The 57137-nt window shown below is 69.2% G+C and carries 52 protein-coding genes, 1 tRNA gene and 1 pseudogene (2 of these 54 cut by a window edge); 37 read left to right on the top strand and 17 right to left on the bottom strand.

The genetic code is table 11. The features are described 5' to 3' along the window. Both AB0N02_RS17915 and AB0N02_RS17910 read left to right on the top strand, forming a co-directional pair. A protein-coding gene (locus AB0N02_RS17915) for a hypothetical protein (protein WP_363947334.1) crosses the window boundary here: on the top strand, positions 1-86 show its 3' end. 553 nt of this gene lie to the left of the window's left edge; the window shows 86 of its 639 coding nt (coding positions 554-639); its start codon lies off the left edge, out of view; its stop codon occupies positions 84-86. Positions 87-361: 275 nt separating this feature from the next. After that, entirely contained in the window at positions 362-2359 is a 1998-nt protein-coding gene (locus tag AB0N02_RS17910; protein WP_363947331.1) for a chaplin family protein, read from the top strand. 233 nt (positions 2360-2592) lie between these two features. On the opposite strand, the gene AB0N02_RS17905 is transcribed toward AB0N02_RS17910, so the two are convergent. After that, positions 2593-2778: a DUF5703 family protein gene (locus tag AB0N02_RS17905; RefSeq protein ID WP_363947328.1), complete on the bottom strand. Its 186-nt coding sequence runs from the start codon at positions 2776-2778 to the stop codon at positions 2593-2595. A gap of 156 nt (positions 2779-2934) precedes the next feature. Between AB0N02_RS17905 and topA the strand changes: the two genes are divergently transcribed. From topA to ricT, 8 genes are all read left to right on the top strand, one after another. Further along, a complete protein-coding gene (gene topA / locus AB0N02_RS17900) occupies positions 2935-5586 on the top strand; it encodes a type I DNA topoisomerase (protein ID WP_363947325.1) in 2652 nt (883 codons plus the stop codon). Positions 5587-5929: 343 nt separating this feature from the next. Then, positions 5930-7996, top strand: coding sequence for a dTMP kinase (gene tmk / locus AB0N02_RS17895; protein ID WP_363947323.1), 2067 nt, complete (start codon positions 5930-5932; stop codon positions 7994-7996). Positions 7997-8017: 21 nt separating this feature from the next. Beyond that, positions 8018-9199: a DNA polymerase III subunit delta' gene (locus tag AB0N02_RS17890; protein ID WP_363947320.1), complete on the top strand. Its 1182-nt coding sequence runs from the start codon at positions 8018-8020 to the stop codon at positions 9197-9199. A gap of 156 nt (positions 9200-9355) precedes the next feature. Further along, complete coding sequence (locus tag AB0N02_RS17885) at positions 9356-9862, top strand: SigE family RNA polymerase sigma factor (protein WP_363947317.1); 507 nt, start codon at positions 9356-9358, stop codon at positions 9860-9862. After that, a complete protein-coding gene (locus AB0N02_RS17880) occupies positions 9859-11346 on the top strand; it encodes a hypothetical protein (protein ID WP_363947314.1) in 1488 nt (495 codons plus the stop codon). The genes AB0N02_RS17885 and AB0N02_RS17880 overlap by 4 nt, the downstream gene beginning before the upstream one ends. Positions 11347-11546: 200 nt before the next feature. After that, entirely contained in the window at positions 11547-12293 is a 747-nt protein-coding gene (locus AB0N02_RS17875; protein WP_363947311.1) for a hypothetical protein, read from the top strand. Next, positions 12290-13444, top strand: a complete 1155-nt coding sequence (locus tag AB0N02_RS17870) for a glycosyltransferase family 4 protein (protein WP_363947309.1) — start codon at positions 12290-12292, stop codon at positions 13442-13444. The genes AB0N02_RS17875 and AB0N02_RS17870 overlap by 4 nt, the downstream gene beginning before the upstream one ends. 450 nt (positions 13445-13894) lie before the next feature. Continuing rightward, entirely contained in the window at positions 13895-14746 is an 852-nt protein-coding gene (gene ricT, locus AB0N02_RS17865) for a regulatory iron-sulfur-containing complex subunit RicT (protein ID WP_363947562.1), read from the top strand. A 219-nt stretch (positions 14747-14965) separates the two neighbouring features. Here ricT and AB0N02_RS17860 read toward each other — a convergent pair whose 3' ends face one another. The 4 genes from AB0N02_RS17860 to AB0N02_RS17845 form a co-directional block, all read right to left on the bottom strand. Further along, entirely contained in the window at positions 14966-16345 is a 1380-nt protein-coding gene (locus AB0N02_RS17860) for a DUF4407 domain-containing protein (RefSeq protein WP_363947306.1), read from the bottom strand. Continuing rightward, entirely contained in the window at positions 16338-17330 is a 993-nt protein-coding gene (locus AB0N02_RS17855; RefSeq protein WP_363947303.1) for a hypothetical protein, read from the bottom strand. Before AB0N02_RS17855 ends, AB0N02_RS17860 begins: the two co-directional genes overlap by 8 nt. Before the next feature lie 18 nt (positions 17331-17348). After that, positions 17349-19397: a hypothetical protein gene (locus AB0N02_RS17850; RefSeq protein ID WP_363947300.1), complete on the bottom strand. Its 2049-nt coding sequence runs from the start codon at positions 19395-19397 to the stop codon at positions 17349-17351. Between the two features lie 203 nt (positions 19398-19600). Next, positions 19601-20332 carry a hypothetical protein gene (locus AB0N02_RS17845; RefSeq protein WP_363947297.1) on the bottom strand — a complete coding sequence of 244 codons (732 nt, stop codon included), beginning with the start codon at positions 20330-20332 and terminating at the stop codon, positions 19601-19603. A 227-nt stretch (positions 20333-20559) separates the two neighbouring features. Here AB0N02_RS17845 and AB0N02_RS17840 point away from each other — a divergent pair, with 227 nt between their 5' ends. Beyond that, positions 20560-21045: a hypothetical protein gene (locus tag AB0N02_RS17840; protein ID WP_363947294.1), complete on the top strand. Its 486-nt coding sequence runs from the start codon at positions 20560-20562 to the stop codon at positions 21043-21045. Between the two features lie 131 nt (positions 21046-21176). Here the strand turns inward: AB0N02_RS17840 and AB0N02_RS17835 are convergent, their stop codons facing one another. Beyond that, positions 21177-21848 carry a Crp/Fnr family transcriptional regulator gene (locus tag AB0N02_RS17835; RefSeq protein WP_363947292.1) on the bottom strand — a complete coding sequence of 224 codons (672 nt, stop codon included), beginning with the start codon at positions 21846-21848 and terminating at the stop codon, positions 21177-21179. 272 nt (positions 21849-22120) lie between these two features. Here AB0N02_RS17835 and AB0N02_RS17830 point away from each other — a divergent pair, with 272 nt between their 5' ends. From AB0N02_RS17830 to AB0N02_RS17820, 3 genes are all read left to right on the top strand, one after another. Then, positions 22121-23644: an alpha/beta hydrolase gene (locus AB0N02_RS17830; protein WP_363947289.1), complete on the top strand. Its 1524-nt coding sequence runs from the start codon at positions 22121-22123 to the stop codon at positions 23642-23644. Between the two features lie 67 nt (positions 23645-23711). Then, a tRNA-Thr gene (locus AB0N02_RS17825) sits at positions 23712-23788 on the top strand. Positions 23789-24042: 254 nt separating this feature from the next. Further along, positions 24043-25213, top strand: a protein-coding gene (locus tag AB0N02_RS17820) for an IS3 family transposase (RefSeq protein WP_363947286.1) whose coding sequence is annotated in 2 segments (ribosomal slippage) — positions 24043-24300 and positions 24302-25213 — 1170 coding nt in all. Because the reading frame shifts where the segments join, the coding sequence is not laid out codon by codon here. 60 nt (positions 25214-25273) lie between these two features. On the opposite strand, the gene AB0N02_RS17815 is transcribed toward AB0N02_RS17820, so the two are convergent. Continuing rightward, positions 25274-25846, bottom strand: a complete 573-nt coding sequence (locus AB0N02_RS17815) for a hypothetical protein (protein ID WP_363947283.1) — start codon at positions 25844-25846, stop codon at positions 25274-25276. Further along, positions 25846-26448 carry a TetR/AcrR family transcriptional regulator gene (locus tag AB0N02_RS17810; protein ID WP_363947280.1) on the bottom strand — a complete coding sequence of 201 codons (603 nt, stop codon included), beginning with the start codon at positions 26446-26448 and terminating at the stop codon, positions 25846-25848. The genes AB0N02_RS17815 and AB0N02_RS17810 overlap by 1 nt, the downstream gene beginning before the upstream one ends. 60 nt (positions 26449-26508) lie before the next feature. Between AB0N02_RS17810 and AB0N02_RS17805 the strand changes: the two genes are divergently transcribed. After that, entirely contained in the window at positions 26509-27015 is a 507-nt protein-coding gene (locus tag AB0N02_RS17805) for an SRPBCC family protein (protein WP_363947277.1), read from the top strand. Positions 27016-27844: 829 nt separating this feature from the next. On the opposite strand, the gene AB0N02_RS17800 is transcribed toward AB0N02_RS17805, so the two are convergent. After that, positions 27845-28465 carry a hypothetical protein gene (locus AB0N02_RS17800; RefSeq protein WP_363947274.1) on the bottom strand — a complete coding sequence of 207 codons (621 nt, stop codon included), beginning with the start codon at positions 28463-28465 and terminating at the stop codon, positions 27845-27847. 328 nt (positions 28466-28793) lie between these two features. Between AB0N02_RS17800 and AB0N02_RS17795 the strand changes: the two genes are divergently transcribed. After that, positions 28794-29798: a hypothetical protein gene (locus tag AB0N02_RS17795; protein ID WP_363947271.1), complete on the top strand. Its 1005-nt coding sequence runs from the start codon at positions 28794-28796 to the stop codon at positions 29796-29798. A gap of 366 nt (positions 29799-30164) precedes the next feature. Here AB0N02_RS17795 and AB0N02_RS17790 read toward each other — a convergent pair whose 3' ends face one another. Next, a complete protein-coding gene (locus tag AB0N02_RS17790; RefSeq protein WP_363947269.1) occupies positions 30165-30830 on the bottom strand; it encodes a rhomboid family intramembrane serine protease in 666 nt (221 codons plus the stop codon). 192 nt (positions 30831-31022) lie between these two features. Here AB0N02_RS17790 and AB0N02_RS17785 point away from each other — a divergent pair, with 192 nt between their 5' ends. Both AB0N02_RS17785 and AB0N02_RS17780 read left to right on the top strand, forming a co-directional pair. Then, the gene (locus tag AB0N02_RS17785; RefSeq protein WP_363947267.1) at positions 31023-31526 is read left to right on the top strand and encodes a class I SAM-dependent methyltransferase; all 504 of its coding nucleotides are present in this window, start codon (positions 31023-31025) and stop codon (positions 31524-31526) included. A gap of 219 nt (positions 31527-31745) precedes the next feature. Continuing rightward, positions 31746-31838, top strand: a pseudogene (locus AB0N02_RS17780) (TRIC cation channel family protein); the annotation flags it as partial. 336 nt (positions 31839-32174) lie between these two features. On the opposite strand, the gene AB0N02_RS17775 reads toward AB0N02_RS17780, so the two are convergent. Together AB0N02_RS17775 and AB0N02_RS17770 are read right to left on the bottom strand one after the other, a co-directional pair. Next, entirely contained in the window at positions 32175-32687 is a 513-nt protein-coding gene (locus AB0N02_RS17775) for an NUDIX domain-containing protein (RefSeq protein ID WP_363947265.1), read from the bottom strand. A gap of 56 nt (positions 32688-32743) precedes the next feature. Further along, positions 32744-33298: a CGNR zinc finger domain-containing protein gene (locus tag AB0N02_RS17770; protein WP_363947263.1), complete on the bottom strand. Its 555-nt coding sequence runs from the start codon at positions 33296-33298 to the stop codon at positions 32744-32746. Positions 33299-33381: 83 nt separating this feature from the next. Here AB0N02_RS17770 and AB0N02_RS17765 point away from each other — a divergent pair, with 83 nt between their 5' ends. The 7 genes from AB0N02_RS17765 to AB0N02_RS17735 all read left to right on the top strand — a co-directional run bounded on the left by AB0N02_RS17765 (position 33382) and on the right by AB0N02_RS17735 (position 40917). Beyond that, on the top strand, positions 33382-34242 hold the full coding sequence (locus AB0N02_RS17765) for an alpha/beta hydrolase (RefSeq protein WP_363947261.1): 861 nt from the start codon (positions 33382-33384) through the stop codon (positions 34240-34242). After that, positions 34239-34412, top strand: coding sequence for an NmrA family NAD(P)-binding protein (locus tag AB0N02_RS17760; RefSeq protein WP_363947258.1), 174 nt, complete (start codon positions 34239-34241; stop codon positions 34410-34412). Before AB0N02_RS17765 ends, AB0N02_RS17760 begins: the two co-directional genes overlap by 4 nt. A gap of 169 nt (positions 34413-34581) precedes the next feature. After that, on the top strand, positions 34582-34878 hold the full coding sequence (locus tag AB0N02_RS17755) for a hypothetical protein (RefSeq protein ID WP_363947256.1): 297 nt from the start codon (positions 34582-34584) through the stop codon (positions 34876-34878). Between the two features lie 610 nt (positions 34879-35488). Continuing rightward, on the top strand, positions 35489-36100 hold the full coding sequence (locus tag AB0N02_RS17750; protein ID WP_363947253.1) for a hypothetical protein: 612 nt from the start codon (positions 35489-35491) through the stop codon (positions 36098-36100). A gap of 138 nt (positions 36101-36238) precedes the next feature. Next, the gene (locus tag AB0N02_RS17745) at positions 36239-37849 is read left to right on the top strand and encodes an ATP-binding cassette domain-containing protein (protein ID WP_363947250.1); all 1611 of its coding nucleotides are present in this window, start codon (positions 36239-36241) and stop codon (positions 37847-37849) included. A gap of 188 nt (positions 37850-38037) precedes the next feature. Then, entirely contained in the window at positions 38038-38841 is an 804-nt protein-coding gene (locus AB0N02_RS17740) for a hypothetical protein (protein WP_363947247.1), read from the top strand. 903 nt (positions 38842-39744) lie between these two features. Then, positions 39745-40917, top strand: a complete 1173-nt coding sequence (locus AB0N02_RS17735) for a C40 family peptidase (protein ID WP_363947244.1) — start codon at positions 39745-39747, stop codon at positions 40915-40917. Positions 40918-40925: 8 nt separating this feature from the next. On the opposite strand, the gene AB0N02_RS17730 is transcribed toward AB0N02_RS17735, so the two are convergent. After that, positions 40926-41423: an inorganic diphosphatase gene (locus tag AB0N02_RS17730; protein WP_363947242.1), complete on the bottom strand. Its 498-nt coding sequence runs from the start codon at positions 41421-41423 to the stop codon at positions 40926-40928. A gap of 120 nt (positions 41424-41543) precedes the next feature. Between AB0N02_RS17730 and dacB the strand changes: the two genes are divergently transcribed. The 11 genes from dacB to AB0N02_RS17675 all read left to right on the top strand — a co-directional run bounded on the left by dacB (position 41544) and on the right by AB0N02_RS17675 (position 51597). Next, a complete protein-coding gene (dacB, locus tag AB0N02_RS17725; RefSeq protein WP_363947559.1) occupies positions 41544-42908 on the top strand; it encodes a D-alanyl-D-alanine carboxypeptidase/D-alanyl-D-alanine-endopeptidase in 1365 nt (454 codons plus the stop codon). An 87-nt stretch (positions 42909-42995) separates the two neighbouring features. Continuing rightward, positions 42996-44090 carry a zinc-dependent metalloprotease gene (locus tag AB0N02_RS17720; protein WP_363947239.1) on the top strand — a complete coding sequence of 365 codons (1095 nt, stop codon included), beginning with the start codon at positions 42996-42998 and terminating at the stop codon, positions 44088-44090. Positions 44091-44261: 171 nt separating this feature from the next. Then, positions 44262-45284 carry a tRNA lysidine(34) synthetase TilS gene (gene tilS, locus AB0N02_RS17715; RefSeq protein ID WP_363947236.1) on the top strand — a complete coding sequence of 341 codons (1023 nt, stop codon included), beginning with the start codon at positions 44262-44264 and terminating at the stop codon, positions 45282-45284. Between the two features lie 13 nt (positions 45285-45297). After that, entirely contained in the window at positions 45298-45855 is a 558-nt protein-coding gene (hpt, locus tag AB0N02_RS17710; protein WP_363947234.1) for a hypoxanthine phosphoribosyltransferase, read from the top strand. Positions 45856-46139: 284 nt separating this feature from the next. Continuing rightward, positions 46140-48110 carry an ATP-dependent zinc metalloprotease FtsH gene (ftsH, locus tag AB0N02_RS17705; protein ID WP_363947232.1) on the top strand — a complete coding sequence of 657 codons (1971 nt, stop codon included), beginning with the start codon at positions 46140-46142 and terminating at the stop codon, positions 48108-48110. Positions 48111-48112: 2 nt separating this feature from the next. Then, on the top strand, positions 48113-48694 hold the full coding sequence (gene folE / locus AB0N02_RS17700; RefSeq protein ID WP_363947230.1) for a GTP cyclohydrolase I FolE: 582 nt from the start codon (positions 48113-48115) through the stop codon (positions 48692-48694). A gap of 315 nt (positions 48695-49009) precedes the next feature. Further along, positions 49010-49861 (top strand): dihydropteroate synthase, encoded by an 852-nt coding sequence (gene folP, locus AB0N02_RS17695; protein ID WP_363947228.1) that lies wholly within the window; start codon positions 49010-49012, stop codon positions 49859-49861. Beyond that, positions 49858-50295, top strand: coding sequence for a nuclear transport factor 2 family protein (locus tag AB0N02_RS17690; RefSeq protein ID WP_363947225.1), 438 nt, complete (start codon positions 49858-49860; stop codon positions 50293-50295). Before folP ends, AB0N02_RS17690 begins: the two co-directional genes overlap by 4 nt. Further along, positions 50292-50654, top strand: coding sequence for a dihydroneopterin aldolase (folB, locus tag AB0N02_RS17685; protein WP_363947223.1), 363 nt, complete (start codon positions 50292-50294; stop codon positions 50652-50654). The genes AB0N02_RS17690 and folB overlap by 4 nt, the downstream gene beginning before the upstream one ends. Continuing rightward, positions 50651-51145, top strand: coding sequence for a 2-amino-4-hydroxy-6-hydroxymethyldihydropteridine diphosphokinase (gene folK, locus AB0N02_RS17680; RefSeq protein ID WP_363947220.1), 495 nt, complete (start codon positions 50651-50653; stop codon positions 51143-51145). Before folB ends, folK begins: the two co-directional genes overlap by 4 nt. Next, complete coding sequence (locus AB0N02_RS17675; RefSeq protein ID WP_363947217.1) at positions 51145-51597, top strand: DUF3180 domain-containing protein; 453 nt, start codon at positions 51145-51147, stop codon at positions 51595-51597. The genes folK and AB0N02_RS17675 overlap by 1 nt, the downstream gene beginning before the upstream one ends. Before the next feature lie 176 nt (positions 51598-51773). On the opposite strand, the gene AB0N02_RS17670 is transcribed toward AB0N02_RS17675, so the two are convergent. After that, the gene (locus tag AB0N02_RS17670; protein ID WP_363947214.1) at positions 51774-52616 is read right to left on the bottom strand and encodes a putative protein N(5)-glutamine methyltransferase; all 843 of its coding nucleotides are present in this window, start codon (positions 52614-52616) and stop codon (positions 51774-51776) included. A gap of 305 nt (positions 52617-52921) precedes the next feature. Further along, on the bottom strand, positions 52922-53515 hold the full coding sequence (locus AB0N02_RS17665) for a TetR family transcriptional regulator (protein ID WP_363947212.1): 594 nt from the start codon (positions 53513-53515) through the stop codon (positions 52922-52924). A 157-nt stretch (positions 53516-53672) separates the two neighbouring features. On the opposite strand from AB0N02_RS17665, the gene AB0N02_RS17660 reads away from it, so the two are divergent. Next, on the top strand, positions 53673-55217 hold the full coding sequence (locus AB0N02_RS17660) for an MDR family MFS transporter (RefSeq protein ID WP_363947209.1): 1545 nt from the start codon (positions 53673-53675) through the stop codon (positions 55215-55217). A 150-nt stretch (positions 55218-55367) separates the two neighbouring features. Here the strand turns inward: AB0N02_RS17660 and AB0N02_RS17655 are convergent, their stop codons facing one another. Together AB0N02_RS17655 and AB0N02_RS17650 are read right to left on the bottom strand one after the other, a co-directional pair. After that, positions 55368-56489, bottom strand: coding sequence for an acyltransferase (locus tag AB0N02_RS17655; protein WP_363947207.1), 1122 nt, complete (start codon positions 56487-56489; stop codon positions 55368-55370). Between the two features lie 61 nt (positions 56490-56550). Beyond that, a protein-coding gene (locus tag AB0N02_RS17650) for an NADH-quinone oxidoreductase subunit D (RefSeq protein WP_363947204.1) crosses the window boundary here: on the bottom strand, positions 56551-57137 show its end. Its footprint extends 610 nt past the window's final position; 587 of the gene's 1197 nt are visible here — the last part of the coding sequence; its start codon lies beyond the right edge, outside the window; its stop codon occupies positions 56551-56553.

Raw genomic sequence — 57137 nt, 5'->3', positions numbered from 1 at the left:
TGACGGCGCGGCGTGTCCCACAGGCATGCGTGCTTCCCCCCGCGGTTCGCACAGCGGCGGACGACCCCTCTTTCTCTCCTGACTGATCCCGTCCTACGGCCCGGCCCGGCTTCCCTCCGTGGAGCCTGCCGGTCGCGGAGCGTGCCCGACTCCTTTCTCCGGAAACCTCCGGTGAGTCTCCGGAAATCTCCGGTGAGCCGCTCCGCCGCACACCTCATCAACGGCGATGAGTAGGTCCCAGTTTTCCTCGTGACGGCTGTCGAGGCCGCCGCTGTGCGGGCTCTCGGCTGACTCCGCATGGCTTCGCGCCGCTCGCGAGACGTCAGGTATTCCCCCAAAAAACCGCAAGGAGCATAAGTTCATGCGTACGTGGGTTAAGGGCACGGCTCCCGCAGCACTGCTCGCGCTCGGTGTCATGTCCCTGGGCAGCGGTACGGCCTTCGCCGACACCTCGGGCGACCACTCGGTCGCCGGCGGCAACCAGGTCAACCTCCCGATCTCCCTGCCGATCGACATCAGCGGCAACAGCGCCGCCGTCGGCGGCCACGCGAGAGGGTCGTCCGAGGGAGGCGCCTCCGTCGAGGACACCGGCCCCTCCGGCGGCTCGTCCGGCGTCCCCGGCAGGACCTCCGGCAACGGATCCGTGCTGGGCGGCAACCAGGTCAACGCGCCGATCGACCTTCCCGTCAACGCCTGCGGCAACGGACTGGCGGTCCTCGGCGGTTCCGAGGCCGGCTGCAAGGGCGGCGCCTCCGTCAGGCGGTCCGGCAGCGGCGGCGGGAGCGGTGGCAACCGTACGAGCGGTGACCACAGCGTGCTGGGCGGCAACCAGGTCAACGCGCCGATCAAGGCGCCGATCAACCTCTGCGGCAACGCGGCCGCGATCTTCGGCGGTGCCGTCGCGGGCTGCAAGGGCGGCGCGTCGGTCAGCGGGCCCGCCGGTGGCGGTCGCGGGGCGGGCGGCAACACCACCTCGGGCAGGGGATCGGTGGGCGGCGGTAACCAGGTGGTCGCGCCGATCACCGCGCCGATCAACGTCTGCGGCAACACGGCCGCGGTGTTCGGCGGGGCGTTCTCCGGCTGCAAGGGAGGCGCCGAGGTTCCCGGCACGCCGGGACGGCCGGGCCGTCCGGGCGGGCCCGGCTGGCCGGGCAAGCCGGGCTACCCCGGCGGGCACCCGGGCGGCCACTCGGGCGGGCACGGCCCGCGCCCCGGCGGACAGCCGGGCGCGGGGGGCAACATCACGTCGGGCAACTGGTCGGTGCTCGGCGGTAACCAGGTGGTCGCGCCGATCACCGCGCCGCTCAACGTCTGCGGCAACGCGGTCGGCAACGCCGACGCGGACTGCAAGGGCGGCGCGTCGATCGAGGGCGGCGGTGCCGGGACGGGCCGCGGCGCCGGCGGCAACATCACGTCGGGCAGGCCGTCGGTGGCCGGCGGTAACCAGGTGGTCGCGCCGGTCAACGCGCCGGTCAACGTCTGCGGCAACGCCGTGGCGCTCTTCGGTGGCGCCTTCGCCGGTTGCAAGGGCGGCGCGTCGGTCAGCGGGCCCGCCGGTGGCGGTCGCGGGGCGGGCGGCAACACCACCTCGGGCAACTGGTCGGTGGCCGGTGGTAACCAGGTGGTCGCGCCGATCACCGCGCCGGTCAACGTCTGCGGCAACGCGGTCGCCGTGCTGGGCGACGCCGCCGCGGGCTGCCTCGGCGGCTCTCACGCGGGCGGGTCGGCGGCGGCCCGTCGTGGGCTGCGCGACGCCCGGTGGACCGGTGCGGCCGCCAAGCACCGGACCAGCGGCCTGATGTCCACCCTTCCCGTCGTCCCCGATCTGAACAGGATGAAGGGCGCGGGCGCCCGGCCGCGTCCGGCCGGTGCCTCCGATGTCCGCTCGCTGCCCCTCGTCCAGGGGGCGCGCGATCTGGCCGGTCTGCCCGAGCTTCCCGAACTGCCGGTGTCCTCGGGGCTGCCCAAGACCTCTGACCTGACCGGCGGCTCGGGCCTGTCCGGCGTCGCCAGCGGTATCCAGGGCAGTGGTATCCAGGGCAGCGGTGCCCAGAGCCGTGGCGCCCGGGGGCGCGGTGTCCAGGGCCGCGGTGCCCAGTCCGCGCCGCGGAAGCCGGACTCGGTCCTCGCCCCCGCGACCGGCCTGCTCTCCTCGACCCCGGCCGGCGGCGCTCTGCCCGCCAAGGGCGGCCTGCCCGTCGACACCTCCCTGCCCGTCGGCCTGATGAGCGCGGCCCAGCCGATCGGCGTGACCGGGATGAACTCCGGTTCGCTGTTCGCCCTTCTGCTCGGCGCCATGGCCGCGGCCTCCGCCACGCTTTTCGTGACCGCTCGCCGTATCCGCTTCGCCAAGAAGTAAGGCATCGGTAACCCGCCAGACATGTCTCCTCTGATCCTCTAAAGGAGACGCATAGACGCTTCGCGCGGGCGAGGGGAGGCCGGGGCCATCAGGGCCCGGTCCTCACCCGCCCGCCGGAGCGGAGAAGCTTTGCCCGTTCCGGGGGCGCGGCCCGGGACGGGCAAAGCCATGTCCGGGGTCGCGGGCCGCGCGGGGAGACGGACGATGACCGAGGTCACGGGCCGTGCGCATGGTCACATCGTCCTGGTCACACGTATGATCTTGCGACGCAGTCGGATGTCACGGCGGCCGTCGGGATACAGTCGCAGACGGTCGAGTTCCCAGTCGCCGTATTCTGCGTGTTCGGTCAGTATCCGCCGGGCCATGTCCCGGGAGGTGCCACGCGGAAGATGGAGAACCAAGTAGGAGTAGTCGAGCACAGCGATTAGTCTCCGAGGGTGGGCAGGGGACGTCGGCTCCCATAGGGCTTTATTGTGCGTCCTTGCGGCTTTACTTGGGAGTGTGCCCGATCCAGATCGGGTAACCCGAGTGGAAGTGGACGGGGAACGAATGCGAACAGCGAGGTAGGAAGCAGCGTGCCAGCCAAGAACGGCAACGCCGGCGGAACCCGCCTGGTGATCGTCGAGTCGCCTTCCAAGGCGAAGACCATCGCCGGGTACCTCGGCCGCGGCTATGTCGTGGAGTCCAGCATCGGGCATATTCGCGACCTCCCTGAGAAGGCCGACGACATCCCCGAGGAGTACAAGAGCAAGTCCTGGGCCCGCCTGGGCGTCAACGTGGAGCACGAGTTCGAGCCGCTCTACGTCGTGAACCCCGACAAGCGGGCGCAGGTGAGCAAGCTCAAGCAACTGCTCAAGGACGCCGACGAGCTGTATCTCGCCACTGACGAGGACCGGGAGGGCGAGGCGATCGCCTGGCACCTCCGCGAGGTGCTCAACCCCAAGGTGCCGGTGCACCGCATGGTCTTCCACGAGATCACTCCCCGGGCGATCCAGGAGGCGGTGGCCAACCCGCGCGCCCTCAACCTGCGCCTGGTCGACGCCCAGGAGACCCGCCGCATCCTCGACCGCCTCTACGGCTACGAGGTCAGCCCCGTCCTGTGGAAGAAGGTCAAGCCCCGCCTGTCCGCCGGGCGCGTGCAGTCCGTGGCGACCCGGCTGGTCGTGGAGCGCGAGCGTGAGCGTCTGGCGTTCACCAGCGCGAGCTACTGGGACCTGCAAGGGCTGTTCGACACCGGCCGCGACGAGTCTCCGCACGAGTTCACCGCCACGCTGACCGGCGTGGACGGCAGGCGCGTCGCCCAGGGCCGCGACTTCGCGAGCAACGGCAGGCTCAAGAGCGCCGACGTGCTCCACCTGGACGAGCAGGCCGCGCGGGCGCTGGCCGGCAGGCTGGCCGGTACGGCCTACAAGGTCGCCTCGGTCGAGCGCAAGCCGTACACCCGCAAGCCCTACGCGCCGTTCCGGACGACCACGCTGCAGCAGGAGGCCAGCCGGAAGCTGGGCTTCTCCGCGAAGTCCACCATGCAGGTCGCCCAGCGCCTGTATGAGAACGGTTTCATCACCTACATGCGAACCGACAGCATCACGCTGTCGGAGACCGCCGTCGCCGCCGCCCGCAGCCAGGCCATCAAGCTGTACGGCGCCGCCTACGTGCCCGACAAGCCGCGCGTCTACACCAGCAAGGTGAAGAACGCCCAGGAGGCGCACGAGGCGATCCGCCCCTCCGGCGAGGAGTTTCGCACACCGGGCGAGACCGGGCTGACCGGTGACATGTTCCGGCTGTACGAGCTGATCTGGCAGCGAACCGTCTCGTCCCAGATGAAGGACGCGGTCGGCGAGTCGATCAGCGTCAAGGTGTCGGGCACGTCCGGCTCCGGTGAGCGGGTGGAGTTCTCCGCGACCGGCCGGACCATCACCTTCCACGGCTTCCTGAAGGCCTACGTCGAGGGCGCGGACGACCCGTCGACCGACCGCGACGACTCCGAGAAGCGCCTGCCCAACCTGGCCGAGGGCGACCGCCTCACCGCGGCCGAGCTCAACGTGCTGGCGCACGCGACCAAGCCGCCCGCGAGATACACCGAGGCCTCGCTCATCAAGGAGCTGGAGGACCGGGAGATCGGCCGTCCCTCGACGTACGCGTCGATCATCGGCACGATCCTGGACCGCGGCTACGTGTTCAAGAAGGGCACCGCCCTGGTGCCGTCCTTCCTGGCGTTCGCGGTGGTCAACCTGCTGGAGCAGCACTTCGGGCACCTCGTCGACTACGACTTCACGGCCGACATGGAGAAGGTGCTCGACGACATCGCCAACGACCGGGCGGAGCGGGTGCCCGAGCTGCGGCGTTTCTACTTCGGCGACGACGGTGACGACGGTCTGAAGGTGCTGGTCACCGATCTCGGCGAGATCGACGCCAAGGAGATCAGCTCCTTCCCGATCCGGGGTACCGACATCATGATCCGGGTCGGCCGCTACGGTCCCTACCTGGACCGGGAGGGCGCCCGGGTGAACGTCCCCGAGGACCTGGCGCCCGACGAGCTGACCGCCGAGATGGCCGAGGAGCTGTTCTCCCGCCCGTCGGGCGACCGGCAACTGGGCAAGGATCCGGTCACCGGCAATGTGATCGTGGCCAAGGACGGCCGTTACGGCCCGTACGTGACGGAGATCCTTCCCGAGGAGCCGCCCGCCGAGGGGAAGAAGAAGACCAAGAAGGCCGACGCTCCCAAGGCGCGCATCGAGTCGCTGCTGAAGTCGATGTCCCTGGAGACCGTCACCCTGGACGACGCCCTGCGTCTGCTCTCGCTGCCCAGGACCCTGGGCGAGCTTGACGGCCAGGAGGTCACGGCGCAGAACGGCAAGTTCGGGCCCTACCTGAAGAAGGGGACGGACTCCCGCTCGCTGGCGTCGGAGGACCAGCTGTTCACGGTCACCCTGGAGCAGGCGAGGGAACTGTTCGCCCAGCCCAAGACCCGTGGCAGGGGCCGCGCCGCCGCGGCGCCCCCGCTGCGCGAGCTCGGCGAGGACCCCGTCTCCAAGAAGCCGATCGTGGTCAAGGAGGGGCGTTTCGGCCCTTACGTGACCGATGGTGAGACCAACGCCTCGCTTCGCAAGGGCGACGAGGTTGAGCAGATCACCACCGAGCGTGCCGCCGAGCTTCTCGCCGACCGCCGCGCCCGTGGCCCGGCGCCCAAGAAGCGCCCCACCACCCGCGCGAAGGCCAAGGCCTGACCCCGTCGTCCGGGTGGCCGGGGGATCGCGGCCCCCGGCGAGGGCGTGATCCGGCGTTCGCTCCGGGCCCGGGAGATGTCCCGGGCCCGAAGGCCGGCGGGTTCCGAAGGGCCAGGGGACCCGGGTTCTGAAGGGCTAGGGGACCCGATGTGTCGGGGAATCTCCGAAAGATGGACTCCGCGCCGGAAAACTCCGGCGACATCGGCGCCGATGGACTGTTTTCCACCGGTGTTCGCTGCGGAGGACGGGTCGTACGTACTACCCTCGTGCGACGAGCGGAGGGACACTTCCGCCCGAACCCGTGTTCTCCCCAGCCCAGCGAGCACCTGGATACGCTGACATTATGACCATCCCTGGCCGGAGCACCGCGCGCCGCAAGCCCACCCACGTGCTGGCGAACGCGCCGTTCCGCAAGCTGTGGACGGCCATGTCGGTGTGCAGTCTCGGAGACTGGCTCAACATCATCGCGCTGACCGCTCTCGCGGGTAACCTCACGGCGGGCGCGGGCTACAAGATCCAGAGCTTCGCGATCGGCGGTGTCTTCGTCGCGAAGATGCTCCCGGCCATCCTGCTGGGCCCGCTCGCGGGAGCGTTCGCCGACCGGTTCGACCGCAGGCTGACGATGGTCTTCGCCGACCTGTCGCGCTTCGCGCTGGTTCTGTCGATCCCGCTGATCGGCAACTACCAGTGGGTGATCATCGCCACGTTCCTAGTCGAGTGCGTCAACCTCTTCTGGGTCCCGGCCAAGGACGCCACGGTGCCGAACCTGGTGCCCAAGGAGCGGCTGGAGGAGGCCAACCAGCTCAACCTCCTGGTCACCTACGGCACGGCCCCGGTCGCCGCGCTGCTGTTCGCGGTGCTGTCGTTCGTCGACGACGTGCTGGGCACCTTCGTGCCGTACCTCGCCGCCCGCGACACCTACCTGGCGCTGTTCATCAACTCCCTCGCCTACCTGGTGTCCGCCGTCATCATCTTCACGCTCAAGGACATCCCGAAGGCCCACACGAAGACCGCCGCGGTCTCGACGCCGTCGGTGCTGCGGCAGATCGTCGACGGCTGGCGGTTCGTCGGCGTCAACAGGCCGATCCGGGGCCTGATCATCGGCATGCTCGGCGCGTTCGCGGCCGGCGGCGCGGTCGTCGGCGTGGCCAAGATCTACGTGGGTGCGCTCGGCGGTGGCGACCCGGCCTACGGCGTGGTGTTCGGGGCGGTCTTCGTCGGCATGGCGTCCGGCATGTTCTTCGGCCCGAGGCTCCTGCGGGAGCTCTCCCGGCGCAGGCTGTTCGGGCTGTCGATCATCGTGGCCGGGGTGGTGCTCGCGGCGATCGCGCTCGTCCACAACCTGGCGATCGTCGTCATGCTCACCGTGCTTCTCGGGGCGTGCGCCGGAACCGCCTGGATCATCGGTTACACCATGATCGGGCTGGAGGTCGAGGACAGCCTGCGCGGCCGTACGTTCTCCTTCCTGCAGTCCCTCGCCCGGGTCACCCTGCTGCTGGTCGTCGCGGTCGCGCCGACGCTGGCGGGCCTGTTCGGCCGGCGCGAGATCGTCTTCCGCAAGGAGACGATCTACGTGTTCGACGGTTCCAACCTGGTGCTGCTGATCGGCGGGTTGCTCGCGGTCGTCGTCGGATTCGTCGCGCTGCGGCAGATGGACGACCGCAAGGGGGTGCCGATCCTCGCCGATCTGGCCGCGGCGGTACGGGGCCGGGGCTTCGCGCCGGAGGGCGCCGAGCAGCCGAAGGGGATGTTCATCGCCTTCGAGGGCGGTGAGGGGTCGGGCAAGACCACCCAGTCCCGGCTGCTGGCGATCTGGCTCAGGGACCAGGGCTTCGACGTGGTGCAGACCAGGGAGCCGGGCTCGACCAAGGTGGGCATGCGGCTGCGCGCGATCCTGCTGGACGCCGTGCACCAGGGGCTGTCGGCGCGCTCGGAGGCGCTGCTGTACGCCGCGGACCGCGCCGAGCACGTGGAGAAGGTCATCCGCCCGGCCCTGGAGCGGGGCTCGCTGGTGATCTCCGACCGCTACGTCGACTCCTCGCTGGCCTACCAGGGCGCCGGGCGGGCACTGGACCCCGCCGAGGTCGTGAAGATCAACGACTGGGCCACCGGCGGGCTCGTCCCCGACATGACCGTGCTCATCGACACCCCGCCGTCCGTCGGGCTGGCGCGTCTCGGCGGGGCGGCCGACCGGATCGAGTCCGAGCCGCTGGACTTCCACGAGCGGGTGCGCCGTGAGTTCCGCGCGCTGGCCGCCGCGGCCCCGGAGCGTTACCTGGTCGTCGACGGGACGCTCACCCAGGAGCAGATCTCCGCTCTCATCCACGACCGGATGCGCGAGATCCTGCCCGACCCCGTGCCGCAGGAGTCGGAGGACGCGACCGGAACCATCCCCGTCATCCGTGACTGATCCCGGCGGTAGGTTGATGGCGTGGGAGTCTTCGATGACCTTGTAGGGCAGGAGCGGGCGGCCGTGACGCTCCGCCGGGCCGCGCGGGCGGGGGCCGAGCTCCTGGCCGGCGGGCGCGGGGCGGGGATGACCCACGCGTGGCTGTTCACCGGCCCCCCGGGGTCCGGCAGGGAGGAGGCGGCGCGGGCGTTCGCCGCCGCGCTGTTCTGCCCCGACCAGGGGTGCGGCCACTGCGACATGTGCCACCAGGTGGCCATCGGCTCCCACCCGGACCTGGAGATCGTCCGCCCGCAGGGACTGTCGTACGGGATCAAGGACACCCGCCGGCTCATCCTGCGCGCGGCCGGAGCCCCGACCCTGGGGCGCTGGCGCGTCGTGCTGTTCGAGGACGCCGACCGCGCCACGGAGGGGGCGTCCAACGCGCTGCTCAAGGCGATCGAGGAGCCGCCGCCGCGGACCGTCTGGCTGCTCTGCGCGCCGGCCCCGGACGACATGATGATCACCATCAGGTCCCGCTGCCGTCTGGTCACGCTCGTCACGCCGCCGACCGCGGCGGTCGCCCACGTGCTGGCCACCCGGGAGAACGTGCCTCCCGCGATGGCGGAGTTCGCCGCCAGGGCGGCCCAGGGGCACATCGACCGGGCCCGCAGGCTGGCCCTGGACGAGGAGGCGCGCAAGCGCCGTGACGCGGTGCTGTCCATCCCCCGTTCGCTCACCGGCGTCGGGGAGTGCGTCGTCGCGGCCGAGCGGCTGGTGAAGACCGCGGAGGAGGAGGCGGCGGCCGTCACCTCGGTGCTGAACGAGTCCGAGATCGCCGAGCTGCGGAAGATCTACGGTGAGGGATCCTCGGGCAAGGGGCTCAACAAGGGCCTGATCCGGGGCGGGGCCGGAGCGCTCAAGGAGCTGGAGGACCGGCAGAAGTCGCGGGCGACCAGGACCAAGCGCGACGTCATCGACGCGGCGCTGCTCGACCTGGTGGCGTTCTACCGTGACGTGCTGGCCGTGCAGTTCGGCGCGCACGTGGAGCTCGCCAACGAGGACCGCAGGGCCGAGCTGGAGGGGCTGGCGGGCTCCTCCTCGCCCGAGGACACCCTGCGCAGGATCGACGCGATCATGCGCTGCCGCGAGAGGCTGGCCGCCAACGTCAACCCGCAGATGGCCGTCGAGGCGATGACCATCTCGCTGAGGCAGCCGGGACTCTGACGCCGCGCCGTCCCGCTGGGCGGCCGGGGGCCGACCACCCCGTGGTCGCGGGGAAGGGTACGTCGTCCCGGGCGGACCCGGGGTGCGGGGAAAGTCACGCCGTCCCGAGCAACCCCGGGCCGGTTTTCACGTCTCTTGGTCATGCAGGCCGAAACGTTGGACCTAGGCAGACCCGAGCCCGCTGAGACGATCAGCGGGCTCTACGCCGAGCACGCGCTCGGGCTGACCCGGCTGGCCCTGGTCATGGTCGGGGACCGCGAATCCGCCGAGGACGTGGTCCAGGAGGCCTTTCTCGGCCTCCACCGCCGCTTCGGCGGGCTGCGGGATCCCGGCAAGGCGCTCGTCTACCTGCGCAGTGCCGTGCTGAACAACGCGCGCAGCGTGTTGCGGCGCAGACGGTTGCCCTCCTGGTTCGCCGGGACCTACGAGCCGCCCGTCTGGTCCGCCGAGTCCGCGGCCATGCTCGGTGACGAGCGCAGGGCCGTCATGGAGGCCCTCCGGCGACTGCCCACGCGGCAGCGCGAGGTGCTGTTGCTGCGTTTCTACGCCGACCTGTCCGAAGAGGAGACCGCCCAGGCCATGGGGATCGGCCGGGGGACGGTCAAGTCCACCACCCACCGGGCGTTGCACGCGCTCGGCCGTCTGCTGGGGGAGAACCCGTGAACGAGATCGTCGACAGGCTGCGGGACGCGGCCACGGCCGTGGGGAAGACCGTCGAGGAGGTCCCTCCGTTCCGGCCGGAGGCGCGCCGCGCGGGAGGGCGCCGTACACGGAGGTCGTGGGCCGTGCCGCTGGTGGCGGCGGCGACGGTGACCGGCGTGGTGGCCGGGGCGGGCGCGGTCATCCAGGCGGGACGGGGGGACGGCTCCGCCGGTCCGGTCGCGGGGGCGGGCCCGGAGTTCTTCGCCGTGGGCGACGGCGGCGAGGTCGTCTTCCGCCGTTCGGACACGGGCGAGAGGACCGGCAGGTTCGCCCTGCCAGTCCCGGCCTCGGACGTCGGCGGAAGTCCGGCTCCCTCGGCCTCGGACGTCGGCGGAAGTCCGGCTTCGGGCACGGGCGGGAAGGCCGCGCGGTCCGTGGGAGGGCGCTTCGCCCTGGTGGACGCGGCACGGGACGCCTTCTACACCGCGATCGCCTTCAACAGCTGCGAGACCCGGTTCTTCCGCGTGAAACTCGGCCGGACGGGCAAGGTGACGGGGGCCGACGCACTTCACATCGCCGTGCCCGAGGGCACCGAGCCCACGTCGCTCGCGGTCAGCGCGGACGGCTCGAAGCTGGCCTACAGCCTGGCGCCGTGCGGGGGGGAAATGGAGGCGCCCGGACGACTCCGGTTGACCGATCCGGCGGCAGACAGGAGCCGGCTCGGGGTGACAGATCTGGCGACCGGCAGGAGCCGGGTGTTCACCTCGCGCCAGGCGGGCCAGGTCCTGAACGTCTCGATCACCGCCGACGGCCGTTCGGTCGCCTTCCAGCGCCTCACGGCACGGACCGGTGAGCGGCTGCTTCATCCCCGCACTTCCCTGACGGCGGGTCCGGTGTCCACGAGGGACTGTACGGCCACGCCGACGCCCACGATCACGGTCAGCCCGCCGCCCGCCGGGAGGGAACGGGGCAGCTCGGGGGGAGGGCCGGGCTGGCAGACGCGGATGATCTTTGACGTGAACACGGGAACGGTGCTGGCCGTCGACCCGGATCCGAAAGCGCCGGTGATGACCTTCGAGATGGGGTTCGACGACCCCGAGGTGTGGGTGCTCGACCCCGAGGTCGTCGGAGGAGGTCTCGACACGGCCAGGCGGCTACGGCTCCGGCCGTCCCCGGACGCTCCCGAAGGGGTGCACGGGATCCGGATCAGTGCCGACGGCCGGTCGTTCACGGCGGCGCTGGGCAGGATCGCCGGGCGTGCAGAGGACGGCCGGATGAGGCTCGTGCCCTGCCCCGCGGAGATCGCGACGTTCGACTTCGGCAGTGGCGGCCAGACCGGCGTGCTCTACCGGGACGGGCTGGGCGGCCTTCGACTGGTCGACGCGGACGGCTCCGGCGGGCACCTGCTCGTCCAGCGGGGGCAGGAGTTCGGCGCGGTCGACGCGGGCCGCTACCGCGGGCTACTGGAGGTGCGGGAGCCGTATCTGACGTATATCGGCTGGTGAGAGAGGTGCACTCACACGGTTATACGGTCCCCGTCACATGATCTTAGATCGAATGGAACCATTCCCGGCTAATTCCCCTCAAAGGTTGAGTGTGCATCGTTAGAATTCCCAGCGAATTTCGATGCATTCGTTATAAACCTACCGAACAATGTCCTGCTTTACGGGGATGGCAGCGAAGGACCGGGGGACTCTTGGTCAGCATGGGAGCACATGGCGGGGTGACGGTGTCCGGGGGCAGGCGAGCCGTCACCAGCCGGGTGAACGGCGACGACACCCTGTGCGTCGAATGGCCGGAGCCGGATGACGGGGAGATCATCCTGCGGCACGCAGAGACGGGCGAGGAACGGGCGGCCGCGGGCCTGAGCGGCCTGCGGCCCGGCATCTGGCTCGCCTCCCACCGGGGCGAGCCTCTGGCGACCGACGATCCGGGCTTCTCCCTGGACGGGCTGCTCGCCTACGCCGGGACGCCCCGCGACCGGGAGGTCAAGGCCTTCCGGACCTCGGCGGGCACCCTCGCCCTGGCGGTCCGGGAGGTCGGACCGTACGTCGAGGTGACCGGCGTCGTCTCCGACGACGGAGTGATCGAGATCAGGGGCCTGATCGCCTACGGCGAGCCGATCGAGGGACCGGCCACGCTCGTCGCCGTGCCCAGGAAGGGGACGCGGCCGGTGAGCGGGCCCGCGACCTTCGCGGGACGGCGTTTCGAGGGCGGCGTCCGGATAGCGCACATGGCCGAGGGACAGACGAGGCGGCGGGTCTTCTGGGACCTCCACGCGGAGGCCTGCGGGGTACGGCTGCCGCTCGCCACCCGTCTCGACGACGTCACCGACAAGAAGACCAAGGTGCGCTTCCCCGCCCAGTACGTGGACCGGATCAGGGTCCGGCCCTACTACACCGAGACCGACGGCCTGGCCGTGGCCCTCACCGTCGAGGAGGAGAGCTCGTGAAGATCTCCTATCTGATCCTCAACGCCTACGGCATGGGCGGCACGATCCGCGCCACCTTCGACCTCGCCACCGAGATGTCCCAGCGGCACGACGTCGAGGTGATCAGCGTCTTCCAGCACGCGGACCGGCCCTTCCTGCCGCTGGGGCCGAAGGTCAGGCTGCGCTCGCTGGTCGACCTGCGTCCGGGGGCGCGGGTCCGCTGGCCGTACACGAAGAAGGCCGAGCGGCTGAGCGCGCGGGAGAGCGCGCTGATCCACCCCGAGGAACGCGCCTACTCCTCCTTCAGCGCGTGGAGCGACGAGGTCCTCAAGCGTGAGCTGCAGCGGCTCCGCACCGATGTGCTCGTCACCACCAGGGCCGGGCTGAACATCATGGCCGCCCGGTTCGCGCGCAGGAAGATCGTGACGATCGCCCAGGAGCACCTGCACTTCGAGGCCCACCAGCCCGGCATCTTCGAGGAGATCCGGCAGTGGTACCCCAGGCTGAACGCGCTCGTGACCCTCACCGAGGCGGACGAGCGGGACTACCGGGCCATGCTCGACCGGGCGCCGACCCGGGTCTACACCATCGGCAACGGGCTGGCCGGAGGGCCGCGTCCCCGCTCCAGGCAGGAGAACCGGATCGTGCTGGCCGCCGGGCGGCTGGTGCCGGTCAAGGGCTACGACCGGCTGCTGCAGGCGTTCGCCCAGGTGATCCAGAAGCGCCCGGACTGGAAGTTGCGGATCTACGGCGAGGGCCGGGTCGCCGACAAGCTGCTCAGGCTCTCCGTCAAACTGCGCCTGCACAACAACGTCATGTTCATGGGACCGACCGGCGACATCGAGGGCGAGCTCGCCAAGGCCTCGATCCACGCGGTCAGCTCCCGTTTCGAGGGCTTCGGCATGACCATCATCGAGGCGTTCGCCTGCGGTGTGCCGGTGGTCAGCTTCGACTGCCCCCGCGGCCCTCGGGAGATCATCACCTCCGGCCACGACGGCCTGCTGGTCCCGCCCGACGACATCGACGCCCTCGCCGCCGGACTGCTCAGGATGATCGACGATGACGAGGGCAGACGCAGGATGGCGGAGAACGCCCTCGGAACAGCCGGGAACTACGCCATCTCCATGATCGCGGAACGCTGGGAGAAGGCCCTCGCCGACCTGACACGCTGAACCCACGGCTCATCCGGTCCGCTCCGTCTTCCACGCCCTGGTTCGGACCGGTACGGCCGGCGCTGCTCATGCCGGGTGACCAGGCCACGGCCGTGAACGACATGCCGGAGTCGTTCAGGGCCGTGCCGCGGGCCGGTGCCGACCGGAAGGCGATCGTCACGGCGGCCCGGGAACCGCCGGGCGGCTCCAATGCGGTCGACCAGAGGTGTTTGGCGCGCAAGGAGAGATGCCGAACCGCACGCGTCTTCGTGCGTCGCACCGCCCTTCGGGCCGTTCTCCCCGTTTCCTTCCTTCTCCTGCGTCTTTTCCTGGGCGGCTCTCGATGCCCGCCCTCCGCTTTTCCTCTTCTTCGTTCCCGTTCCTCTCGGAGTCCCCAGGGGCGGTTCCGGCGCGTAGGGTGGCCTGGTGGGCGCTTAGCCGTACCCCCAGCAGCTTTGGAGCCACATGAGCATGATCATGGCCGTGAGCTTCACCCGTTACGGCCGGCTGTACTACCTCGATCCGGGCGGCCACAGCCCGAAGATCGGCGACAAGGTGCTCGTGCCCACCGACGCGGGTCCCGAGGTCGCCGAGTGCGTCTGGGCGCCCCAGTGGACGAGCGAGGAGATCGACGGGCTGCCGGTGTGCGCGGGTCTCGCGGGCGAGGAGCACCTGACCCGCGACGAGAGCAACAAGCGGCGGCGCGCGGAGGCCCGCAGCGTCTCCAAGCGCCTGATCAAGCGGCACACGCTCCCGATGAAGGTCATCGGGGTCGACTATCTCGACTCCGACAACGTCTACACGGTCTACTTCTCCGCCCCCCACCGCGTCGACTTCCGCGCCCTGGTCCGCGACCTGGCCAGGAACCTGCGCGCCCGGGTCGAACTGCGCCAGGTGGGACCCCGCGACGAGGCCCGCCTGCAGGGCGGGATCGGCCCGTGCGGCCGTGACCTGTGCTGCGCCACCTTCCTCAAGGACTTCGAGCCGGTCTCCGTGCGCATGGCCAAGGACCAGGACCTGCCGGTCAACCCGATGCGCATCGCCGGGGCGTGCGGGCGGCTGATGTGCTGCCTGAAGTACGAACACCCCCTCTACACCGAGGCGCACACCAGGATGCCCCGGGTCGGCGCGAAGGTGGACACCCCCGAGGGGTCGGGAACCGTGGTCGGGCGCAACGTCCCCTCCGACTCGGTCGTGGTCCGCCTGGACGACGGCGGACGGCGCTGCGCGTGCTCCTCGGCCTCGGTCTGCTCCCCGCGCAAACAGCACGACACGCTGTACGGCGGAGCGGTCACGGTCGCCGGGGGCGATCCCGAGCGGTAGGCCGGCACCCCGGGACGGTTCCGGGACGATGTCCGGGGAAGGCACGCCGCCCAGGGGAGGCTCCGGAGCGGCCCCGAAGGCTCCGCGGAGGTCCTGCGAAGGTCCCGTGGAGGTCCCGTGGAGGTCCTGCGGAGGTCCTGCGGAGGTTTCGTGGAGGTTCCGCGCGGAGGTGAGGGGGCGTCCGCGGGAAGCCCGCCGTGCCTCACCTCCGCGGAGGCCTCATTGGAAGGGGTTCCTCATGCCGACGTGCGGACGGGTGCCGTTGATCCGGTCCTCCCCGCTGTTCTGGGAGCGCAGCTCCTCGCTCCGCTTCTTGATCATTTTTTCCAGGGTGGCCCGCGCCTCGGCGTCGGCGGCCTTGCCATCGACGTCCACGAGCTGACGCTGTCTTCTCCGCTCCTCCGCCTCGCGGTGGGCCCGCAGTTCGAGCTCACCGATACGCGCGTCCATGTCGAGCTGGAGACGCTTCTCGTGGACCCTCTCCTGCGTCCGGTTGGCGTGTTCCACCATGCGGTCGTAGGTGGTCGTGCCCCCCATGAGCTTGACGAGGACGGGAAGACAGTCGATGAGGACCAGGAAGAGCCGGAGCAGCCAGCTCGCCGCGAACAGGTAGGTGTTCTCCGACGAGATCGCGTGCAGCGCCCGCAGCCGTTCCAGGAGCCCGACGGGATCGTCCTTGCCGGGCATCGCGGACAGCCGCTCGTCGATCCTGGCCTTGATCTCGCGACCGAAGTCGCCCTGCTTGTCGGCGAGGGGGCCGCGCAGCGCGGATATCCGGGCCTCCATGTTCTGGAGCTCGCGCTGATCGCCGGGCAGGTCGCTGCGGGCCATGGCCTTCTTCGCCTCGGCGTCGAGGCGCCGGCAGAGCGGGCCCATTCCCCGCTTGCCGCTCGTCCCGTCGGCCTTGCGGCCCGCGCACTCGGCCGTGGCCTGGTCGAACAGTCGCTGGTAGTTCGCCCTGCCGGCCCGGATCCGCTCCCGCAGCTTGGCCGCGTCCTTCTCCAGTTCGGCGAGCTCGGCCATGTCCGCCTCCGCGGCCGAGGACATGAGCCTGGCGCGTTCGCAGCCGCGGCCCGGCGGCGGCGTGGCCGCCATCTGCGGATTGCACTCGACCAGCAGAGCCCGTTCCCTGCTCAGCGCGGCCTCCCGCTCGTCGATGACGTGCTGGACCACGGCGGTCTCGAACACTCTCAGGACCAGCGGCTCGGCGATGATGACACCCAGCACCACGGCCACGAGCAGGCGTGGAATCAGCATCATGAGCCGCTGTTGCCATATGCCGGTGACCGTCGAGACGAGCCATCGGTCGAGGTTGAGCACGATGAGCAGCCAGATCAGCGCGGGAACGACCAACACGACGTGGACGCCGCCGAGGGCCTGGCTCAGCGCGAACCACATGGAGACCCCGGCGACGACCGCGGTGCCCAGCACCACACCGCCGAGGCCGACGTAGCGGGTCCGCTCCAGCGGTACCTGGTCGAGGATCTCCTCGTCGACCCCCGCGAGGACCCGCAGTCGTCTTCCCAGGTCAAACCGCAGACCAGGTCGTCCGGCGCCCCGGGGTCTCGACCGCCCGCCGCGGGGCGCGCCCTCAGTCATCGAGCTCCTCCAGCCCGATCCTGCGCGGCCCCTCGCCCGAGTCCTTGAAGGCCTTTCCCTCGGTGAGCCCGAGGCGTTCGCCGTCCCGCGGGGCCTCGATTGGGGGGTCGCCTCCGACGATGGAGTTGATGGCCCGGTTGATGAGCCTGTGGGTGTCGATGGGAAGGAAGTCCAGCGCTCCCTCGGGCATGCTGTCGATCAGGTCGGACAGGGCCTTCATCCGGGCGGCCTGAGCCTTGTAGGTGACCATCACGCTGTCCGACAGCAGCACTTCCTCACGGCTGGCGCCGAGCGCGAGACTGGCCTCGACACCACGCCTGAAGATGGTCTCGATCCTGGTCACGTCCCGGTTCTCGATCGCCCACTCCAGTTCCTTGCGCTCCCCGGTCCACGTGAGCTGCTTGAGTTGCTGGCCGTGGGTGAGGATGTCCTCCGGCGGGAGAAGGTCGACGTTGACCAGGGTGGCCTCCAACCCGTCCACCCGGGGCGGGCAGAACTCCAGATAGGCCCGGACCTGGCTGGTGACGTCGGAGGACAGCAGGTGCACCTCCTCGATCGGCCGGGCCATACCCAGGCGCATGAGCTGGGCGTCGTCGCGGAGGTGGTTGCCCAGTATCGTCGCCGCGTCGTCGACGCCGGAGGCCACGATCGTCTCCGGATCGGTCACCTTGCACGCGAAGGTCGCCTGCAGCTGGAAGGGGTAGCCCATGTCCCGTGAGGGGATCTCGACGCTGAGGGTGACCCGATGGCTGCGCACGTAGACGACGCTCACCGACTTCGCCCGCACGACGGCGTCCTCGCCCCCTCTGAGATGCCGGCCTTCCGTGTAGGCCTTGTAACCGCCGTTCACGGCGAAGACGAGAACGGTCCCTACCGGCGTCTCGGGGAGCTCTTCGAGGTTCCGGCGCGGGAAGAGCCCCAGTAGCCGCTGGGGAGGCCGAAGAGCACGTTCCTCGATGATCGGGTAGCCGCTGAGAGCGGACATCGATGTCTCCCTGGTGTGTCAAGAAGGGGTCTGCCGGAAGCCCGCGTTGAGCAGGGCGAGGACGATGTGCTTGGCGGGTGGGGAGTCCCGCCGCACGTGGCCGTGGCCGTCGGCGCAGGCGCGGTCGATCGCGCGCCTCACCAGTACCGCGACGGTCTCGGGCAGGGTGGACCACACCGCCTCGCCGAGCGCGTCCGCGGCGGCCAGGGCGGCGCTCCGCCCTCCCGCGCCACAGCCCTGCCCCTCCAGGTGGCCGGAGTCCGTCTCCCCCGAGACGTCGTCCTGCCTTTCCCGGTGGCCGTCCGTCTCCCCCGAGGCGCCGTCCTGTCTTTCCCGGTGACCGTCCTGCTCGCCCAGATGGCGGAGCGTACGGCACAGCGCACGGACGGCGTTGGCACGATGATGGGCGCTGTGCAGAGTCCAGGCCCACAGCGTGCCGATCGCCCCGGCGCTGTCCGGCTGGGACAGCAGCAGCCAGGCCATGAGCGGCTCCTCATGCCCCAGCCGGTCGGCGTCCAGCACGCCGAGCACGGCCTCCAGCGCCCGTCGCGAACGCTGGGGCTCCGGCCTCTCGCTGAGATCGCGCTCAAGATGCATGACGAGCAGCCGCAGGCCGGCCAGCGCCTCGTCGGCCCGCTCCGCCGCCGTCTGGAACATGAGCGCCAGGGCTCTTTGGGCGACGTTGCCGACCCGGACACCTTGCAGGGACAGGTACCAGAGCCAGCCGACCGTTTCAGCCGGGTAGCGGATCGACAGACCGCCCGCGAAGGCGAGCGCCGCGGTCATCGCCTGCTGCTGCTCGGCGTCCTCGGCCCAGTCCAGGGCGGTGGTGAGGGCGACGGCCGCCGTGACGTCGTCCGCGCACATGATGGACAGGGTGCTGGCCGCCGTCAGGCGCTCCTCGACCAGGCCCTCGGCCCAGGGGGAGAGGAACGACTCCCTGACCTCCTCGGGGTGTTTCCTGGCGAGCAGGGCGAGGCCCGCCGCGACCTGCACCTGGACCTCGGGCAGGTCGTTCGCCAACTCGCGGATCCACTGACGCAACGGCTCCAGCAGCCGGTATCCATAGTCACGGTAGAGCCGCAGGATCACCTGCTCGCGGTGGTGCGGGCTGCGGAAGACGACCCTGGGTTCCCCGCCGTCGGCCGACACCTCGATCAGGGCGTGTCCGTCGTACCAGAGTCTCCTGCTCCGGGGCAGGTCCTCCTCGATGTGGCGCCGCTCGCGCTCGGCTCCCTGCCGCTCCACTTCGTCCGCGATGGCGGTCAGCAGTACCACGAGACGCTCGAAGACGCGCTCGGGCACGCCGTACGCGAAGGCGAGGGCGGCGATGGCCAGCACTTCGGAGCGTTTCGGCTCGCGGTCGAACCACTTGGCGACGGTGCTGCCGCCGAGGTCGGCCAGGATCTCCTCGGGTGGTCGGGCGCCGGTGAGCATCTGCTCGGCCAGCTCGACGACCAGGCGTGGCGAGCGCAGCGTGGCGGCCTCCTGCGGGATCCGGTCCCGCTCGCGGGAGAAGCGGTCCCGGCCGAACCGCGCCTCGAGCATCTCCAGCGGGTCCGGCGGTTCCCAGCCGACCTCGAACGCCGTGAGCTCCGGACGGATCTCGGGACGGTTCAGGGTGATCACGAGATACGTTCCCACCTGCGCCAGCTTGGTGCTCAGTGCGTCGAAGGTGAAGCGCCGGACACTCGTCTCGGCCGTTCCCTCGATCCAGTCGCGGATGAAGTAGACCCGGTCTTCCTTGAAGGAGACGGACAGCAGGTCCTCCAGGTTCCGGGCGGGAGAGAAGAGGACGATCTTCTCTGAGGAGAGTCTGACCTCGGCGAGGAGCGCCGCCCCGCTCGTCCGCTTGCCGATCCCCTCGTCTCCGACGAGGACGACCACATGCCGCTCGCGCAGGATCGCCAGAGCCTTACCGAAGCTCCGGGGCCTGACGAAGTGTCTGAGCGCGTCTTCGAAGTCCTTCTGGCCGAGCTGCCCGGAGATCGAACGGGGCGTCGGAGCACCCGCGATGCCGAAGGTCGCGTCCTGCGCGTTCACGCCGGAGAGGAAGTTGTTGATCACGGTGGCGCTCTGGCCGAGAGCGGCCTCGTTGAAATCATCCTCTACCTTTTCTGTCTTTTCGGACTTCTCTGCCTCCTCTGCCTTGTCGGCTTTATCCGGATTTTCCGCCTCTTGCTCGTCCAGGGCGTTCTGCTGTTGCCCATCCGGCGAAGGGGTGGCGGAGGATTCGGGACGAGGGTCCTCCTGCGGAGATTTCTTGGCCGTCATTTACGGCTGACCCCGAAAATCGCCCCGCGTGCGTCGACGGAGCCGTTCATATTGTTGATCACTTCCGCCCGCTGGGAAACGGCGGCGTTCCCGCCGTCCGGCGGTTCCGGTGCCTCGGATGGCCCCGACAGGTGGCTCAGGCTTCCCGGGCCGAGATCCGGGGCCCAGACCCAGGCGGGGCCGGCGAACTCCTTCTCGTGAACCATGACCCGGTGGAAGTCGGTGGCCGAAAAGGAGGTGTGGCCCTGGAGGACGACGTCCTCGAAAACCCGCTGGGAAAGGACAAGGACGATGTTCGCCTCCTCCCTGTCGTTGAACACCTGCTTCAACGCCTGCCAGCCGACCAGGCGGCTCGCCTCGACCACCGCCTGACCCGCGTATCCGTTCACCGATGGGTAGGCGGTGCCGAAGGCGAGCGCGACCCTGAGCCGGAACCGCTCGTGCGGTGCCAGCGTGTGGTTGCGCTGAACGAGCTCCCGGTGGAGCGCGCGCATGTACTGGTCGACGACGAGAGGCTCGGGCTCGCTCGTCGGCAGGATCGCGAGTTCGCCGTCGCCACCCGGCTGGATGGCCCAGCCCCCGCGGTTGAGCCCCGCCTGTGCGGCGGCGGCCGTGTGGACGTCGACGAAGTTTCGCTGCATGATCTCGTGCCGCTTGTCGTTCCCCTGTCCGTAACCTCTCAGGTCGCTGGACATGACAAGGGCGCGTTCGAAAGAGGCGCTTTCCATGGCTTCCTGGTTTCTTGCCTTCTATGGCCGATGCCTTCTGGGACATCAGTATGAGGCAGGCAGGTGTGGGCACATCCCCTACCAGTAGGGGATGTGACCCACCGAATAGTGAGAATCAATCCAAAGCGTATTAATCCATACTCGTACCACGCTCTCCCCCTTTACATGGAGGTGAGGGGGAGGGTGAGAGGGAAATGTTATTTAGGTTCCGGCAGAAGCCTCATGAAGTGACGAAGGATGACCTGAATGACGCGCTCGCGATGGTGGCGTCGTTCCAGGGATACGTGCAGCACGCCGACGGGAAGGTGAGCACCCTCGTCGTACTGCACGCGGGAGCGGCCGCGACCGTCGCCTCCCAGGTCCCGGCGGGCCTCCAGCCCGGTCAGGCCGGCGGCGCAGCCGGAGCCGTGCTCCTGTGCCTCTTCCTGCTCGGCTTCCTGGTCTCCGGCTACCACATGCTCCAGGCCGTCCGGCCCGTCCTGAGGCCGCCGGCCATCCGGAGCAGGTACGGCGTCGCCGGACGTGGACCGTCCGCGCCGAACGAGGTCTCCCGGAGCATCCCGGCCAGGATCGCGGAGGCGCGGGCGATGGCCGAACTCCTCGCCGCGATCGCCGAGCGCAAGTATCGCCACGTCTCCAGGGCGGTGCCCTGGACCGGCCTGATGCTGGGCTCGGCGATCTGCTGGCTGGCGCTCGTCGTGATGTGGCGATGATCCTGCCCGCCGGCGGCCCCGATCCGCCGGCGGGCCCGGTTCACCGCGGGCCCGGTCCTCCGCGAGCTCAATCCACCGCGGGCCCGGTTCTCCACGAGCTCAATCCACCGCGAGTTCAATCCACCGCGGGCTCAGTCCTCCGAGGCGAAGGCGTGAAGTCCCTCCAGATCCGTGATGATCACCCGCCGGTAGTGGGTCTTCAACAGCCCGTTCTCCTTGAGGATCCGGACCGCCTTGCCCACCGCCGCCTCCCTGGCCCCGATCAGCCGCCCAAGCTCCGGCTGGGACAGCTGGACCCCCAGATCCGTCCCGTCCCGGACCGCGAAACCATGGCGCTCCACCAGTTCGCTGAGGACGCGCGCCAGCCGTACCGGGACCTCGAAGGCGGCGAAGTCGAGCCTGCGCCGGTTGGCCCAGTCGAGCCGTTGCGCGATCATGGCGGCCAGCACGGGCCATGACTCCGGGCGGTTGTTCAGATAGGAGAGGAAGGCGGTGGCCGGTATCCGGAAGGTCAGCATGGGCGTGCACGCCGTGACCGTCGCCGAACGGCCCACCCCCCTGAACACCGCCATCTCACCGACGAGGTCACCGCTCACCCGCACGCCGAGCAGTACCTCGACCCCGTTGTCGAGGATCGCCGTGACCTTGGCGCAGGCGGGCAGTCTCGGCCGGACCGAACGCAGCAGGAAGACATGGTCGCTGCGGAGATCGCCCTGTTGGATCAGAACCGCCCCGGGCTCGTGAGCGTCGGACTTGCCCAGAGCCAGAAGCTCTCCACGCGCACTCTCGTCAAGAGCGGACATGAGGGTTCCCACGGGCCAGGCCGAGTCCGGCCCGCGTTGGGATGCTCTGTCAGGCACGAGACCTCCTCACTTGAGGGTGTGTGTCTCATTCACGTTGATCGCTACATTCCTGTGGAGCGTGGGGGAACATACTTCAGCATCGCCGATCGCTCTCCCCGCAGCGGGGGTTTTCAAGGCGTACGATGCCACCGGTACATGACCCGCCAGTCACTTCGCGCATCCCGGCCCCACGCCATGCCGTCGTGCGGCCTGATCTATGGAGCGGATAAGGCGTGAGACTCCGCCGTACGGCCGCCGCCCTCGCGGCGCTGACGCTGTTCACCACGGCCTGCAGCGGGGCCGGAGCCAAGAGCGGAGACGCGGGCGGTTCCGGGGGCAGACCCGCGACCGGAGCCCCCACGGGATCCGCGAAACCCGGGACGGGGCTCGCCTGGGCCGCCTGCGGCGGTGAGTTCGAGTGCGCCAAACTCGGCGTCCCCCTCGACCACGACAAACCCGACGGCGAGAAGATCGAGATCAGCGTGATCCGCCTTCCCGCCACGGGCGACCGCATCGGCTCGATCCTCATCAACCCCGGCGGCCCCGGCGCCTCCGGCGTCGACTACGCGCGCAACGCGCGCTCGGTGCTGAGCGACGCCGTGCGGGCCCGCTTCGACGTGGTGGGATTCGACCCCCGGGGAGTCGGGCAGTCGTCGCCCGTCCGGTGCCTGCCGCCCGACGAGCTGGACGCCTTCAACAGCCTTGACAGCTCGCCCGACTCACCCGCCGAGATCACCGCGCTGGAGGAGGGGGCGCGGCGGTACGTCGCCGGATGCCAGGAACGTTCCGGCAAACTCCTGGCGCACGTCGGCACCGTCGACGCGGCCAAGGACATGGACCTGCTGCGCGAGGCCCTCGGTGACGAGCGTCTGACCTACCTCGGCAAGTCGTACGGCACGGAGCTCGGCGCGGTCTACGCCGACCTGTTCCCCAGCCGCGTCCGCGCCCTCGTCCTCGACGGGGCCGTCGACCCCTCGCTCTCCCCGCTGGAGATGAACGCCACCCAGGCCCGGGGCTTCGAGGTGGCCCTCGACGCGTTCCTGCAGGACTGCCTCGCGACCGCAGCCTGCCCCTTCCACGGAACGGTGCGGTCCGCCCACGACCAGATCGTCGAACTGCTCCGCGAGGCCGACCAGCGTCCTCTCACCAACAAGATCGGTGACCGGCGTCAGGTCGGCGAACCGTGGATGGTCCTCGGCATCGCCACCCCGCTCTACGACCGGCAGGCATGGCCGTACCTGCGCCAGGCCTTCGCCCAGGCGCTGAAGGGCGACGGCACCACCCTCCTGCGCCTGGCCGACGTGCTGATCGACCGCAAGCGGGACGGCACCTACTCCAACCAGACTGAGGCGAACACGGCCATCAACTGCGTCGACGCCTCCTTCCCCCGCACCTCCTCCGCCTTCGCCACCGCGGCCCGCGAATCCCTTCGCGACGCGCCGCTGTTCGGGCCGTACATCATGTGGGGGGGACTGCCCTGCGCCTACTGGCCGGTCAAGGAGAAGCCCCACGACAAGATCGACGCCCCCGGCGCCGCCCCCATCCTGGTCGTGGGAACCGAACGTGACCCGGCCACGCCGTACGAATGGGCCAAATCCCTGGCCGACCAGCTTTCCTCGGGCGTGCTGGTGGACTTCGACGGCGACGGCCACACCGCCTACCGGAGCGGCTCCACATGCGTGGACCGTCTGGTCGACGACTACCTGATCAACCTCCTCGTCCCCAAGGACGGAGTCCAGTGCCCCAAGATCGGTTGATTCGGGGGCGCGGGAAGTGCCGGGAAGCCTGTAGACTGCCGTAGGCCATGCGAAAAAGGCGTGGCACGCCGCCTTAGCTCAGTCGGCCAGAGCACTTCACTCGTAATGAAGGGGTCTCGGGTTCGAATCCCGAAGGCGGCTCCAGGTCAGAAGGCCCTTCCGGCGATTCGGGAGGGCCTTTTGCGTGCCCTACAGCAACGCCTACAGCAACGGGTCGCTGTAGGCGTGTAAACATGTTCGTTCGGTGCCTTGCCAGCCTGAAGTCTGCGGGAAACGACTCTCCAGTAGAGGGTGCATAGATGAGTGACATGCCGGTGCCGAACGGTGGTATGGGGTGCTCAACGACTTCCGGACAGTCAGGTGCATAACCTGACAGAGAGTCTGGAAGAGGTAAGTACGTGACGCGACGCCGCAGGCAGTTCTCGCCCGAGTTCAAGGAGGAAGCCGTCCGCATGGTGCTGGACGGCCCCCGCACGGTCGCCTCGGTGGCCCGCGAGTTCGACATGAACCCCACCACGCTCGGCAGCTGGGTCAACATGCACAAAGCCATCCACCCCCAGGCCGAACAGCCGCTGTCGGGGCCGGAACGAGCCCGGATCCGCGAGCTGGAGCGCGAGAACGCCGAGCTGCGCGAGAAGCTGGCGTTCCTGAAAAAGCAGCCGCCTTCTTCGCCGCCGAGACTCGATGACGCTCGCCAAGTACGAGCTGATCGACGCGGAGAAGGCCGCCCACGGCATCGTCCGGATGTGCCGGTGGCTGCAGGTGTCCCGCTCGGGCTACTACGAGTGGCGTGAGCGGCCCGCCTCGGCCACCGCCCAGCGGCGTGAGCACCTCAAGACCCTCATCGCCGGCATCTTCGCCGACAGTCACCAGACCTACGGCTACCGTCGCGTGCACGCCGCGCTGGCCCGCGCCGGGCAGCACTGCTCGGCCGAACTGGTCCGGGCGCTGATGCGTGAGCTGGAACTGGCCCCGGTCCAGGCGCGGGCATTCCGGCCGGCCACCACCCAGCAGGGCGCCTTCCGCGGTATCCCCGACCTGGTCCGCCGGGACTTCACCGCGCCCCGGCCCGGCCTCAAACTGGTGGGCGACATCACCTACATCCGCACCTGGGAAGGGTTCCTCTACCTGGCCACCGTCATCGACTGCCACAGCAAGGCCGTCATCGGCTGGGCGATGGCCGACCACTACCGCACCGAACCGGTCAAAAACGCCCTGCGCATGGCGCTCGGCACCGGCCTGGTCGAACCGGACGCCATCTTCCACACCGACCGCGGCTCGAACTACACCAGCGACGCCTTCGGCCAGTTCTGCGCCAACCGGCGGATCCGCCGCTCGGCCGGCCGAACCGGCGTCTGCTACGACAACGCGATGGCCGAATCGTTCTTCGCCGCCATCAAAACCGAGTGGCTGGACCGGTTCGTCTTCGCCACCCGCGCCAAGGCCAAGCGGCAGGTCATCCGCTACATCGAGGGCTTCTACAACCGACGCCGCCTGCACTCGGCACTCGGCTACCGCACACCTGGTGAGGTACTAGCCGAGCATTACTCACATCCACGAGCCGCATAGGCTACGCCCACAAGCCGACTGTCCGGAAAATCCTGGGCGCCCCACAACTTCGTACAGGTCCTAGACGGAATGGTCGCAGCGGCGGGCGACCGCGTTGAGCGCACTGCGTCGGATGAGACCGACTCCCGGTCTGATGAGCCACCAGTAGACGGCGAACAGCCGTCGCACACGAGGGTCGGTCCCCTGGATGCGGGTCTCGGTCACCAGCCGTGAGCCGGTCCCCTCTGGGATGATCTCGTGGGAGATCACCGCTTTGGCGAACCCGGATTCCCGGAAGGCGGCGAGGTCCTCAGCGGTGCGAACATTGGTCGGCGCCGTCGGGACGGGCTGCCAGAACCGAGCGACTCTGCCGAGGACCAGTTCATGGCCCGGCTCTTGGGCCAGCGTCACCCAGCGGTTGTCGGCGCGAAAGAGCTCGGCCAGCGGCTGTGATCTGGCCGTGAGTGCGGACCCGCCGCCGCGAAGGCGGGTGGGCAAGGTACGGATGGCCATCAGCAGGCGGGGGAGCGGAAGCTCGGCGAGCGTTACGGCGAGCATCTGCGCCCATACGTCCTCGGGCGGGGCGGGGATGCCGATCACATGGACGACGCGGTGGTCGTATGTGGGCATGAACGTCTGGAGCGTGTCACTCATCAGATTTCTCCCGGTAGGTCGCAGCGGTCCGCGCCGTACAGAAGCAGAGCGAGTACGGATTTGACGTATTCGTCGGTTGCACGGGCGTTCTCGAGGGGCAACGCGCCCGGGAGGCGAGCCGTCATCTCGATGAGCCCGATGTAGGCGGTGTGCGCCAGCGTCGCGCGATGGACGGACGCGGTCCGGGTGAACCCGATCTGCTCGAACAGCGAGATCAGGTACTGGACGCGCCGTTGCATCACCCGTCGCACCACGGGAGCCACCAGCTCGTGTGCGGCCGAAGCCAGGATGTTGATCTCGCTTGGGTCCTGGCCGGTGCGTCGGCCCGCTTGCTTCAGCAACGTTCGTAGCCGCGCTACGGGATCCGATTCGGCCTCCAGCGCGTAGATCGGCGCCTCGGTCGAACGCTGCTCCCACAGCGTCAGTGCGGCGGACACGAGTGCCTCGCGGTTGGCGTAGTGGGCGTAGAAGCTTCCCTTGGTGGTGCCGAGGCGGACGGCCAGCGGCTCGATGGCGACGGCTGCCAGTCCAGCGGCGCCGAGCGCCTCAAGGGCTGCCTCGGCCCAGTCATGGGCGGTAAGCCGCGGGCGTTTGGAGATCACGAACGTACGCTACCGTATTGATGCGGCACCGTATCAATACGCCAGCGTATGGAGGCCCGGATGCGGAACATCCAGCACCGACTCGTTGACGCGCCTCCTGAGCGCCTGGGCGCACTGTTGGATCAGGTGGGAACCGAGGACGACCAACTCTGGCCCAAACCGGCATGGCCGCCCCTGGTCCTCGACGCGGGGCTGACCCCTGGCTCGCGCGGAGGTCACGGCCCGATCAGCTACAGCGTCACCGACTACGAGCCTGGCCGTCGCGTCCGCCTGTCCTTCGAACCGGGTTCGGGGCTCAACGGCTACCACGAGTTTCTCATCACCGCGCAGGGCCCCGGCCGCTGCCGCCTCACTCACACGATCGTCGGCACCGTCGAGGGGCGGATGGCCGTACTGTGGCCGCTGGTGATCCGCTGGATGCACGAGGCCCTGGTGCACGATCTGTTCGACAACGCCGAACGCGCCGCGACCGGCCGTATGAGCCGCCGTCCCGCACGTTGGTCACTGTGGGTACGGCTACTGCGGCGACTGCGAAAGTTTCCCGCCGGGACTGAAACGTCCACCTGACGTCGCCCGCTCAGGGGAGCTCCCGGTACTCGGCCCATATGATCCGGATCGTCCAGTAAACGAGCAGGAGAAGCCGACAGGGATTGCGACCGAGAACGTCTCGGGCCCGTACCACCAATGACAGCGGACAGCCGACGCTGCTTGTCTTGTGCGACGGTGCCGGCCCCGCGGACGAGTAGCCGTTCGGCTGGTGGCGGACCCTGTCGCGCAGAACGCTGATCATCGTTCGGGGCTTTTTTGATCTCCAGTGACAGCAACGCCTTTCGATCTTTCAGGTGGATCGTCATGGTCACCTCGATGTCGCTGTGACCGACGATGTCACGCACGGTCTGGGGGGTACGCCGAGGTTGAGCGGCAGCATGACGCAAGTCACGGCACCATGCAGAGCAGATGGGTGCCCACGCCCGTCCAGCAGCAAGTGGGCACCGATTCTTCGGCGGGGACGGCCTGATCGCGTACCCGTTCCTCGACCGCCTGCGTCAACTTCTGCGAGTGGGGCTGGCGGGTGACCGGCCCCACCGGGGCCGGTAGGCCACCGGGCCTCGTCAACCCCGCCATCTCGGCCGATCTCGACGGCCGCCGTCACCGGCTCGCCCCGAGTTCGACCGCCCGCGGGGCGTGGGAATTACCTCCGTGCCGAACCGGCCGATCGGATCCAAGCTTCCTCGTAATGTTTGAGAGGGTTACGTTGGATGGGCGAGGGTGATCCGTTGCTGATGGACCGCGTTGCTTAGGGGAGCCGACCGTGCTGATCGCCCACACCTTGGCGGCCGGGATCTCCGCTACTCGCTCAACGGTGTGAGCCGCCTGTCTCTCTGGCGAAGTGCCGTTATCTCGAGCAGGTGTAATTGAATTTGATGTACTCGTTCACCGGCGGGTTGGTGAGGAAAGGGTAGCTGCTGGAGAAGGTGATATAGACCTGCCCGTTGGGCTCCGGCACCAGCCGCTGGACGCCTGCACCCGCGTCGACCTCGTACGATGTGAAGCTTTGGGTGAGGCCTCTCTGCTCATACTCGAGAGATTCGAAAAGGGGGTAGTTCGACGGGCAGCCGACGGGAGCCCTGAGTGGCTTCTTGTCGCTCGACCTGACGATGACGGCGTTCCATTTGCCAATGGTCGTCGGCGCTGTCGAGCAGATGTACGTAACCGATACCGTTGCCGGTTCGGTGCCGCTGTTGGTCGCTCTCACAACCCAGCCGTCGCGCTCGTCGTTCCGGCGGACACTCTTCATCCCGTCTGCGCCGGGGCCGTACTGTACGCGGAATCCAGTCCTCTGCATGTAGGGAGAACTGGACGGGCAATTCTCAGCGATATCCACGGTCGCCCCGGGAGCGACGTCGATGACGCGCTGGAGGTTCGTGCTGTCGGCAGACGCCGACGGTGCGGTGAGGACCAGGCAGACGGCGGCCATCGCCACCGCGCCCAGAAGAGTCTTCTTGGACAAGCTCATACGTGTGTTCCTCCTTGGAATGTTTGTCGTTCAGGACGCTAGGACCAGGGGATTGGCTTGTTCTTGGGATTCACTAGGACCAGAGGCTTGGCGCATCTTGGAGTTCACTGAACGCGCCCGGCGTCGACCGCCGGTTGGCACCGGGCGCGGACCCCGCATCTCATAGCCAGGCGTACGGCCTGTACGTCCTTGAATCGCCCCCGGGGCACACCGGCGCCCCCTGCAATACTCCGGCTGTGCGACTTCATGACCCTCGCGAAAACGTCATCTGTCTTGACGGCCCTCTCCCCATGCCTGCCCTCATCACGTTTCGACACCAGGGGTGGCTGTGCTGACTGCGAAGCCGATCGAGCTTGGGTCCGTCACCGTCCCCTCCGGGGAATTGGTGATCGTGGACACGGGATATCTCGGGATGTGGTCCGGTGACTCCAGTCCGTCATACACGGACGACAAGGGCGAACTGCGTCCTTGCGTGGACTTCGAGATCGTGGGTCCTGATGCGACTGTGGCCGCGACGTCGTTTGATCGGCAACCAGGTCGCTGGTTGTACGACATCCCCGAGCATGGGGTTGTCGGGTTCACCGCCTTGTTCGCGGAGCATTGCCGATCTCATGGTCTCCGCGCCGATCTCGTCCTGGTGGAGCCCGCGGTTTCCCACCGCGAGCGAGTACGGCGGTGTGCTGCCGGCGACTCCTTCCTCATGATGGGAGTTCCGGTCGTCGTGTTGGGGAGCCTCCCACGTGAGCGTGCGCTGCCAGTCGTCGGCCACGAGAAAGTCTTCGACTTCGGTATCGGGTGGGAGAGCGTGACCATCGAGGTGAACGACGGCACCATCGCCCAGCGGCAATTGCTGGGGAAGGTCGGGGTCGACTGGGCTCGCATCATGCTTGCCGATGCCGACGGGTTGAGTGCGTGGGTCCATGAAGAGCCTCTGGACGGGTTGGCGGACGCCGTCTTCTGGGGAGGAAGCGACGCGACCGCCGCCGCTGTCGAACTTCGAGCGCCGGCGGTGGCCAATGAGCTGTCCAAATACGGATGGCTGGATCTTCCGGTCCATGAGGCGGTTGCACGTATTCACGAGATAGAGGGGTGGAAGCAGGCCCGACCTGGGCGGAGGCTGGCGTGGGATTTCCGCCCACACTCTCACCACTGGCAGATCATGCGCCAGATCGACCGCTCACCTCATGAGGCCGGACAGATCGAAGTCGGCGGTGCCCAGGTGCTGACCTTTATGACCAGTTGGGGCGACGGGTTCTTCTCGGTCTATGCCGAACGAACCGAAGACGGAGCCCTCCTGCGGGTCCGTATCGAACTTATCCCTGCGGACTCCTGAGCGTCTCAGACTGGTCGGCTCATGGTGGGGGTGACCTTGGCGCGGTGGTTGCGTCCGCAGAGGTGGTATATAGCAATACCGTCTTACGCGATCACATCTCATCGCACTGCATCTACCGCCTGACCAGGGCGTGAGTTCTTTGGCCCTAGGATCTGCCGTTGACTCGTAATGAAAAGGGCTGGGTTCGATTCCCCAAGGCGGCTCCAGGTCAGAGGCCCCCGCCGCGTTGCGACGATCCCTGGAATGCGCCACCCGGTTCCGGCGGGGGCCTCTTACCGGCGGCGCCACGAGAGCTGATGGCTCCGGCATTTGTGGATGCCGGAGCCGTCCGCGGGAGTGACGCTCGCCGGTCGATGTCGCGGGCCCTCAGAGCCCGAGATCTTCCAGTTCCTTGAGCAGCGCGGCCTTGGAGTCCTGTTGCGCGGAGGCCGGGGCCGGCTGAGGACGATTGCGGTCGCGGTCGCGGAACAACCAGCCGCCCAGCAGCCCGGCGAGAAAGCCGAAGAGATGAGCCTGCCAGCCGATGCCCTCCTGCGGCAGCAGCCCGGTGAACTGATAGGCGAAGCACAGGGCCATGACCACGCCTACGACAATGTCGATCAGATGTCGGTCGAACGCGCCGCGCACCAGTACGTAGCCGAAGTAGCCGAAGACGACACCGCTCGCGCCGGCGCCTGTGCTCTGCGGGTCGGAGGTGAACCAGGCGCCGAGGCCACTGACCAGGACGATGAGTCCCGTCACACCGAAGAACTTGGCGACGCCCCGATAGGCGGACAGGAAGCCGAAGATGAACAGGGGGCCCGAGTTGGCCTCGATGTGTTCCCAGCTCCAGTGCAGGAAAGGCGCCGACACGATGTCGGGCAGACTCGCGGGATTCCACGCCTGCACGCCGTGCTGATAACTCAGCGCGTAGCCCGACGCCCAGTTGGCGATCTGCATCATCCAGATGACGGCCAGGAAGCCGACCATTACCCAGAACGCCTTGCGGGCCTCGGCGATCGTGATTTCGGCCGCACGTTCTTTGGTCTCCATCCGCTTCCCCCATTGCTTTCGGTGTCTTGTCCGCAGGATGAGTATCGGGGCGAAAGATCACAGATGTAGTAGCAGGATGCGGTCATTCTCGAGCTGAATGCCCCGTTCCGCCTTCCACTCGCCGCTCACAAAAGACGCGAGCCTGACAGCGGGTCTGTTCGCGATCGCGCCGGGTGGTGTGGCACGGACCTTGTGGAAGGCCGCGGTGGGGCGCGGGCGCGGTGCGGGCCGGGCCATGTGGCGGCGCACCTGCACGCGCTGGGAGTACCGGTGTTCGGCGTCGACCTGTCACCCCGGATGGTCGAGGTGGCCCGGCGGAGATACCCGGACCTGAGGTTTCGGGTGGGGTCGATGACCGCACCGGATCTCCGGGACGGCGAGCTGGGTGGCATCGTCGCCTGGTACTCCACCCATCACATTCCATCGGAGCGTCTGCCGACGGTGTTCGCCGATTTCTGCCGGGCGCTGGCACCGGGTGGCCTTCTGCTGCTGGGGACCCACGTCGGCGACGAGTATCGGCATCTTGAGCACGCGTACGGCCACCCGGTGTCCATCGGAGTTCACCTGTTGCCGCCCGACCGTATCGCCGAGCTGCTCGCCGAGGCCGGGCTGGTCGTCATCGTGCGACTTCTGGAGGAGCCCGGTGAGGGGCAGAAGCGGCAGCACGTCTGTTTTCTGGCGCGCAAAGGCGGCTGAGCCGGAGGCGGGGAGCGGTTTGTGCGGGCCGGGGAGGTGGTCGGCCGGATGTCCGTGTTCGTCCTTGGCCTTGGGCTGTCCGTTTTCTGGGTTCATCACGGTCAACGTCGCTTTGTCATCCTGTTTTGAAAACAGGGGGAGTATGGGGTAATCGCACTTCTTAGCCCGGTTTTTCACGCATAAGGGGGCTGCCGGTGCGGTCAGGAAGCGGGGCTCGGCGGAGGGTTGTTCAGGGACATCGTCATCGGAGTCACGCCGGTTGCTTTCACCGATCTCGGCTATTACCTGGCCTCGGTGGCGGCGGCTTTGATCGTCTTCTTCAGTGCCCGGGTCCACCGCCATGACAGGTTTCTCGCTGTTTTCGACGTGTTCGACACGGCCGCTCTGGCGCTCTTCAGCGTCACCGGAACGATAAAAGCGCTCAGTCACGGCTTCGGCCTGGTCGCCACCGTAACGCTCGGCGTGGCCGGAGCGCTGAACGGCGCCGCCGCCTCGGGAACCGCCGTACTGGCCTTCGGGCTGCTGCTTCTGGCCATCCGCTACCGCTGGCACATGCCGCGCGCGTACGTCTGGCGTAACCCCTTCTCGGGGATGCGAGCCCAGTCGGTGCCGGGCGGCTCGCGGCTCGTGGCGGGTGCCGTGCGGTTCTCAGGCGGAGGGGTCCGGGTGGTGCCAGGGGAAGACGACGGGCTCGTCGGGGACGTCGCCGGTGAGGAGGCGACTCAGCAGGCCGGTCAGGCCGAGGGGGATGACCTGCTCGCCGGTGCCGTGAAGCTCGGGCAGTGACCACCAGTGGAAGCGGTCGATCATCGACTGTTCGAAGCCCTCCATGCCGGAGGTGTCGACCTCCAGCCGCCGGACGCGGAGGAAGAAGAAGGAGTCGAGGGAGAGGAACAGCCTGCCGTCGGCCGAGTACCAGTGGCCCGAGCTGGTGGCCACGATCCGGCCCAGTTCTTCGAGGGCGACCGAGTGCCCGGTCTCCTCGCGGAGCTCACGGGCCCCCGCCTGGTTGACGGTCTCGCCGTCTTTGACGCCGCCGCCCGGGGTGAACCAGGCGTAGCCGGAGTTCTTCGTCATTCCCAGCCCGCGATAGAGCAGGATCCGACGCTCGTCGTCGACCAGCAGAATCCGGGCGGACGGTCGTACGATCGCGTCGGGCATGCCGGTGATCATATGCGTCGCCGTACCCCGGGGAGCGGCGAACGCGGTGCGGAGGGTCACGGCTTGTGGCGCCGGTAGTAGCGGGCGACCCGGACCCGGTTGCCGCACAGTTCGGGGGAACACCAGCGGCGCCGGGGGTGCGCGGGCAGGAACAGCATGCGGCAGCCCGGTCCCTCGCAGTGGCGCACGGCGTCGATCGGGCCCGCCAGTAGGTCGATCGCCGCGCCCGCGAGCAGCGCGAGCAGCGCCGAGCGGTGGTCGCCGGCCCGCTCCGCGCCGACGACCACCCGGCCGCCCTCCCAGGCCAGCGTCCGGTACGGCGGAGCCAGCCGGTCGGCCTCGCTCAGCGCGAGCAGCGCCGGGCCCGGGGGCTCGAGGCCCCGGCGTGCCCGGTCGACCACCGAGGTGACGATCTCGCGCAGGTCCACGACGGCCGCCAGGTCGGCCTCGGTCAGGGGGACGCCGGGCTGGGGGAGCCGGTCGGACTGCGTCCGCAGCCACCCGCGCAGTCCCTCGACCGTCGCCAGATGGTCCACGAGCCCGTCGGGGGAGCCGCTCAGCGTGTTGATCAGGTCGAGCGCGAGCGGTTCGCCGGTCAGCGGAAGGTCCATGCTTCTAATGGTACTTCGTTCCGTTGACACATTAGCGGACAGCGCGCTATAACTAACGCATCTTCGAGCGAAAGAAGCATGTGATGAGCGTGCCGAACGTTGCCCATCGGTTCGTGGACGTGGACGGGGTGCGGGTCTTCTACCGGGAGGCCGGTCCCCGTGACGCGCCCACACTGCTCCTGCTGCACGGTTTCCCGTCGGCGTCACACCAGTTCAGGCGCCTGATCGACGTCCTGGGCGACCGGTATCACCTGATCGCCCCCGACTACCCCGGGTTCGGGCACACCGAGGCGCCCGCCGGGTTCGGTTACTCCTTCGACGGTCTCGCAGACGTGGTCGAGGGGTTCGTGGACAGGCTCGGCCTCGAACGGTTCGTGCTCTACATGTTCGACTTCGGGGCTCCTGTCGGGTTCCGCCTGGCCGTACGGCGTCCCGGGTCGGTCACGGGTCTGGTCGTGCAGAACGGCAACGCCTACGAGGTGGGGCTGAGCGAGATGGCACGGGGGTTCATCGCGCTCGGGCCCGGCCAGGAGGAGCAGGTGCTCGGGCTGCTGACCCTGGAGGCGACCAGGGGACAGTACGAGGGCGGCGCGTCCGACCCGGAGGCGATCGCCCCCGACGGGTGGACCCTCGACCAGCACTTCCTCGACCTGCCCGGCCGCAGGGAGAGCCAGGTGGCCCTGGCGTTCGACTACAAGGGCAACGTCGCCCGCTACCCCGAATGGCAGGCGTGGCTCCGCGAGCACCGGCCGCCGACCCTGATCGTCTGGGGCCGCAACGACCCCTTCTTCCTTGAGGAGGGCGCCAAGGCCTTCCTCGGGGACGTGCCGGAGGCGGAGCTGCACCTGTTCGACACCGGGCACTTCGCACTTGAAGAGAAGCTTCCCCAGATCGCTCCCTCGATCGCCGGCTTCCTCGAACGTGTCGGAAAGGACGGCAAATGAAGATCGCAGTCATCGGCGCCACCGGGTACGTCGGCTCGGCCGTCGTCCGTGGGGCCCGTGCGCGCGGCCACGGGGTCACGGCCGTCGCCGGGAACACCTCCTCGCCGGAGTACGGCTCCTCGCCGGAGTACGGCTTCTCCGTCCGGGAGCGCTTCACCACCGGTTGCTGATCGCCCAGGGCTCTTCCCGGCCGGACGCGCGGAAGCGGGGGACGGGGCTTGGAAGGGGGCAGGGGCGGGTCATGGAAAGACGGATGCGTTTTGACCCAACCCCGCTTGCCCACGCCGGTGAACGGAGAGTGGAGTCGTCTGGTAGCCGGTACGAGGAGGGGAGGATCCCATGGGCTTCGTACAGGTCATCGAATTCGACACCACCCACGAGCAGGACATCCAGCGAGTGATGGACGACTGGCGTGACTCGACCGAGAACGAACGCACGGTCACGCACACCACCCTCGCCCGCGACCACACCCGCCCCAACCACTACGTCGCCATCGTCGAGTTCCCGTCCTACGAGGAGGCGATGCGCAACAGCGGCATGCCGGAGACCGGCGCGCTGGCCCAACGCATGAGGGAACTGTGCGACGGACCTCCGCGGTTCGTGGACCTCGACGTCATCCGGGACGAGGATTTCTGAGGGGCCGCCGCTCCCATCCGGGACGAGGACCTCGGAGAACCGGCCGTCCTCACCTTGAGGCCCCTCCAGATCCGAGCAGCGGAACCAGGACAGCCGATCATCCGTTCTGCGGGTCATGAGGCGTCCGAGGGTTCTCCGGCTGCTTGCGATTCTGCTGATCTCCGTGAGCGTGGCCGGTTCGGCCTCCGCCTGCACGATCACCGTCGCCGACCGGCGGACGCCGCCGCGGCCTGACACGTTGCCGGAACCGCCTGAGCTGGACGCGGTTGCGGAGGTGTGGCCCGAGGCGGTGTTCACCCTGCCCACGAGGCTCGAAAAAGGGCCCGGCGTCCAGCCGGTCGCCATGCTGAGCGCGAACGAGGTGCTTATGGTGACCCCGTTCGCGCTCGCTCGGTTCGTGGCGTACGACCGCCGGACGGGAAGGCACCGCGTCCTGGCCACGGCGCCGAAATGGGGTGAGTGCGATGCGTGCTACGAGGTCAGGAGCGTGGCCGTGGGCCGGACACGGATCGCCTGGACGGCCGAGGTCTACCGCTCCGAATCTTGGAACGCCGGCAAGCGGCACATGGAACTGTGGACCATGCCGCGCTCGGGCGGGTCGATGAGACTGGTGACCTGGCTGACCGGTCATGGTGACGTCCCGTTCGGGGACGAATTGGTGATCGACGGTGACGATGCCGTCTGGAGCGACGGAGACGCCGCCTATCGGATCTCTCTCACCGAGGACAAGCCGCAGAAAGTTCCGGATTCCGCCGGGGCCGAGCCCACGGCCGCATCCGATCCGCAGGAGCGGGATGTGCACTGCGGAGTCGAATGGTGCGTGGGAAGGGTTCCTCCTCGCCCTTACGAGCTGACGACGCTGGTGGTGAGGCGAAAGGACGGCTCGGGCCGTACCACCGTTGCCGCATCGTCGGGAGGGCCGCTGATCGGGGACAGGTTCGGTCTGTTCGGCCTGCCGTACGTGTATGACGACGGACCGGTGCACATCCTTACGGAGGGGCCGGAAGCGTCCGCGGTCCTGTACGACCGCTGCACCGGTGGATCGGCGCGGGCCGGGGCGAAGGAGCGGCCGGGACCGCAGGATGACGCCGACCCGGTCGGCGTGATCACCCAGGGAGCGTCGGGTCCGGACGAGCCGATCCTGTTCTGGCAGGAACGTGGAGGGAAGCGTTACACGGTGGTGGATCTGTCACGTATCCCCGATCAGCCGTGTGGAAGCTGAACGGGGATATGTGACGACTCCACTCACAAGGCACGCCTGCGATCCCGTACCGGGTCCGGCCAGGGCGAGCGAAAATCGGAATGCCCACCGGCGAAACCGGCGGGTACGCTGCGCGAGGACCTTTGGAAGGGAATCGTCGTGGGACACGTAGAGGTTGGACATCTGACATATGTACTGCCGGATGGACGGCCGTTGCTCGACGACGTGTCCTTCCGGATCGGCGAAGGGGTCAAGGCCGCGCTCGTCGGCCCCAACGGCGCGGGCAAGACGACGCTGATGCGGCTGATCGCGGGGGACCTGCAGCCGGTCGAGGGAACCGTCGCCAGCTCGGGTGGACTGGGGATCATGCGCCAGTTCATCGGCGGCATCCGTGACGGGCGGAGCGTGCACGACCTGCTGGTCAGCGTCGCCCCCGAGCGCGTACGGCAGGCCGCCGAGCGACTCGACGCCGCCGAGCTTGTGATGATGGAGCGCGACGACGAGAAGACCCAGATGCGTTACGCGCAGGCCATCACGGACTACGGCGACGCGGGCGGCTACGACATGGAGGTGCTCTGGGACGCCTGTACGATGGCGGCCCTGGGCGTGCCGTACGACAGGTGCAGGTACCGCGAGGTCAACACCCTGTCCGGCGGCGAGCAGAAGCGGCTGGTGCTGGAGGCGCTGCTGCGCGGCCCCGACCAGACGCTGCTGCTGGACGAGCCCGACAACTACCTGGACGTGCCCGGGAAGCTCTGGCTGGAGCAGGCGTTGCGCGACACGCCCAAGACGGTGGTGCTGGTCAGCCACGACCGGCAGCTCCTGGCCAACGCGGCCGACCGGATCGTCACCGTCGAGTCGGGCAACATCTGGGTCCACGGCGGCGGGTTCGCCACCTACGCCCAGGCCCGCAGGGACCGCAACGAGCGCCTTGAGGAGCTGAAGAAACGCTGGGACGAGGAGCACGCCAAGCTCAAGCGGCTGGTCGTCATGCTCGGCCAGAAGGCGAAGTACATGGACACCATGGCCGCCGCCTACCGTTCGGCCCAGACGCGGTTGCGCAGGTTCGAGGAGGCCGGACCGCCGGAGGCGGCGCCGAAGGATCAGTTCATCAGCATGCGCCTGCGCGGCGGCCGGACCGCCAAGCGCGCGGTGATCTGCGAGAAGCTGGAGCTGACGGGGCTCATGAAGCCCTTCGACCTGGAGATCTGGTACGGCGAGCGGGTCGCGGTGCTGGGCTCGAACGGCTCGGGCAAGTCCCACTTCCTGCGCCTGATCTCCGGACAGGACGTCAGGCACACCGGCGTGGCCAGGCTCGGCTCCAGGGTCCTTCCCGGTCACTTCGCGCAGACCCACGCGCGGCCCGAGCTCATCGGCCGGACGCCCTGCGAGATCGTCATGACCGAGCACGCCCGGCTGAAGAACGAGGCGATGAAGGCGCTGTCGCGCTACGAGCTGGCCGGGAACGTCGGTGAACAGCGGTTCGAGACGCTGTCGGGCGGACAGCAGGCCCGGCTGCAGATCCTGCTGCTCGAACTGTCGGGCACCACGCTGCTCCTGCTGGACGAGCCGACCGACAACCTCGACCTGGCCAGCGCGGAGGCCCTCCAGGCGGGGCTGAACGCCTTCGACGGGACCGTGGTCGCGGTCACCCACGACCGATGGTTCGCCGACGACTTCGACCGCTATCTGGTCTTCGGCTCCGACGGCACGGTGTACGAGTCGCCCGAACCCGTCTGGGACGAGACCCGGGTGGTCCGCAAGCGCTGAGGCCCGGCCCCGCCGCCTCGGCGCGGGCCGGCCCTGTCAGGGGAGCGCCGGGAGACCGTGGGAGGGGCGTCGCGGGGGAGCCGGATGGTCGGGGGAGGCCGGGCGGTCGCGGAGGATCGGGTTAAAGACTTCGCCCGAGTTGCGCGTGTCCGGTGGAGGCCGGAATGTTCACGGGTTATGACGACTAGGTGACGCACAGTACCCGAATTGTCAGCGCTCTAGCCCTGCTGCTCCTGGCCGGATGTTCCTCCGACTCCGAGCAGCAGGCAACCCAGCTCCGGCCGCTCGCGGTCAAGGAACAGGTCTCGTCCATCATCAAGAAGGACGGGGGGTACGTGGTGAACTGGGCCGGGGTGCTCACCAACAGCAACCCGTGGCACTTCGGCGAACACGTGGTCGCCACGGTGATCGCCAAGGACGCCGCGGGCAAGGAGGTCGTCCGGCTGGAGCAGCCGCTGGACGCCGTGCCGCCCGCCGGTTCGCTGCCCTTCAGCGGCGAGGTGGTCGCCGCCGAGAGGCCGTCCCAGGTGAGCATCGACTATCGTCCCGCCGAGTGGCGCCTGGCGGGCCGGATCGTCTCGGCCTTCCAGCCGTTCCCCATCTCCGACGTGATGACCGTGCGAAGGGACGACGGCTATCTGGTCGTCGGATACGTCGGCACGCCGTACCGGCTGCCGGCCGGGAGTCTGGCGGTCACCGCGCTCCTGCGGGACCGGGACGGCAAGCTGCTCGGCGGCGGGAGCACGTTCGTCGACAACGTCAGGTCGGACGGCACCCGCCGCTTCGTCATGCACATCGAGAGCGTCCAGGACACCAGCAAGATCGCAAAGGCCGAGGTGGCGGCACGCACCTGGGGATCGAGCAGCCGCCCCTACGAGCAGCTGGCCCTGGGCGGCAGCCTTCCGGCGCGCGTGGTCAAGCCCACCACGCCCGCGTTCGCCAAGGACCGGGGCAGGCAGGGGATGGTCGCCGAGGGGGAGGCCAGACAGTGACCTGATCCCGCGCGGGTGCCGCGCGCCGCGCCGCCGTGATCCGACCTCGTACGGCGCGCCGATCGTGTCCGAGTCCCGTGCGGTGTGCCGGGCCGTGTTCGAGTCCCGTGCGGTGTGCCGGGCCGTGCCCGGATTCCGCGCGGCGCGCTGAGCTGTGCCCGGATTCCGTGCGGCGCGCTGAGCCGTGCCCGGATCTCGTGCGGTGTGCCGGGGCCGCGCGCGGATCCCGTGTGTTGTGTTGCGTGTTGTGTTGTGTTGCGCTGTGCCGGGCGGGGTCCGGCGGTGGCGTACGGCGCGGTGGTGTGGGCTGGGACGGGCCGCCGGGACGGGCCGCTGGACCGGGCTCTCAGCGAGAGGCGGTACGGTGCGCCGTGCGCCGCGGCGCTGTGACGCTCGCCGGTTGTCGTGCCCGCCGGTTGTCGTGCCCGTTGGTTGTGTCGCCCGTCAAATGGGTGCGGCGGTAACCGTTTTCACCTGATTCATCATTTTTCTCAGTCGCCCCCGATTTCCCTCGCCCTCCACGGCGGGCGGTTCGCTGTCACGAAGACCGGCGAGTGGGCGTTCGCCGGGGGCGTGGGCATGCCGTACGGCATGATTTTTCATCTTTTCGACGCCGGAGTGAGAGGTGGTCTGGCCGGTCGGAGACGATACGGAAGAAGCGTCGCGTCATTGTTCGCCGCCGTATTGTCCGTCATTGTCCGTCCGTAATGTCCGCCTGTCGCTTCATCTCCTCCCTCTGGAACTGATGCTCAGAAAACCATTTTGGCCAGCGCTGATCACGATATGTGTGATGCATGTGTGCGAAGAGTGACTATGGGGAACCTTGAGTCAAGCGGGTTGTCATGCAGTGACACATAGTGATACGCGCGGATTCGAGATGCGCTGATTGACCAAGGTGGACATATGCACTCCGTGATTGGAAAGTACGGCCGTGCCGTCGCCCTGATATCAGGGGTGGCCTGTTGCCTGGCCGCGGGAACGAGTGTTTCCGCCGAAGCCCGGTTCCGTAACAGTCCTTCGGCCCGTGAGGTCGCCGAGGCGCGTTCCAAAGCCGTCGAGCGAAGTAAACGGTTAGGCACCGTCACACTTCTGCTCGACGAGGCCCGGACCCGGTTACGGGAACTGACGGCCCAGGCGGGCGGGCCGGTCGAGGTCGCGCACGCCGCCTGCGCCGAGGCGGGAACGGTATCCCGGACGGCTCAGTCGGCCCCGGCGGCTCTGGCGGCTCTGGCGGCTCTGGCGGCTCTGGCGGCTTTGGCGGTCCCGGCGGTCCCGGCGGGTGCGGCGGGTGCGGAGGCTCCCGAGAAAGCGGAGAGCACCGGTGGTGCGGAGAGGGTGGCGGCCGTGCCGCAGGTGGAGAACGCCTCCTGTGCCGGCCGGGCCCCGGCGGTCGAGCCGGCGGTCGAGCCGGCGGCGGAGCGGGCCGTGATCGGGCAGACCGTCGAGGTCCGGCGGATCGAGGACGAGCAGGCCCGGCTCAGGCAGGAGACGGACGAGGCGCGGGGCACCGCGGACCGGCTGACCGACGAGCGGGCGTGGAACCTGGAGCGGGCCAGGGTGGCCAGGGACCGCGCGAAGTACGGCAGATACCGGGCCGCCGCGCTGGCGCGGATCAGGGCGCGGGTCGCCGTGACCGCCGTGACCGGCGACGAGGTCGTGGCCGACGGGGCGCGGGCGCCGAGCTGGGCGCTGGAGAAGTCCTCAGGGGCGGCGCTGGGCGACATCGTCGCCGACTGGGCGCTGACCCAGATCGACAAGCCCTACGTGTGGGCGAGCGCCGGACCCACCGGCTACGACTGCTCGGGGCTGACCATGCAGGCGTGGGCGCGGGTCGGGGTCAAGATGGACCACTGGACGGGTACCCAGTGGACCTCGGGGAGGCACGTGTCGCTCGATCGGCTCCGCCGGGGGGATCTGCTGTTCTTCGGCCGCCGTTCCCGCGTTCCCGCCGGCATCCGGCACGTGGGGATCTACATCGGCGGGGACCTAATGGTGCACGCCCCGCGGACCGGGGACGTGGTCCGGGTCGCGCCGATGTGGCGCAGAGACCTCATCGGCGCGACCCGTCCGGCCTGACGGCCCGGTCAGTGCTGGTGACCCTCGGCCTCTTCGGCGCGCTTGATGGAGCGCTTGATCTCGTCCTCGGCCTCGACACGCCCGACCCAGTTGGCGCCCTCGACGGACTTGCCGGGCTCCAGGTCCTTGTAGACCTCGAAGAAGTGCTGGATCTCAAGGCGGTCGAACTCGGGCACGTGGTGGATGTCGCGGATGTGCTCCATCCGGGGGTCCGTCGCGGGAACGCACAGGACCTTGTCGTCACCGCCCTTCTCGTCCGTCATGCGGAACATCCCGACCGCGCGGCACTTGATCAGGCAACCGGGGAAGGTCGGCTCCTGAAGCAGCACCAGGGCGTCGAGGGGGTCTCCGTCCTCGCCGAGGGTGTCCTCGATGAAGCCGTAGTCGGCGGGGTACTGCGTGGAGGTGAAGAGCATTCTGTCGAGCCTGATCCGACCTGACTCGTGGTCCACCTCGTACTTGTTCCGTTGCCCCTTGGGAATCTCAACGAGAACGTCGAACTCCACCGCTGTTCCTCCGCTCAAGCCCCCGGGCACCCCCGGATGGGCGTTAGTGTCTCGTAGACGTAATAGCTGTTGGGTACCGATTGATGAAAGGTCGGCGACATAATGCGGCGCGAGCGGGGGGTGGCCTTGGTCACTCTCGTCTTGCTGCAACTGTTCGTCGTCGCGGCCGGTGCCCACCTGCTCACCAGCGATGCGCTGACCGAGAAGGCGCCCGAACCGGTCGCGTCGGCCGAGCCGCCTCCCGTCCCGGTCATCACCGCGGGTCCGGTGCTGGCCGCGGGGGGGAACGGACCTCTCCCTGCCAAGGGTACTTTGGCGGGACGCCTCACCGCGGCGCTGGGGGACCCCGCGCTGGGCGACAGCGTGGGCGCCGCGGTCGTCGACGCCGAGACGGGCGAGGTGCTGTTCGGCAGCGACGCCGGGACGGGCCTCACGCCGGCCTCGACCACCAAGATCGCCACCTCGGTCGCCGCGCTGGCCTCCCTGGGCCCGGACGCCAGGATCAGCACCCGCGTGGTGCGCGGCTCGTCGCCCACCTCGATCGTCCTGGTCGGCGGGGGCGACCCCACCCTGACGGCGGCCAGGCCGTCCTCGCTCTCCGTCTACCCCGAGCCCGCCTCGCTCGCCTCGCTCGCCCAGCGGACGGCCAAGGCGCTCAGGGCGGCCGGGACCCGCAGGGTGACGGTCTCCTACGACGACAGCCTCTACACCGGGCCGCGCACCGCCCCGACGTGGAAGCCCGGCTACGTGCCCGAGGGCAGCGTCGCCCCGGTCACCGCGCTCATGGTCGACGAGGGGAAGGTCTCCCCGGGCAGTCACCAGCGGGTCTCCGACCCCTCCCGTGCCGCCTACGCCGCGTTCGTCGCGCTGCTGCCGAAGTACGGTGTCTCGGTCTCCAAGTCCGCCGCCCGTGTCAGGGCCCCCGAGGGCTCCCAGGAGCTCGCCCGGGTCGACTCGGCGCCGGTGTACGCGCTGGTCGAGCGGGCGCTCACACTCAGCGACAACGATCTGACCGAGGCCCTGGCCAGGCAGGTGGCGATCAAGGAGGGCAGGCCCGTCTCCTTCGACGGCGCCGCGACGGCCGTCACACAGGTGCTGGCCCGGCTGAAGGTGGCCGAGGGCGTGCGCGTCTTCGACGGGTGCGGGCTGTCGCCGAGGAACCGCATCGCCCCCGCGGCACTGGCCAGGCTCGTCGCGGTGGCGGCCGCCCCGGCCAACCCCCACCTGCACCCGATCGTCAGCGGCATGCCCGTCGCAGGGTTCACCGGCACCCTCGGGCACCGGTTCACCAAGAACGGCTCCGTCCACGGGCTGATCCGCGCCAAGACCGGCACCCTCGACGGGGTCAACGCGCTGGCGGGCCTGACCACCACCCGGAGCGGGCGCCTGGTCACCTTCGCCTTCATGGCCGACAAGGTCCCGCCGGGGCCGGGCAAGGCGGAGGCGGCCCTCGACAGGCTGGCCGCGACCGTCGCGGCCGGCTGATCCGGAACGCGGGCCCGATCCGGAGCGCGGGCCCGATTCGGGACGGGGGCCGCGCGAGCGGGACGGATACCACGTACGGTGGACGGTATGCAGGTGATCGACTGGGATCTTGCCGTAGCGACCGGAACGCGCCTGGTGCGCCCCGGGCCGCAAGTGAGCCGAGAGGAGGCTCGCCGGGCGGTCGCCGAACTGCGGCAACTCTCGCGCGTCGCCGAGGGGCACGTCCGGGAGTTCACCCGGATCGACACGGAGACCGCACCCGAACCGGCGACCATCGTCGACCGGCCAGGCTGGATCAAGGCCAACGTCGAGGGCTTCCGGGTGGTGCTGGAGCCGCTGACCCAGCGCATGGCCGCGCGCAAGGACCAGACCCCGGCGATCGTGAGCGCGGTCGGCTCGCGCGTCACCGGGGTGGAGGTCGGCGCGGTGCTCGCCTTCCTGGCCTCCCGTGTCCTGGGGCAGTACGAACTGTTCCTGCCGCCCGACCCGTCGGGGCGCGAGGCCGTCGGCCGCCTCACGCTGGTCGCGCCCAACATCGTGCACGCCGAGCAGGAGCTCGACGTGGTCCCGCGCGACTTCCGGCTGTGGGTCTGCCTGCACGAGGAGACCCACCGGGTGCAGTTCACCGGCGTCCCCTGGCTCAGGGAGTACGTCCGCTCCCAGATGACGGAGTTCCTGCTCGCCTCCGACATGGATCTGAGCACGCTCCTCGACCGGTTCCGCTCGGCCGCCGACGCGGTCGCCGACGCCGTCAGGGGAGGCGAGGGCAATCTGATCGACGCGATCCAGACCCCCGAGCAGAGGGAGATCCTCAACCGGCTCACCGCGGTGATGACCCTGGTCGAGGGGCACGGCGACTACGTCATGGACGCGGTCGGCCCGGCGGTGGTCCCCACGGTCGCCGACATCCGCGCCAAGTTCCACCACCGTCGCGAGGGCGGCTCGCGCCTGGACCGCACGGTCCGCAAGCTGCTCGGCGTCGACCTGAAGATGAAGCAGTACGCCGAGGGCTCCTCCTTCGTGCGCACGGTCGTCGACCGGGTGGGCATGGACGGCTTCAACAAGGTCTGGACCTCTCCGCAGACCCTCCCGACCCAGGACGAGATCAGCAGGCCGGAGCGCTGGATCGCCAGGGTGATCGGCGCTTCCGCCCTTCCCGAGGCCGACGGCACGACCGGCTGACCCGTCACCGGCCCGTTCCGCCCGGCCTGTGGGCCGCGGGAGCGGGCCGGGAGGCACGGCTCTCCAAGAGGCGGCCCGGCGGTGCGGCCGGCACGCCGGGGGCCGGACGATCTCTCCGAGGGGCGGGTCCGGCGGTGCGGCCGGCACGTCCGAGGCCGGACAATGGCGGGCATGGGTCCGCCTCCCGCCGTCGCCGATGTCCGCCGTGCCGTACGGCAAGCGCTGGACGATCTGGCGGCCGGCTCCCTCGTGCTCGTCGCGTGCAGCGGCGGCGCCGATTCCCTGGCGCTGGCCGCCGCCACGGGGTTCGTCGCGCCCAGGGCCGGGCTCCGCGCGGGACTGCTCACCGTCGACCACGGCCTGCAGGAGGGTTCGGACGACCGGGCCACCGCCGTCGTACGGCTCGCGCCCGACCTGGGCCTCGACCCGGCCGAGGCGCTGCGGGTCCTGGTCGGCACCTCGGGAGGTCCCGAGGCGGCCGCCAGGGAGGCCAGATACGCCGCGCTGTCGGAGGCCGCCGAGCGGCTCGGGGCCGCGGCCGTGCTTCTCGGGCACACCAGGGACGACCAGGCGGAGACCGTGCTGCTCCGGCTGGCCAGGGGGAGCGGGACGCGCTCGCTGGCGGGGATGCCGGAGCGGGCGGGGCTCTACCGGCGCCCCCTGCTCGGGATCGGCAGGCGGACGACCGTGGCGGCCTGCCAGGGGCTGGGGCTGAGCCCCTGGGACGACCCGCACAACCTCGATCCCCGCTACACCCGGGTCAGGGTCCGCTCCCGGCTGCTGCCCGCCCTGGAGGAGGAACTGGGCCCCGGTGTCGCCGAGGCGCTCGCCAGGACCGCCGCCCTGTGCCGGGACGACGCGGACGCGCTCGACGGGTGGGCGGACACCGCCTACGCCGCGGCACTGCTCCCGGATTCAGCTCTTAGCGATATCGGTGGCCCCGGGACGGTGGCGCTGGCCGTACCGGAGCTGGCGGCGCTGCCCGCGGCGGTACGGCGGCGGGTGCTGCGCCGGGCGGCGATCGAGGCGGGAGCCCCGCCCGGCACGCTCGCCGCGGCGCACATCCTTCAGGTGGACCGTCTGGTCACCGGCTGGCGCGGGCAGCGGCGTGTGGAGGTCCCCGGGGGGATTGGTGCGGTCCGTCGGTATGGCACCCTGATATTCGCCAGACAGCCAGCAAGCCCCGTCTCGTAAGGAAAAATCCCAGGTGGACGCAGCCGACATGGGCAGGGACCTCGAAAAGGTCCTCATCTCGGAAGAAGAGCTCCAGGCCAAGATCAAGGAGCTCGCGGGCCGGATCGACGAGGACTACGCGGGCAGGGAACTACTGATCGTGGGCGTGCTGAAGGGCGCGGTCATGGTCATGGCCGACCTGGCCAGGGCGCTGCACGTGCCGGTCCAGATGGACTGGATGGCCGTCTCCTCCTACGGGGCGGGCACCAAGTCGTCCGGCGTCGTGCGGGTGCTCAAGGACCTGGACACCGACATCGCGGGCCGTCACGTACTGGTCGTCGAGGACATCATCGACTCGGGCCTGACCCTGTCGTGGCTGGTGCACAACCTGAAGTCGCGCAACCCCGCCTCGGTGGAGATCTGCGCGGCGCTGCGCAAGCCGGACGCGGTCAAGGTGCCGCTCGATGTGAAATACGTCGGCTTTGACATTCCCAACGAGTTCGTGATCGGCTACGGCCTCGACTACGCAGAGCGATATCGCAACCTTCCCTTCATCGGGACTCTTGCGCCGCATGTGTATGGGGCAAACTAAAAAAGTACGCCCTGGGCGAAGCACGCGCTCCACACACGCGACATTGGTCATAGCGGAGGGGAACACGCGCCTACCTGACGTACGTTGGTAGGGCAAAGCCGGTGCTGTCCGGGCAGTTACCCTGCGCGGCACGCCGGTGTACCTTCGGACGACTGAGGGTATGGCCTCGTACGCCTTCCCTTGGTAGTCAGTTGGAGCGGTTAGGGAGACCGCGAACCCCGGGTTCGCCCGGGGTTGCCAGGCCATGGTCAGGAAGGGACGGGCCCGCCGGGGTTCCGCATCGGATGGATCTCAAGCGATTTACACGTGGGCCACTGCTGTGGATCCTGGGCATCGTCGTGTTGCTCCTGCTCATCACCACTATGTGGAGCAGTGACGGCAGCTTCGAGAAGGCCGACACCTCGAAGATCATTAGCTGGATCGACGAGGGCAAGGTCTCCAACGCGAAGATCATCGACAAGGACCAGCGCATCGAGGTCACGCTGACCGACAAGAAGCGCTACTACTCCTCGTGGGTGACCGGCCAGGGTGTCCAGCTCGCAGACCGGCTCGAAACCGCGGCGAAGAGCGACAAGCTCTCGGGCGGCTACACCGTCGACGTGCCGAAGGAGAACTTCCTCCTCGGTCTCCTGGTGAGCTTCCTGCCGATCGTCATCATCGTGCTGATCTTCTTGTTCATCATGAACCAGATGCAGGGCGGCGGCTCCCGGGTGATGAACTTCGGCAAGTCGAAGGCCAAGCTCATCACCAAGGACACCCCCAAGACCACCTTCGCCGACGTCGCGGGTGCCGACGAGGCCATCGAGGAGCTCCAGGAGATCAAGGAGTTCCTGCAGGCTCCGGCCAAGTTCCAGGCGATCGGCGCCAAGATCCCCAAGGGCGTCCTGCTTTACGGTCCGCCCGGAACCGGTAAGACCCTGCTCGCCAGGGCCGTCGCCGGCGAGGCCGGCGTGCCGTTCTACTCCATCTCCGGTTCCGACTTCGTCGAGATGTTCGTCGGCGTCGGCGCCTCCCGGGTGCGCGACCTGTTCGAGCAGGCCAAGGCGAACGCCCCGGCGATCATCTTCATCGACGAGATCGACGCGGTCGGCCGTCACCGCGGCGCCGGTCTGGGCGGCGGTCACGACGAGCGCGAGCAGACGCTGAACCAGCTCCTCGTCGAGATGGACGGCTTCGACGTCAAGGGCGGCGTGATCCTGATCGCCGCGACCAACCGGCCCGACATCCTCGACCCGGCGCTGCTGCGTCCCGGTCGTTTCGACCGCCAGGTCACCGTCGACCGTCCCGACCTGGAGGGCCGCAAGGGCATCCTCCGGGTGCACGGCCGCGGCAAGCCGTTCGCCGAGGGCGTCGACCTCGACGTCATCGCCCGCAGGACGCCCGGTTTCACCGGTGCCGACCTGGCCAACGTGATCAACGAGGCCGCGCTGCTCACCGCGCGCGCCGACCAGAAGCTGATCACGATGGAGATGCTCGAGGAGTCCATCGACCGCGTGATGGCCGGCCCCGAGCGCAAGACCCGCGTCATGTCGGACCAGGAGAAGAAGATCATCGCGTACCACGAGGGCGGTCACGCCCTGGTCGCGCACGCGCTGCCCAACTCCGACCCGGTCCACAAGATCACGATCCTGTCCCGCGGCCGCGCCCTCGGTTACACGATGACGCTGCCGATGGAGGACAAGTTCCTGGCGACCCGCTCGGAGATGATGGACCAGCTCGCGATGCTGCTGGGCGGCCGTACGGCGGAGGAGCTCGTCTTCCACGAGCCGACCACCGGCGCCTCCAACGACATCGAGAAGGCCACCTCCATCGCCCGCCGCATGGTCACCGAGTACGGCATGAGCGAGCAGCTCGGCGCCCGCAAGTTCGGCACCGGCAACGCCGAGGTCTTCCTCGGCCGTGAGATGGGCCACGAGCGCGACTACTCCGAGAAGATCGCCTCCACGATCGACGAGGAGGTGCGCCGCCTCATCGAGACCGGGCACGACCAGGCCTGGGAGATCCTCGTCGAGTACCGCGACGTGCTCGACAACCTGGTGCTCGAGCTCATGGAGAAGGAGACCCTCTCCCGCGATCAGGTCCTGCAGATCTTCGCCCCGGTCGTCGTCAGGGAGAAGCGTCCCTCCTACTCCGGCTACGGCAAGCGGCTGCCGTCCAACCGGCCGCCGATCCTGACGCCGAAGGAGCAGTCCGGCAACGGAGCGCTCCCCGCGGGTACAGGTCACACCGACTCCGTGCGCAAGGACGGGAACTGAGTGTGAGCGTGAACCCCCTCAAGGTCGACTCGGAGAGGCTGGAGAAGGCCGTTCGCGAGATCCTCATCGCCATCGGTGAGGATCCCGACCGCGACGGCCTGCTCGACACCCCGGCCAGGGTCGCCCGAGCCTACGCCGAGCAGTTCGCCGGGCTGGGGCAGACCCCGGAAGACGTGCTGACCACGGTCTTCGACGTCGACCACGACGAGATGGTGCTCGTCAGGGACATCGAGGTCTACTCGACCTGCGAGCACCACCTGGTCCCGTTCCACGGCGTGGCCCACGTCGGCTACATCCCGAACGAGAAGGGACAGGTCACCGGCCTGTCCAAGCTCGCCCGCCTCGTCGACGTGTACGCCCGGCGCCCCCAGGTGCAGGAGCGGATGACCTCCCAGATCGCCGACGCGCTCATGAGCGTGCTGGAGCCCCGGGGAGTCATCGTCGTGATCGAGTGCGAGCACCTCTGCATGACCATGCGCGGTGTCCGCAAGCCCGGCGCCAAGACGATCACCTCGGCCGTGCGGGGTGATTTCCGCAACAGTGACAAGACTCGCGCGGAGGCGATGGCGCTCATCCTGCGCTGAGCCTCGCCCGTCCGGGAGCATCCCTCCCGGCGCCCGCCGGATTCCTCTTGAAAGCCCTGCCCGGGCCGTCCATGACGGCCTGGGCAGGGCTTTTCGCGCTGTGGCCCGGCGGGAAAACCCTCCGCTCTCATCGTGCTCGGGCTAATATCGCCACACTTGCCAAGGTCCGGCATGCTCTGAGGAAGACATGACGGCAGGCGTCCTGAGCGGCCCGTCGATCGGGCCGCCCGCTTCGTGATGGACAGGCTGATTCGTTATGGCGCAAGCCGGACCCGCGATATGGGCGAAGAGCGGACAACGCCTAGGCTTGTCCGCATGACTACGTGGAGTGTGCCGGGGCTGCCCGACGAGGGCCGTTGCCTGGTGATGGGCGTGGTCAACGTCACCCCTGACTCCTTCTCCGACGGAGGCCGGTGGTTCGACCCGGCGGCGGCCGTACGGCACGGCCTGGAGCTGGTCGAACAGGGCGCCGACATCGTCGACGTGGGAGGGGAGTCGACCCGGCCGGGCGCGGCGCGGGTGTCGCTGGAGGAGGAGCTGGCCAGGGTCGAGCCGGTCATCAGGCAACTGAGCCGGGAGGGCGTCGTGGTCAGCGTCGACACCATGCGGGCCGAGGTCGCGCGGGCGGCCGTGGAGGCCGGGGCGAGGCTGGTCAACGACGTCAGCGGCGGCCTGGCCGATCCGGAGATGCCGAGGATCGTGGCCGCCTCCGGCGTGCAGTACGTGGTGATGCACTGGCGAGGTCACAGTCACTCGATGGACAGCCGGGCGATCTACGGTGACGTCGTGACCGAGGTGCGGGAGGAACTCGCCAAGCGGGTCGCCTCCGTGCTGGCGGAAGGGGTGGCGGAGAGCCAGATCGTGCTGGACCCCGGCCTGGGCTTCTCCAAGAACCCCGAGCACAACTGGGCCCTGATCGCGGGCATCGACCGGCTCGCCGAGCTGGGCCACCCGCTGCTCATCGGGGCCTCGCGCAAGCGTTTCCTGGGCCGCCTGCTGGCCGATCCCGACGGCACCCCCCGTCCCTTCGACCGCAGTGACGACGCCACGCTCGCCGTGACCGCCCTCGCCGCAGACGCGGGGGCCTGGTGCGTGCGGGTGCACGACGTACGCCCGAACGCGGACGCCGTCCGCGTGGCCGCCGCTGTTCAGAGAGCGAGATCATGAGCGTCGACACCACCGCCGTCGAGTCGGTCAACCAGGCGTTCTACACCGCGATCGAGAACGCCGACCTCGATCGCATGACCGAGATCTGGGCAGAGGACCTCGACGACGAGCAGGTGAGCTGCGTGCACCCGGGGTGGCCGATCGTCAACGGCCGCCAGGAGGTGCTGCGCTCCTGGGCGCTCATCATGGCCAACACCCCCTACATCCAGTTCGTGCTGACCGACGTCCGTGTCAGCGTGCTGGGCGACGTCGCGATCCTCACCTGTGAGGAGAACATCCTCACCGCGGGCGACGAAGGTGATTCCAGCTTCGCCGCGGGAAAGGTTGTGGCGAGCAACACCTTCGTCAGGACGTCGGCGGGGTGGCGGCTCTGGCTGCACCACGGCTCGCCCGTGTTGCAGGGAGACGACGAAGAGGAAGAGGAAACCCCGTGACGGACCGGATCAGCCTCAAGGGCCTGAGAGCACGGGGTCGGCACGGCGTGCTGGCTGCGGAGCGGGAGCTCGGCCAGGAGTTCGTCGTCGACGTCACGCTTCTCCTCGACACCGCACCCGCGGCCGCCGGGGACGACCTCGCCAAGACCGTGGACTACGGGCAGCTCGCCCAGGACCTGGTGAAGGTCGTGGAGGGCGAGCCGGTCGATCTGATCGAGACCCTCGCCCAGCGCCTGGCGGACGTCTGCCTGTCCCGTGAGCTCGTGTGGTCGGCCGAGGTGAGCGTGCACAAACCGGCCGCCCCCATCCCGCTGCCGTTCGACGACGTGATCGTGACGATCAGCCGGAGCCGGTCATGAAGGTCGTGCTCGCACTCGGCAGCAACCTGGGGGACCGGCTGGAGATGTTGCAGGGCGCGCTGGACTCGCTCTTCGACACCCCGGAGCTGGAGTTCGTCGCGGTCTCCCCGGTCTACGAGACGGACCCGGTCGGCGGTCCCGAGCAGGGGCCGTACCTCAACGCGGTGGTGATCGCGCGCAGCGAGCTGGAACCCAGGACGCTCCTCGATCGTGCTCAGAGTGTGGAGAACGTTTTCGGCAGGGTCCGGGCGGAGCGCTGGGGAGCGCGCACCCTGGACGTCGATCTGATCACCGTCGGAGACGTGGTCTCGGACGACCCCGAGCTGACGCTGCCGCATCCCAGGGCGCACGAGCGCGCGTTCGTGCTGGTGCCCTGGATGCGCGCCGACCCCGACGCGGTCCTGGCCGGGCGCAGGGTCTCCGACCTGCTGGCCGGCCTGGACCAGGACTACGTACGGCTGCGCCCCGATCTGACGCTGCAGAGGCCTTGATGAAGCCGAGTCACCCCGGCGTTCTCGTCGGTGTCTTCGCCGTGTTCACGTTCCTGACGTGGGGGCTGCTGAAACCGCTCTACTCGTCCCTGCCGACCCTCCCCTGGACCGCGATCCCCACCGTGCTCCTGCTGGCGATCGGCGAGGCCTACAGCGGCTGGATGACGAAGGCCAGGATCGAGCGCAGGGCGGAGACCAAGCCCGTCGAACCGCTGGCCGTGGCCCGCCTGGCGGCCCTCGCCAAGGCCTCGGCGTACGCCGGGGCGATCTTCGGGGGTGTCTTCGCCGGGTTCGCCCTCTACACCACCGACCTGCTGGAGCAGGGAGTGCCCCGCCGGGACTTCCTGATCGCCGGTGGATCGCTCGTGGCCTGCGCGGTGCTGGTCTGCGCCGCCCTGTACCTGGAGCACTGCTGCAAGGTGCCCAAGGACTCCGAGGACGACCACCGCTAATGCCGTGACCTGGGACCTGGGCGGACGTCGTTCACCGGCGCCGAGCCGCCCCGCTTCACCGCTCGCCGTACCGGCGCCCGGAAGGTCCCGGACACGGTGGAGGCAAGCGGTGGAGGTAAACGGTGGAGGTGGGCGGCCGTCGCAAGGGCGTCCCCGGTGGCCCGGGGAGACGGCCGTCACTCCCGCGGAACGGGTCTGGTCCCGACGACGACGGTGGCGTTCAGGTCGTCGCAGTCGGCCGGTCGCGGGATCAGCCCGCTGCGGGCCACGGCCTCGACGGTCCGGGAGGCCTGCCTCCGGCTCGTCTCGACCAGCAGATGACCGCCGGGGGACAGCCACAGCGGTGCCGCGGCGATCACCCGCCGCACGACGTCGAGCCCGTCCGCGCCCCCGTCGAGCGCCGTCCGGGGCTCGTGCACGCGGGCCTCGGCGGGCAGCAGCCTGATCGCCTCGGTGGGCACGTAGGGTGGGCTGGCGACCAGGATGTCGACGCGGCCCCGCAGCGTGGCGGGCAGCGGCTCGTAGAGGTCGCCCTCGTACACCCGGCCGCCGACGGAGGCGAGGTTACGGCGGGCGCACCGCACCGCGGCCGGGTCGAGGTCGACGGCGTGCAGCTCGATCCGCTCCAGGGCCGTGGCCAGCGCGGCGCCCATCGCCCCCGAGCCGCAGCACAGGTCGACCACGACGGCCGGAGGTCCGGAGGAGGCCCGCTCCGGAAGGGCGGGGGCGGCGGTCCGGCGGGCGAGGGCGGTGGCCTGCCGGATGAGGAACTCGGTGCGGCGGCGGGGGACGAAGACCCCCGGCTCCACGGCTATCCGCAGGCCGCAGAACTCCGCCCAGCCGAGGACGTGTTCGAGGGGCAGGCCGGCGACCCGCCGCTCGACCATGGCGGCGACATCGGCGGGGGTCCGCGCGGTGGAGACGATCAGCTCCGCCTCGTCCTCGGCGAACACACAGCCGGCGGCCCGAAGCCTGGTGACGATGACGGACAGGGGGAGGGACGACGGGGGAAGTGACATCGGAGAGAGCCTTTCGCTGCCTGCGGGCGCTCTCCCGGTCACCTATGTCCGGTCGGCCGTACGGATATGAGCCGTACGGTCATGAGATGAGAGCACCCGGCCTGATCTGGCGGTAATGGGTCTCACCTCCTCGGTAGGTCCGGTCCCCTTCTGGGGGACGGCAACACTACCACGCGAGATCTTCACGTTCCCGTCACCACCCCGCGTCCGGCCGGGCGCCTGGCGCGGGCCGTACGGGTTCCACGAGGACGGGCCCTTCTCCGGCGGTTCTCCGGCGGAGGGGCCCGTCAGGAAGGGGCCGGGGCTCACCGGCCGTCGAAGGGGCGGGCCATCTCGTCGAGGACCTCCTCCATGACCTCCAGGAGGGGGCGGGGCTCGTCTTCGTCGGTCCACACGTGGGTGGCGATGCGCAGCGCGACCAGGAAGGCGGCCGCCAGCACCTGGGGCCGCACGGCACCGGCGGCGCCGTCGCGTCCGGCGATGGCCTGGACGAGCTCGCGCTCCAGGGCGGCGTGGTTGGCCAGCTGCCTGGCCAGGAGGGAGGGGTGCCTCTTGGCGAGCCTCGCGCGCACGGCCCAGGCCACCTCGGGATCGCCCAGCTCCCGCTGGATGTCGTGGATGGCTCCGCGCAGCGCCTGCCAGGCCGTCTCCCCCGCGGGACGGGCGTTGACCCGTTCGAGCAGCAGCCGGATGCGCTGCTCGTCACCGTAGAGGAGGGCGTCCTCCTTGCTGCCGAAGTAGTTGGAGAAGGTGCGCCGGGAGATGTTGGCGGCGTCGGCGATGGCCTCGACGGTGACGTGGTCCAGGCCGTGTTCGGCGCACAGCCGCAGCGCGGCCTCGTGGACCGCCTGCCGCGTCTCGGCCTTCTTACGTTCGCGCAATCCCGCTGTGATCTCCATGGCATCAGTATCTCACCGTTTGAGAAAACATGCCCAGTGCGCAAAGTTGCCCAGTGGGCATGTAAGGTGTCACAGTTCGTTCTGATTTCTCAACCGGAGGTTGCGCGTGGGCGCCCATACAGTCACCGCTCACAAAACTGATCATGAAACCGGGCCGATGAGTCACCGCCAGGTCCTTGAGGCGCTGAGCGGGCTGCTGCTCGTCCTGTTCGTCGCCATGATCAGCAGCACGATCGTGTCGGTGGCGCTCCCGCAGATCATCGGTGCGCTCAACGGCACCCAGTCGCAGTACACCTGGGTGGTCACCGCCTCACTGCTCGCCTCGACGGCCTCCACGCCGATCTGGGGCAAGCTCGCGGACCTGTTCAGCAAGAAGCTGCTGCTCCAGATCTCCATCGTCATCTTCATGATCAGCTCGCTGGCCTGCGGTTTCGCGCAGAACACCGCGCAGCTGATCGCCTTCCGGGCCCTGCAGGGCCTGGGCATGGGCGCCCTGCAGGTCCTGGTGCAGGTCATCATCGCCGCGATGATCAGCCCCAAGGAGCGCGGACGCTACAACGGCTACCTCGGTGGCGTCATGGCCGTGGCGACGGTGGGCGGCCCGCTGCTCGGCGGCCTGATCGCCGACACGTCCTGGCTGGGCTGGCGCTGGTGCTTCTTCATCGCGCTGCCCTTCACCGTGGTCGCCTTCGCCTTGCTGCACAAGACGCTGCGCGTGGCCGTCGTGCGCCGCGCCGACGTCAAGATCGACTACGTGGGCGCCGCGCTGATCGCCGCGGGCGTCAGCGTCCTGCTCATCTGGGTCACCTTCGTCGGCAACTCCTTCGACTGGCTGTCCTGGCAGACCGCGGCCATGGTCGGCGGCGGTGTCCTGCTCCTGGTGCTGGCGACGTGGGTCGAGTCGCGGGTGGCCGAGCCGGTGGTGCCGCTGAAGGTCATCCGCCACCGCACCCCCGCCCTGGCCATCCTGGCCAGCCTCGCGGTCGGCATGGCCATGTTCGGCGGCTCGGTCTTCCTCGGCCAGTACTTCCAGATCGGCCGCGGCTACACCCCCACCCAGGCGGGCCTGCTCACCATCCCCATGATGGTCGGGGTGCTGATCTCATCCACCGTCTCCGGGCGCATGATCTCCAGGAGCGGCAGGATCAAGCCGTACATCGTCACCGGCTCCATCGTGCTCACCATCGGCTTCCTCGGGCTGTCCACGATGGACCACCAGACCTCGCTGTACTTCATCGGCGGCGCGATGGTGCTGGTCGGCGCCGGGGTCGGCATGTCGATGCAGAACCTCGTGCTGGTCATCCAGAACACCGTCCCGCTGCGCGAGCTGGGCGCCGCCAGCGGCGCGATCACGTTCTTCCGCTCCCTCGGCGGCACCATCGGCGTCTCGGTCCTCGGCGCGGTGCTGGCCAACCGGGTCGCCACCGGCATCGCCGAGGGTCTCGCCAAGGTGGGCGTCACGCCCGCCGCGGCGAGCGGCGGCGGTCGCAGCACCCTCAACATCCAGGCGCTGCCCGAGCCGATCAAGGAGATCGTGCGCGCGGCCTACGGCGACGCCACCGGGCACATCTTCCTCATCTCCGCCGCGGTCGCCACCGTCGGCGTCATCGCCGTCCTGTTCCTCAAGCCGGTCAGGCTCCGCGACAGCGTGGACCTGCCGGCGAGCCCCGAGCCGGAGGAACAGGCCGTCACGACCGGCTGAGGCGGGCCCCAGGCGGGCCCCAGGCGGGCCCAGGTGGGCCCAGGTGGGCCCAGGTGGGACACGCCGCCGCTCCGGGAACCGCGCGGGGGTGCGGTCGCCGCGCCCCCGCGCCGCGTGCGCGGGCACTCCCCGGCCCGCCTGGACGGCTCGTCAGCGGCGGGTTCCGCTCGCGGCCCGTCTCCGGTCGAACAGCAGTAGGAACGGGATCGTGCACAGCAGCGGGCCCGCCACGGCCAGGGGGCGTTCCAGCCACCACACCAGGTCGGGCGGGACCTGGCTGCCGGGCGGGGCGCCGGTCAGCGCCCAGAACACGCCCATCAGGATCGCCATGCCGGTGGTGTGGAACAGGAACAGCGGCAGCGCGAACCTGTTGATCGTCTCGTTGGTCCACTGCCACCGGGGACGCTCCAGCAGGCGCTCCATGGAGGGACGCAGCACCTCGACCAGGCCGATCTGGAAGATCAGCAGCGCCACGATGACGAAGGTCGGCGGCGCCATGTTGGACAGCCTGTCACCGGGCACCCCGACCATCGAGCCCGGATAGATCCCCGAGTACACCAGGCCGAACAGGGCGAACAGGCCCGTCCACAGGGTGGCGACGTCCAGCCTGCGGGGCAGCGCGACCATCCGCTCGTAGAAGAATCCCGCCTGGTGCGCCAGTCCCCAGACGATGACCATGTTCAGCCAGCCCGCGGCCTCGTAGCCGTAGCGCAGCCGCAGCACGTCGACGACCAGCGCCGCGCCGCCCAGCCAGATGAGGATCAGCACGTCGAAGCGCCGGTGGAGCCAGAGCATGAGGGGCAGCAGGGCGATCAGCATGAGGTAGACGCCGATGAACCACAGCGGGCTCAGCACGAGCAGCACGACCCGGTCGATCCAGGCGATCCCCGACACCCACCCGACGATCGCGCCGAACGTGATCCAGGCCAGCGCGAGCGCCAGCGACGGGATCGCCAGCGCCCGGATGCGCCGCCACACGAAGCTGCCGATGCCGACGCCCCGCTCGCGGGCGCGGTTCCACGACATCAGGTGGACGTATCCGCCCACGTAGAAGAAGAGCGGCAGCACCTGCAGCAGCCACGTGAGGATCCACAGCCCCGAGGTGAAGCCCAGCGGGCTCGTCGGCGAGGGCCCGTCGGGCCCCCACCGCAGGATCGTGAACGCCCAGTGCCAGATCACCACGACGATCAGGCTGAGCGCGCGGAGCCAGTCGATGTATCTGTCCCGCTGACCGTTTCCGGCACGGGACGCGGTGTCCGCGCGTTCGCTCATGCGGCCCCCTCCGTGATCACCCGCCGGTGCCGCCGCGGTGACCCGGCGGCACTCTCCACGGTCACTTGTCGATGTCACCCACCACGAAGAACATCGAGCCCAGAATGGCCACCATGTCGGAGACCAGGTGTCCTGGCAACATCTCGCGCAGCACCTGGACGTTGTTGTAGGAGGCCGAGCGGAGTTTCAGCCGCCACGGCGTCTTCTCGCCTCGGGAGACCAGGTAGTAGCCGTTGATGCCGAGCGGGTTCTCCGTCCAGGCGTAGGTGTGTCCCTCGGGCACCTTGAGCACCTTGGGCAGGCGCTGGTTGATCGGCCCCGGCGGCAGCTCGCGCAGCCGCTCCAGGCAGGCGTCCGCCAGGTCCAGGGAGACCTTCACCTGTTCGAGCAGCACCCCGAAACGAGCGTTGCAGTCTCCGGCCGTACGGGTGACGACCCGCACCGGCAGCTCGCCGTAGGCGAGGTAGGGGTCGTCCCTGCGCAGGTCGAGATCGACCCCGGAGGCGCGGGCGATGGGACCGCTCACGCCGTACTGCATGATCGTCTGACGGTCCAGCACGCCGACCCCGACCGTGCGGGCCAGGAAGATCTCGTTGCCCGCGATCAGGTTCTCGATGTCGGGCAGCCGCCGCCGCACGTCCGCCACGG

The organism is Streptosporangium sp. NPDC051022 (genome assembly GCF_040683035.1).
Classification (GTDB): domain Bacteria; phylum Actinomycetota; class Actinomycetes; order Streptosporangiales; family Streptosporangiaceae; genus Streptosporangium.
The sequence above is the reverse complement of the archived record's forward strand: the minus strand, read 5'-3'. Positions and strand labels throughout refer to the sequence as shown.

Excerpts from the sequence above, each read along its gene's own strand:
- AB0N02_RS17910 (WP_363947331.1), top strand. The coding sequence starts at position 362 with ATGCGTACGTGGGTTAAGGGCACGGCTCCCGCAGCACTGCTCGCGCTC.
- tmk (WP_363947323.1), top strand. The coding sequence starts at position 5,930 with ATGACCATCCCTGGCCGGAGCACCGCGCGCCGCAAGCCCACCCACGTG.
- AB0N02_RS17875 (WP_363947311.1), top strand. The coding sequence starts at position 11,547 with ATGGGAGCACATGGCGGGGTGACGGTGTCCGGGGGCAGGCGAGCCGTC.
- ricT (WP_363947562.1), top strand. The coding sequence starts at position 13,895 with ATGATCATGGCCGTGAGCTTCACCCGTTACGGCCGGCTGTACTACCTC.
- AB0N02_RS17860 (WP_363947306.1), bottom strand. The coding sequence starts at position 16,345 with ATGACTGAGGGCGCGCCCCGCGGCGGGCGGTCGAGACCCCGGGGCGCC.
- AB0N02_RS17855 (WP_363947303.1), bottom strand. The coding sequence starts at position 17,330 with ATGTCCGCTCTCAGCGGCTACCCGATCATCGAGGAACGTGCTCTTCGG.
- AB0N02_RS17845 (WP_363947297.1), bottom strand. The coding sequence starts at position 20,332 with ATGGAAAGCGCCTCTTTCGAACGCGCCCTTGTCATGTCCAGCGACCTG.
- AB0N02_RS17835 (WP_363947292.1), bottom strand. The coding sequence starts at position 21,848 with ATGTCCGCTCTTGACGAGAGTGCGCGTGGAGAGCTTCTGGCTCTGGGC.
- AB0N02_RS17815 (WP_363947283.1), bottom strand. The coding sequence starts at position 25,846 with ATGAGTGACACGCTCCAGACGTTCATGCCCACATACGACCACCGCGTC.
- AB0N02_RS17805 (WP_363947277.1), top strand. The coding sequence starts at position 26,509 with ATGCGGAACATCCAGCACCGACTCGTTGACGCGCCTCCTGAGCGCCTG.
- AB0N02_RS17800 (WP_363947274.1), bottom strand. The coding sequence starts at position 28,465 with ATGAGCTTGTCCAAGAAGACTCTTCTGGGCGCGGTGGCGATGGCCGCC.
- AB0N02_RS17790 (WP_363947269.1), bottom strand. The coding sequence starts at position 30,830 with ATGGAGACCAAAGAACGTGCGGCCGAAATCACGATCGCCGAGGCCCGC.
- AB0N02_RS17775 (WP_363947265.1), bottom strand. The coding sequence starts at position 32,687 with ATGCCCGACGCGATCGTACGACCGTCCGCCCGGATTCTGCTGGTCGAC.
- AB0N02_RS17770 (WP_363947263.1), bottom strand. The coding sequence starts at position 33,298 with ATGGACCTTCCGCTGACCGGCGAACCGCTCGCGCTCGACCTGATCAAC.
- AB0N02_RS17765 (WP_363947261.1), top strand. The coding sequence starts at position 33,382 with ATGAGCGTGCCGAACGTTGCCCATCGGTTCGTGGACGTGGACGGGGTG.
- AB0N02_RS17760 (WP_363947258.1), top strand. The coding sequence starts at position 34,239 with ATGAAGATCGCAGTCATCGGCGCCACCGGGTACGTCGGCTCGGCCGTC.
- AB0N02_RS17755 (WP_363947256.1), top strand. The coding sequence starts at position 34,582 with ATGGGCTTCGTACAGGTCATCGAATTCGACACCACCCACGAGCAGGAC.
- AB0N02_RS17735 (WP_363947244.1), top strand. The coding sequence starts at position 39,745 with ATGCACTCCGTGATTGGAAAGTACGGCCGTGCCGTCGCCCTGATATCA.
- AB0N02_RS17720 (WP_363947239.1), top strand. The coding sequence starts at position 42,996 with ATGCAGGTGATCGACTGGGATCTTGCCGTAGCGACCGGAACGCGCCTG.
- tilS (WP_363947236.1), top strand. The coding sequence starts at position 44,262 with ATGGGTCCGCCTCCCGCCGTCGCCGATGTCCGCCGTGCCGTACGGCAA.
- ftsH (WP_363947232.1), top strand. The coding sequence starts at position 46,140 with ATGGATCTCAAGCGATTTACACGTGGGCCACTGCTGTGGATCCTGGGC.
- folP (WP_363947228.1), top strand. The coding sequence starts at position 49,010 with ATGACTACGTGGAGTGTGCCGGGGCTGCCCGACGAGGGCCGTTGCCTG.
- AB0N02_RS17690 (WP_363947225.1), top strand. The coding sequence starts at position 49,858 with ATGAGCGTCGACACCACCGCCGTCGAGTCGGTCAACCAGGCGTTCTAC.
- folK (WP_363947220.1), top strand. The coding sequence starts at position 50,651 with ATGAAGGTCGTGCTCGCACTCGGCAGCAACCTGGGGGACCGGCTGGAG.
- AB0N02_RS17675 (WP_363947217.1), top strand. The coding sequence starts at position 51,145 with ATGAAGCCGAGTCACCCCGGCGTTCTCGTCGGTGTCTTCGCCGTGTTC.
- AB0N02_RS17670 (WP_363947214.1), bottom strand. The coding sequence starts at position 52,616 with ATGTCACTTCCCCCGTCGTCCCTCCCCCTGTCCGTCATCGTCACCAGG.
- AB0N02_RS17665 (WP_363947212.1), bottom strand. The coding sequence starts at position 53,515 with ATGGAGATCACAGCGGGATTGCGCGAACGTAAGAAGGCCGAGACGCGG.
- AB0N02_RS17660 (WP_363947209.1), top strand. The coding sequence starts at position 53,673 with ATGAGTCACCGCCAGGTCCTTGAGGCGCTGAGCGGGCTGCTGCTCGTC.
- AB0N02_RS17655 (WP_363947207.1), bottom strand. The coding sequence starts at position 56,489 with ATGAGCGAACGCGCGGACACCGCGTCCCGTGCCGGAAACGGTCAGCGG.